This is a genomic window from uncultured Alloprevotella sp. (genome assembly GCF_963536905.1).
Lineage (GTDB): Bacteria > Bacteroidota > Bacteroidia > Bacteroidales > Bacteroidaceae > Alloprevotella.
In genome coordinates this window covers 1-57,671 of sequence record NZ_CAUTBW010000009.1, presented here as the reverse complement: position 1 = coordinate 57,671, position 57,671 = coordinate 1, and the positions used below count along the sequence as shown (strand labels likewise).

General features: G+C 46.1%; 48 protein-coding genes and 1 tRNA gene. 24 read left to right on the top strand and 25 right to left on the bottom strand.

The features are described from left to right. Positions 1 to 2 precede the first annotated feature (2 nt). From ABLA33_RS02770 to ABLA33_RS02760, 3 genes are all read right to left on the bottom strand, one after another. Positions 3 to 2,006 (bottom strand): RagB/SusD family nutrient uptake outer membrane protein, encoded by a 2,004-nt coding sequence (locus tag ABLA33_RS02770; protein WP_347719154.1) that lies wholly within the window; start codon positions 2,004 to 2,006, stop codon positions 3 to 5. A gap of 80 nt (positions 2,007 to 2,086) precedes the next feature. Continuing rightward, positions 2,087 to 5,284, bottom strand: coding sequence for a TonB-dependent receptor (locus ABLA33_RS02765; protein WP_347719153.1), 3,198 nt, complete (start codon positions 5,282 to 5,284; stop codon positions 2,087 to 2,089). 394 nt (positions 5,285 to 5,678) lie between these two features. Continuing rightward, complete coding sequence (locus ABLA33_RS02760; protein WP_347719152.1) at positions 5,679 to 6,884, bottom strand: hypothetical protein; 1,206 nt, start codon at positions 6,882 to 6,884, stop codon at positions 5,679 to 5,681. A gap of 443 nt (positions 6,885 to 7,327) precedes the next feature. On the opposite strand from ABLA33_RS02760, the gene ABLA33_RS02755 reads away from it, so the two are divergent. The 3 genes from ABLA33_RS02755 to ABLA33_RS02745 all read left to right on the top strand — a co-directional run bounded on the left by ABLA33_RS02755 (position 7,328) and on the right by ABLA33_RS02745 (position 10,451). Next, positions 7,328 to 7,846, top strand: a complete 519-nt coding sequence (locus ABLA33_RS02755) for a GNAT family N-acetyltransferase (RefSeq protein WP_347719151.1) — start codon at positions 7,328 to 7,330, stop codon at positions 7,844 to 7,846. Positions 7,847 to 8,278: 432 nt separating this feature from the next. Continuing rightward, on the top strand, positions 8,279 to 9,709 hold the full coding sequence (locus ABLA33_RS02750) for a hypothetical protein (protein WP_347719150.1): 1,431 nt from the start codon (positions 8,279 to 8,281) through the stop codon (positions 9,707 to 9,709). Then, the gene (locus ABLA33_RS02745; protein WP_347719149.1) at positions 9,702 to 10,451 is read left to right on the top strand and encodes a radical SAM protein; all 750 of its coding nucleotides are present in this window, start codon (positions 9,702 to 9,704) and stop codon (positions 10,449 to 10,451) included. Before ABLA33_RS02750 ends, ABLA33_RS02745 begins: the two co-directional genes overlap by 8 nt. Positions 10,452 to 10,672: 221 nt before the next feature. Here the strand turns inward: ABLA33_RS02745 and ABLA33_RS02740 are convergent, their stop codons facing one another. The 4 genes from ABLA33_RS02740 to ABLA33_RS02725 form a co-directional block, all read right to left on the bottom strand. Continuing rightward, the gene (locus tag ABLA33_RS02740; protein WP_347719148.1) at positions 10,673 to 12,247 is read right to left on the bottom strand and encodes a S41 family peptidase; all 1,575 of its coding nucleotides are present in this window, start codon (positions 12,245 to 12,247) and stop codon (positions 10,673 to 10,675) included. Continuing rightward, the gene (gene coaD, locus ABLA33_RS02735; protein ID WP_311490061.1) at positions 12,244 to 12,708 is read right to left on the bottom strand and encodes a pantetheine-phosphate adenylyltransferase; all 465 of its coding nucleotides are present in this window, start codon (positions 12,706 to 12,708) and stop codon (positions 12,244 to 12,246) included. Before coaD ends, ABLA33_RS02740 begins: the two co-directional genes overlap by 4 nt. 159 nt (positions 12,709 to 12,867) lie before the next feature. Then, positions 12,868 to 14,955 carry a toprim domain-containing protein gene (locus tag ABLA33_RS02730; protein ID WP_347719147.1) on the bottom strand — a complete coding sequence of 696 codons (2,088 nt, stop codon included), beginning with the start codon at positions 14,953 to 14,955 and terminating at the stop codon, positions 12,868 to 12,870. A 32-nt stretch (positions 14,956 to 14,987) separates the two neighbouring features. Next, entirely contained in the window at positions 14,988 to 16,121 is a 1,134-nt protein-coding gene (locus tag ABLA33_RS02725; protein ID WP_347719146.1) for an N-acetyltransferase, read from the bottom strand. A 720-nt stretch (positions 16,122 to 16,841) separates the two neighbouring features. On the opposite strand from ABLA33_RS02725, the gene ABLA33_RS02720 reads away from it, so the two are divergent. Beyond that, positions 16,842 to 17,069 carry a hypothetical protein gene (locus ABLA33_RS02720; protein WP_311490058.1) on the top strand — a complete coding sequence of 76 codons (228 nt, stop codon included), beginning with the start codon at positions 16,842 to 16,844 and terminating at the stop codon, positions 17,067 to 17,069. Between the two features lie 133 nt (positions 17,070 to 17,202). On the opposite strand, the gene ABLA33_RS02715 is transcribed toward ABLA33_RS02720, so the two are convergent. From ABLA33_RS02715 to tpx, 4 genes are all read right to left on the bottom strand, one after another. Beyond that, on the bottom strand, positions 17,203 to 18,351 hold the full coding sequence (locus ABLA33_RS02715) for a cytochrome d ubiquinol oxidase subunit II (protein ID WP_347719145.1): 1,149 nt from the start codon (positions 18,349 to 18,351) through the stop codon (positions 17,203 to 17,205). Then, positions 18,348 to 19,835, bottom strand: a complete 1,488-nt coding sequence (locus tag ABLA33_RS02710; protein ID WP_347719144.1) for a cytochrome ubiquinol oxidase subunit I — start codon at positions 19,833 to 19,835, stop codon at positions 18,348 to 18,350. The genes ABLA33_RS02715 and ABLA33_RS02710 overlap by 4 nt, the downstream gene beginning before the upstream one ends. A gap of 26 nt (positions 19,836 to 19,861) precedes the next feature. Continuing rightward, on the bottom strand, positions 19,862 to 20,074 hold the full coding sequence (locus ABLA33_RS02705) for a DUF4492 domain-containing protein (RefSeq protein ID WP_311490055.1): 213 nt from the start codon (positions 20,072 to 20,074) through the stop codon (positions 19,862 to 19,864). Between the two features lie 314 nt (positions 20,075 to 20,388). Next, positions 20,389 to 20,889: a thiol peroxidase gene (gene tpx / locus ABLA33_RS02700; protein ID WP_311490054.1), complete on the bottom strand. Its 501-nt coding sequence runs from the start codon at positions 20,887 to 20,889 to the stop codon at positions 20,389 to 20,391. 58 nt (positions 20,890 to 20,947) lie between these two features. On the opposite strand from tpx, the gene ABLA33_RS02695 reads away from it, so the two are divergent. Beyond that, the gene (locus tag ABLA33_RS02695; RefSeq protein ID WP_347719143.1) at positions 20,948 to 21,487 is read left to right on the top strand and encodes an NUDIX domain-containing protein; all 540 of its coding nucleotides are present in this window, start codon (positions 20,948 to 20,950) and stop codon (positions 21,485 to 21,487) included. Here the strand turns inward: ABLA33_RS02695 and ABLA33_RS02690 are convergent. The 3 genes from ABLA33_RS02690 to ABLA33_RS02680 all read right to left on the bottom strand — a co-directional run bounded on the left by ABLA33_RS02690 (position 21,468) and on the right by ABLA33_RS02680 (position 25,595). Next, entirely contained in the window at positions 21,468 to 22,706 is a 1,239-nt protein-coding gene (locus tag ABLA33_RS02690) for a pitrilysin family protein (RefSeq protein ID WP_347719142.1), read from the bottom strand. The genes ABLA33_RS02695 and ABLA33_RS02690 overlap by 20 nt on opposite strands. Positions 22,707 to 22,761: 55 nt before the next feature. Beyond that, positions 22,762 to 24,240, bottom strand: a complete 1,479-nt coding sequence (locus ABLA33_RS02685; RefSeq protein ID WP_347719141.1) for a lipopolysaccharide biosynthesis protein — start codon at positions 24,238 to 24,240, stop codon at positions 22,762 to 22,764. A 122-nt stretch (positions 24,241 to 24,362) separates the two neighbouring features. Beyond that, entirely contained in the window at positions 24,363 to 25,595 is a 1,233-nt protein-coding gene (locus tag ABLA33_RS02680) for a nucleoside recognition domain-containing protein (RefSeq protein ID WP_347719140.1), read from the bottom strand. A gap of 347 nt (positions 25,596 to 25,942) precedes the next feature. Here ABLA33_RS02680 and pnp point away from each other — a divergent pair, with 347 nt between their 5' ends. From pnp to ABLA33_RS02590, 18 genes are all read left to right on the top strand, one after another. Next, complete coding sequence (pnp, locus tag ABLA33_RS02675; RefSeq protein ID WP_347719139.1) at positions 25,943 to 28,231, top strand: polyribonucleotide nucleotidyltransferase; 2,289 nt, start codon at positions 25,943 to 25,945, stop codon at positions 28,229 to 28,231. 241 nt (positions 28,232 to 28,472) lie between these two features. Then, positions 28,473 to 29,741 (top strand): phosphoribosylamine--glycine ligase, encoded by a 1,269-nt coding sequence (purD, locus tag ABLA33_RS02670; protein ID WP_347719138.1) that lies wholly within the window; start codon positions 28,473 to 28,475, stop codon positions 29,739 to 29,741. A 110-nt stretch (positions 29,742 to 29,851) separates the two neighbouring features. Then, on the top strand, positions 29,852 to 30,817 hold the full coding sequence (locus ABLA33_RS02665; protein WP_347719137.1) for a hypothetical protein: 966 nt from the start codon (positions 29,852 to 29,854) through the stop codon (positions 30,815 to 30,817). Positions 30,818 to 30,830: 13 nt separating this feature from the next. Continuing rightward, positions 30,831 to 31,283 carry a YqaA family protein gene (locus ABLA33_RS02660; RefSeq protein WP_347719136.1) on the top strand — a complete coding sequence of 151 codons (453 nt, stop codon included), beginning with the start codon at positions 30,831 to 30,833 and terminating at the stop codon, positions 31,281 to 31,283. A 4-nt stretch (positions 31,284 to 31,287) separates the two neighbouring features. Further along, a complete protein-coding gene (locus tag ABLA33_RS02655) occupies positions 31,288 to 32,160 on the top strand; it encodes a zinc ABC transporter substrate-binding protein (protein ID WP_347719135.1) in 873 nt (290 codons plus the stop codon). Then, entirely contained in the window at positions 32,135 to 32,773 is a 639-nt protein-coding gene (locus ABLA33_RS02650; protein WP_347719134.1) for a metal ABC transporter ATP-binding protein, read from the top strand. Before ABLA33_RS02655 ends, ABLA33_RS02650 begins: the two co-directional genes overlap by 26 nt. Before the next feature lie 178 nt (positions 32,774 to 32,951). After that, a complete protein-coding gene (locus tag ABLA33_RS02645) occupies positions 32,952 to 36,341 on the top strand; it encodes a DUF2723 domain-containing protein (RefSeq protein WP_347719133.1) in 3,390 nt (1,129 codons plus the stop codon). A gap of 88 nt (positions 36,342 to 36,429) precedes the next feature. After that, positions 36,430 to 37,041 (top strand): polysaccharide deacetylase family protein, encoded by a 612-nt coding sequence (locus ABLA33_RS02640; RefSeq protein ID WP_009347653.1) that lies wholly within the window; start codon positions 36,430 to 36,432, stop codon positions 37,039 to 37,041. A 619-nt stretch (positions 37,042 to 37,660) separates the two neighbouring features. Further along, on the top strand, positions 37,661 to 37,816 hold the full coding sequence (locus tag ABLA33_RS02635) for a hypothetical protein (RefSeq protein ID WP_347719132.1): 156 nt from the start codon (positions 37,661 to 37,663) through the stop codon (positions 37,814 to 37,816). After that, the gene (gene queG, locus ABLA33_RS02630; RefSeq protein ID WP_347719131.1) at positions 37,797 to 38,756 is read left to right on the top strand and encodes a tRNA epoxyqueuosine(34) reductase QueG; all 960 of its coding nucleotides are present in this window, start codon (positions 37,797 to 37,799) and stop codon (positions 38,754 to 38,756) included. Before ABLA33_RS02635 ends, queG begins: the two co-directional genes overlap by 20 nt. Positions 38,757 to 38,875: 119 nt before the next feature. Next, complete coding sequence (locus ABLA33_RS02625; RefSeq protein WP_347719130.1) at positions 38,876 to 39,388, top strand: RNA polymerase sigma factor; 513 nt, start codon at positions 38,876 to 38,878, stop codon at positions 39,386 to 39,388. After that, positions 39,378 to 39,896: a hypothetical protein gene (locus ABLA33_RS02620; protein ID WP_347719129.1), complete on the top strand. Its 519-nt coding sequence runs from the start codon at positions 39,378 to 39,380 to the stop codon at positions 39,894 to 39,896. Before ABLA33_RS02625 ends, ABLA33_RS02620 begins: the two co-directional genes overlap by 11 nt. Further along, on the top strand, positions 39,893 to 40,363 hold the full coding sequence (locus tag ABLA33_RS02615; protein ID WP_347719128.1) for a DUF4252 domain-containing protein: 471 nt from the start codon (positions 39,893 to 39,895) through the stop codon (positions 40,361 to 40,363). The genes ABLA33_RS02620 and ABLA33_RS02615 overlap by 4 nt, the downstream gene beginning before the upstream one ends. A 448-nt stretch (positions 40,364 to 40,811) precedes the next feature. Beyond that, the gene (locus tag ABLA33_RS02610) at positions 40,812 to 42,083 is read left to right on the top strand and encodes a TolC family protein (protein WP_347719127.1); all 1,272 of its coding nucleotides are present in this window, start codon (positions 40,812 to 40,814) and stop codon (positions 42,081 to 42,083) included. Between the two features lie 15 nt (positions 42,084 to 42,098). Next, positions 42,099 to 43,031 (top strand): HlyD family efflux transporter periplasmic adaptor subunit, encoded by a 933-nt coding sequence (locus tag ABLA33_RS02605; protein WP_347719126.1) that lies wholly within the window; start codon positions 42,099 to 42,101, stop codon positions 43,029 to 43,031. A gap of 15 nt (positions 43,032 to 43,046) precedes the next feature. After that, positions 43,047 to 44,513, top strand: coding sequence for an ATP-binding cassette domain-containing protein (locus tag ABLA33_RS02600; RefSeq protein ID WP_347719125.1), 1,467 nt, complete (start codon positions 43,047 to 43,049; stop codon positions 44,511 to 44,513). Between the two features lie 33 nt (positions 44,514 to 44,546). Then, a complete protein-coding gene (locus ABLA33_RS02595; RefSeq protein WP_347719124.1) occupies positions 44,547 to 45,605 on the top strand; it encodes an ABC transporter permease in 1,059 nt (352 codons plus the stop codon). A gap of 6 nt (positions 45,606 to 45,611) precedes the next feature. After that, positions 45,612 to 46,697 carry an ABC transporter permease gene (locus tag ABLA33_RS02590; protein ID WP_347719123.1) on the top strand — a complete coding sequence of 362 codons (1,086 nt, stop codon included), beginning with the start codon at positions 45,612 to 45,614 and terminating at the stop codon, positions 46,695 to 46,697. Positions 46,698 to 47,064: 367 nt separating this feature from the next. Here ABLA33_RS02590 and ABLA33_RS02585 read toward each other — a convergent pair whose 3' ends face one another. From ABLA33_RS02585 to ABLA33_RS02535, 11 genes are all read right to left on the bottom strand, one after another. Beyond that, positions 47,065 to 47,697 (bottom strand): WbqC family protein, encoded by a 633-nt coding sequence (locus ABLA33_RS02585; RefSeq protein WP_347719122.1) that lies wholly within the window; start codon positions 47,695 to 47,697, stop codon positions 47,065 to 47,067. 29 nt (positions 47,698 to 47,726) lie between these two features. Beyond that, on the bottom strand, positions 47,727 to 48,329 hold the full coding sequence (locus ABLA33_RS02580; RefSeq protein ID WP_347719121.1) for a S26 family signal peptidase: 603 nt from the start codon (positions 48,327 to 48,329) through the stop codon (positions 47,727 to 47,729). A 101-nt stretch (positions 48,330 to 48,430) separates the two neighbouring features. Beyond that, complete coding sequence (gene lepB / locus ABLA33_RS02575) at positions 48,431 to 49,912, bottom strand: signal peptidase I (RefSeq protein ID WP_347719120.1); 1,482 nt, start codon at positions 49,910 to 49,912, stop codon at positions 48,431 to 48,433. Positions 49,913 to 49,917: 5 nt separating this feature from the next. Further along, positions 49,918 to 50,670: a 4-hydroxy-tetrahydrodipicolinate reductase gene (dapB, locus tag ABLA33_RS02570; RefSeq protein ID WP_347719119.1), complete on the bottom strand. Its 753-nt coding sequence runs from the start codon at positions 50,668 to 50,670 to the stop codon at positions 49,918 to 49,920. 96 nt (positions 50,671 to 50,766) lie between these two features. Continuing rightward, positions 50,767 to 51,825, bottom strand: coding sequence for a tRNA dihydrouridine synthase DusB (gene dusB / locus ABLA33_RS02565; RefSeq protein WP_311490028.1), 1,059 nt, complete (start codon positions 51,823 to 51,825; stop codon positions 50,767 to 50,769). Further along, on the bottom strand, positions 51,822 to 52,643 hold the full coding sequence (locus ABLA33_RS02560; RefSeq protein ID WP_347719118.1) for a type II CAAX endopeptidase family protein: 822 nt from the start codon (positions 52,641 to 52,643) through the stop codon (positions 51,822 to 51,824). Before ABLA33_RS02560 ends, dusB begins: the two co-directional genes overlap by 4 nt. Continuing rightward, positions 52,640 to 53,587 (bottom strand): riboflavin biosynthesis protein RibF, encoded by a 948-nt coding sequence (gene ribF / locus ABLA33_RS02555; protein ID WP_315090961.1) that lies wholly within the window; start codon positions 53,585 to 53,587, stop codon positions 52,640 to 52,642. The genes ABLA33_RS02560 and ribF overlap by 4 nt, the downstream gene beginning before the upstream one ends. A gap of 75 nt (positions 53,588 to 53,662) precedes the next feature. Further along, positions 53,663 to 54,322 carry an HAD family phosphatase gene (locus ABLA33_RS02550; RefSeq protein WP_347719117.1) on the bottom strand — a complete coding sequence of 220 codons (660 nt, stop codon included), beginning with the start codon at positions 54,320 to 54,322 and terminating at the stop codon, positions 53,663 to 53,665. A gap of 11 nt (positions 54,323 to 54,333) precedes the next feature. Then, positions 54,334 to 55,578, bottom strand: a complete 1,245-nt coding sequence (locus ABLA33_RS02545) for a peptidase U32 family protein (RefSeq protein WP_347719116.1) — start codon at positions 55,576 to 55,578, stop codon at positions 54,334 to 54,336. A gap of 621 nt (positions 55,579 to 56,199) precedes the next feature. Beyond that, positions 56,200 to 57,285 (bottom strand): mannose-1-phosphate guanylyltransferase, encoded by a 1,086-nt coding sequence (locus ABLA33_RS02540; RefSeq protein WP_347719115.1) that lies wholly within the window; start codon positions 57,283 to 57,285, stop codon positions 56,200 to 56,202. 67 nt (positions 57,286 to 57,352) lie between these two features. After that, positions 57,353 to 57,517 (bottom strand): hypothetical protein, encoded by a 165-nt coding sequence (locus ABLA33_RS02535; RefSeq protein ID WP_347719114.1) that lies wholly within the window; start codon positions 57,515 to 57,517, stop codon positions 57,353 to 57,355. A 25-nt stretch (positions 57,518 to 57,542) separates the two neighbouring features. Here ABLA33_RS02535 and ABLA33_RS02530 point away from each other — a divergent pair. Then, positions 57,543 to 57,627 (top strand) — tRNA-Leu (locus ABLA33_RS02530). Positions 57,628 to 57,671: the final 44 nt, after the last annotated feature.

Genomic DNA, 57,671 nt, shown 5'->3' with positions numbered 1-57,671 from the left:
AATTATTCAATGGTTTCGGCTCCATTACCATCTATCATAGGCCAACCTGGATTCTGATAAACAACAGAAGTTTTCAGATCTGCCTTATTGGTTGCCGTCTTGCGGAAAACAGATTGTGGCAGCGGCATGAGATAGTGATCCGGAGTGAAGTTTAGACCATTATAGAGCAGGTTGTGGTCAGCAGGCTTGATCTGGTAGGGACGAATATAGTTGCTCAAAGTTTTGGCAGACATATTACCCTTTTCACCTGTTAAGTCGACAACAGCTTTATCATTACCGTCTTTGTCGCGGAATGCACCTTCGTAAACAGTGCCCCAATAGCGGAAACCTTCAACCTGGTAGTTCTTCACCTGGTCGCAAGCGCGCCAGCGTTGCAAGTCTGCCCAGCGGAAACCTTCGCCAATCAGCTCATTGCGGCGTTCACGGCGGATATTGTAGAGCGTTGCATCGATGAGCTTACCGTGAGAGTAAGCAGCAAAGTCGCCCTTAGCTTCCTCGTTCATATCGGTAGCAGCGATTGTTATGCTATAGTTCTCATTCACCTTTGCACGGCGACGGATAGCCTTCCAATAGCTTTCAGCTGTAGCATCGATTGTTCCATTGAGTTCATAAGATGCTTCTATATAGTTGAGCAGAGCTTCAACGCCACGGAACAAAAGACTACCATTCACACTGTGGAAGTGGGTCAGATACATGGTGGGGTCGTAGTGCTTACCCTTCTTAATCATATAGCCCGTTACCGCACGCTTTTCTGTTTCTTCGAAAATGCTGCTCCCCAACTGAACGTTGGCGGTGGTACCATCAGCAAAGTAGCTCTCAACACTGTTGTCGCCCTTTGTGAAGATGCGGATACGTGAGTCGCGGTTTGCCAATGTAGCACTAATACCATTCAACTCTTGAGAGTCATTGTAGCCAGAAGCTGCGGCATAGATGGGATAACCGTTCTCCATCACGAAGGAATTGACAAGGCCACGTGTCCAACCTGTGTTGCAACCATTCTTTTGGAAATATTGCTGCGTGTTGTGACCTGTGCCTTTCGCAACGCTATATTCGCGCCACATCAGCACCTCGGGATAAGTGGACATATCCGCATCGCAGAACATTGTATAGTAGGAATTAATGGACTTATACTTATTATCCATACCTTCGTCTGTGGCAGTATTTTCGGCCAGTTTGCTAACCATCTTGTCGCCCACCATCTTGGCACTCTTCATAGCTTCACCGAGGAAGTATTTCACTTCGGCAGCGTTGTCATAGCCAGCTGCATCTTCAGCAGCACCGGGCCAATCCTTACCACCTGGAACAAAAGCTGTTCCGGCATGATACTTCTCGAATGTACCTTCATAGAGAGCTACGCGACTGCGAAGCAGATAAGCCACATCGCGAGAAATGCGTTCTTTCTTGCCGTCGGGAGAAACCTCTTTGAGTAGACTGATAGCTTTGTCGAGGTCTTCAAGGATGAAGCGAGCCACTTTGTTACGCGGATCACGATGAGAGGCTTTGAGAAGAACGCTTTCTTCATCGGGAAGTGCAGTAGTGATGATAGGGCAGTCGCCGATATTCTTCAGGAGATTGAAGTAGGCGTATGCACGGAGAAGATACATTTCGCCAATGTAGTGCTTAATGTTATCCGCATTGCCTTGAATCTTACCAGCTTCGTACTTGGGAAGAACCTGCTCGAAGAAGTAGTTGCAATGGCGCACTTGGGTGAAGTTCCACGGATTGCTACTACCCACCTTGTATTGTCCTGGAATCCATAGGTTAGAACCTCCAGCATTCACCTGGTTGTCTGTACCGTTATCATCGGCGAAAGTACCAATGCCGTAAGAACCAGGTTGGATGGAATTGAAATTATAGTATTGGATACTATATGCAGCAAGGTCTGCTTCGGCTGTAAAGTACTTACTGGGAGTAAGGCTATCTTCTGGTTCACGATCCAGAAAGTCATTACAGCTTGTCAGTGTTAACGCACCACACAGCAGCAGTGAAAAATATTTTAGTTTCATAATGTCTTTTTTATTAAAGAGTACATTTAGATTGATGCGGAATAGAACTTTTCCGCTCTTTTCTCAGCGAATTATGAGAGTTAGAAAGTGACACTTACACCAACAGACCATGTCTTAGAGAGCGGATAAGTCTTGCTGAAGCCCCAACCACCGGCGTCAATGAGTTCGGGATCGCCCATCTTGGTGAACTTAGTGAAAGTGAGAAGATTCTCAGCCGAAACAAAGAAGCGAACTTTCTGAACATAGAAACGCTGTGTTAGTGCTTCTGGGAGAGTGTAGCCCAACGTAACGTTCTTCAGACGGCAGTAAGCTGCATTCTGCAAGTAGCTAGTTTGTGCTTGCTGGTTCTTCTGTGTGCTCCAATCAGGTTCGGGATAGTAAGCGTTGAGATTCTGTCCGAGCGGATCGTTTGCATCGGCACGGAAGTAGTCGAGATGCTCCTTGAAAGCAACGCTCTGCCACTTGCCACCGCTGGCACCCCAGAACATAACACCGCCACCACCTGCACCAGGCCAATAATCGCGCTTCAGAACACCTTGGAAGAATACTTTCAAGTCGAAGCCTTTATAGCTGGCTGTGAGGTTCAGACCGAAGTTGTAGCGCGGAGTGGAGTTACCAATAATCTTACGGTCACCAGGGTCGTTCGCCGTATTCTGACCAGTATTGATCTTCTTATCACCATTAAGGTCTTTGTACATAATGTCACCAGCGCGCCAATTAGAACCGAGCGCATCTTGGTTAGCATTCTTCAGGTGAGCATCCATCTCTTCCTGAGTTTTAGCCATACCTTCTGTAACATAGCCCCAAATATCGCCTAAGTGAGCGCCCTTATAGTATGTCTGAGAGAGATCTTTCGCTGCATTGGGATAACGATCGATAACCACTTGATTGTCGCTCAGCATGAGGTCGGCACCATAGAAGAAATCGTTGATATGATCGCGCCATCCGAGCGTAAGTTCCCAACCCTTTGAGGTCATATCGAGGTTGTTCACCTTAGGAACAGCCGTACCGAGTACATCAGGAAGCTCAGGAGCAGGACCTACCATGTCCAAAGTTTTGCGTTGGAAGTAAGTGAAGCTGGTTGTCAAGCGGTTGTTGAAAGCACCGAAGTCAACACCGAGATCCCATGTGCGGGTCTTTTCCCATGTGAGCAATGCACTGACGAGAGCTGGTTCGGAAGCCAGATTCTGCTTCTCTCCATTGAGCAACCAGTTACCGGCATTAGCACTATAACCAATAGTAGAATAGAAGGGATACCAGTTGTCCGTGTTTTGGTTACCGAGCTTACCCCAAGTGAAACGGAGCTTCAAGTTGTTGATCTTATCTTCGATAGGTTTCCAGAAGTTTTCCTTAGAAACATTCCAACCTAAAGAGAAGCTGGGGAAGAGATTCCAACGCTTTGATCTGATGAAGCGAGAAGAACCGTCGTAGCGAAGACTTGCTTCTACCAAGTAGCGTTCAGCATAGTTGTAGTTCAAACGACCAAAGAAACCTGCTGTTGACCAACTTGCCAAACCACCTGCAACACGCGGATTGGTGGAAGTAGTGTTCAGTGTAGGCACTCTAGAAAGAATACCATCACGAGAACCTGTCACATTGCGATAGTGGAACCATTCGCTTTGGAAACCAGCCATCACCTTGAAGTTGTGATCACCAAAGCTGTGAAGGTAAGTTGAATAGATATTCGGATTGAAATAGTTAGACTTGTAAGCGTATTCCGTTACGGAAGAAGTCTGATTGTCTGTTGCGTATGGATTGTTATTAACATCCCAAGCGTAAACCGTCTGATAATCTTCGTGACGGAAAGTGGTGCTTGCGCGATAGTTCAATTCAGTATTGATCGTCCAGTTCTTGATAGGTTCAAGAATGAGTGAGAACTGCTGATCCAGATTATCCTGCTGAATATTGTAAAGACCACCACGATTAAGCATTTCGTAGTAAGATTCGCGTACGGGGTGTCCATTTGGGTCGATAGTCGGAACAATCGGCCAGTAACGGCAAGCATTGTGATAGAAGAGAGGAGTAACAAACGACGGACGTTCAAAATCCTCACGGTTGAAGCGAGTTGTATAACCGAAGTGCGCCCACGGAGCCAGCTCACTATTGATGCGCCCTGTGAAGGCATAGCGGTTGCGGTCGTCCTTAGCTTGCTTAAGCATACCATTGCGCTGTAGGTAGTTAGCAGAGAAGTAGTATTGCATCTTTTGACTACCGCCTGAAATACTCAGTGTGTGCTCTTGTGAGAAACTATTGCCGAAGTGGTATTTCAGCCAATCGGTGTTGCCTGATGGGAGCAGATCAAGATTGTCCCAAACCTCCCAACGGTTAGTCTTTGGGTTGGCGTACATTGTGGGGCCACCTTTTCCCGCAAGATTGTCTTTAATCTGCTGCAACTTAGCTTCTGTAAACATGGTGCTATGTCCAGCTGCATTGAAGAAGAGAGCATACTCATAGGAGTTCATCATCTCCGGCATATTGAGTGGAGAGTTGAAACGGAATGAGTTGTTGTAGTTGATTGATACCTTACCCTCTTTACCTTTCTTCGTTGTAACGAGAACAACACCACCTGCTGCGCGTGAACCATAAATAGAGGAGGTACTCGCATCTTTCAGGATAGAGATGTTTTGAATGTCTTGAGGATTGAGAGTTGAGATGTCGCCCTCCATACCGTCGATGAGGACAAGCGGAGTTACGGAAGAACCAGAACCGATAGTTCCTTTACCACGAATATTGAAGTTTAAATCAGAATCGAGCGCACCACCGCCTGAACCTACGGCGAAGTTCATACCAGGCACAACACCTTGCAGTGCTTCAACAGTGCTATTAACAGGACGAGCTTGGATTTCTTTTGCGCTAACGGTAGAGATAGAACCTGTCATATTGACACGTTTCTGCGTACCGAAGCCCACTACGACTGCTTCGCCCAAAGTATTGTCTTTTTCTTGAAGAGTGACTTTTAGTGGACCACCATTCCACGTCACCTCTTGTGTGTCATAGCCTAAGAAGGAGATGACTACAACAGAGCCTTTTTTCACTCCTGGAATAGAGAAAGAACCGTCGCCCTTGGTGACGGAAACACGGCCCGAATTCTTAACTCGCACAGCGGCGCCCATTACAGGTTCGCCATTAGCGTCTATTACTACGCCTTGTAGCGCATCTTGCTGCTGCGTGATAGTCATCGTTGGTCGGACACTTGACGCCAAAACTTCTGGTGCCAATCCACCACCCATAACCGTCAGAAGCAAAAACGCTCCGAATGAATTTGAGAGATGAGACATAGATGAAGATGATTAAAAGGTTTGTTACTTTATTTTGTTTGATTAGGTTTTTTGCTTTGTTTCTTGTCAGGTATCTTCGTCTTAGTGAAAAAACTATGCTAGAGAGTCATCTTTTTTTTTGAGTTTTTGTATTTTCTATAACTCACTTCATAACGAATATTTGTTAACTTGACTTTGCAAATATATATCTTTATCTAAATCTCTTGCATATTTTTTGTAGAATTTTTTATTTTATTTTGCACAAAGCCCTTTTCCCTGTGAAATCAGGTCAGTTTTATACTCTCTCCAAGCTTTTTTATTCTTAATAGTAATAGATAAGTTATAGAGTATTTTCACACAAAAAAAGGTCGCCCAGTTTTGGACGACCTTATAAAAAACTTTTTTGTGCTGTGAATTACTTCACGAGGACTTTCTTACCGTTGATGATGAAGAGACCCTTCTCAGCCTTCTGCACGCGGCGACCCTGGAGGTCGTAAACAACAACCTTCTGAGCTTCCTGAATAGTGCTAATTCCAGTAGCAGTAGCTTCTGTTACCTTCGTAGGAGCGATTTCAGGCGTTGTACCTTTGAAGATTTGGTTGAAGATAGCCACTACATCGTACTTCTTACCATTCACGTAATCCTTCACATCGACACCACCGAAGAGCTGGATGCGTTCGCTACCAGAAACAGCGTAGTAGTTAGTGTACTTACCGCTCTGTTCTGATTCGATAGTGACACCCTTCAGGACAACGAGGTCTGCCAAGTGGTTCTTAGCGTTGAGTTCAGCGATAGTTGTTTCAACAGGCATTGCTTCTTCTGTGCTTTCAGTAACAGTCAGATTGCTTGCAGAAGTCTGAGCGTTCTTTACCACCTCAGGCATACCATTATAAACCTTGAAATCAACATCAACATAACCGTTGAGCACTGCATTATCGTTCAGTTCAAGACCAGTATTGAAAAGGATGATAGCCTTGTCGCCTTCGCGAACATAGATAGACTTAGCACCTTTCTTCGTAGTGTGAGAACCGAGCACCTTAGCATTTGTAAACTTCAGACGAACGTTTGCTTGATCAGCTGTCAGAGCGTTGAGACTAGCAATCGTCATTTCTGTAGCAGTCTGAGTTCCGCCAGTTTCACCACTGCTAGAAGTTCCGTTTGCTGTGATTTCAGCCTTGATAAAGCGGAACTGACCATTTTTAGTGCTCTGACGACCATAAGTAGCCTTATCGCCAACAGTGAGAACCACGTTGTTAGCATCGCCAGTCCAAGTCACAGTCATTGCTGTTGTATCAACAGTTACAGTACCCGTTGAAGCAGACATATCTGCTTGAGTGTAGATACCAGTCTTAGCAATATTAAACACGATAGACTTCATGTTAGCGCCCGTAGTCGTAACGGTCAATGTACCTTTGGCATACACACGAATATCGCCATCCTTGTGATGCATGGGAACAGTCTTACCTTCTGCCTTTGATGCAGTAAGAGTGTAGGTACCTGAAGTCAGCGTGAGAGCACCATTAGCAGCGGCTGTCCATGTAGCTGTTTTGTTGTCAATCGTTTCTGCTCCTGCAAACAGGGCCGTAAACAATGTAACTAAAAGAAGTAGAGATTTCTTCATAAAAAAGATATTTAATTGATAATGTAAGTAATGATGCCACAAAGGTAACGATTCTTTTGTGCTTTTGCAAAAGATTGTTTAAAGTATCTGCCTCACAATGAGTTTTTTGCTATCATTCTTCGTTCTCAACCGCTCACAAAGACTCTTTTCACACATAATAAACACACAAAAAGTCCTGCGCAAAAGCACAGGACTCTAACTGCGTTGTCCTACTCCGATTCGAACGAAGACTGAGAGAACCAAAAACTCTAGTGCTGCCATTACACCATAGGACAATCCCTGCTCCTCGTTAAAGAAGCGGTGCAAAGATAGTACTTACCTATAATACAGCAAAATTTTTTCTCCGAAAAATCATTTTTTAATGGCAAAAGAAACTATATGATACGCCACAGATTGTATAAACGCACGAGATTTGCTTTCTTTGTAATCTAATTTTAGAGTATATGCAAACCTTTTTTCGATCTGTCCGCCCTTCTGATTTTGATACGGTATTCCGCATCCTTCGTGAAGCTGCACAAACCATGGTGGCAAAGGGGCGACAGCAGTGGGATGAAAACTACCCTGCTAAAACTGACTTACAAGCCGACTTCGATTCGGGCGTGGGCTATGTTATAGGGGAAGACGCGGAAATAGTGGCTTATGCAGCCATCTCTTTTCACGGCGAACCAGCTTACGATGCACTCGAAGGAAGTTGGCTCTCTGCGTCGCCTTATGCTGTTGTTCATCGCGTGGCTGTTCTGCTTTCCGCACTGGGACGCGGTCTCGCGCGGCGCATCTTTTCCGAAGCAGAACGCCTTTGCCGAGAACGCGGGGTGCAGAGCATCCGCATAGACACCAACTACGATAACGCTGAGATGCTCTCTCTCGTACGCCACCTTGGCTTCATTTATTGCGGAAAAGTCTACTATCAGCGCGGCACCACCGAAAAAACAGAACGCTTAGCATTTGAAAAAATATTATAACCCTCTCCCCCACTAAAAAATAACTTATAGGAAAGAGCGAATCCTTCTCCACTCATATTTTTCCTTATTGCGTTTAGAAACACTATAAGCGCGTCAGCTGACAGCCTTATTCTATCAGCTGACGCAATAAGGATATTCACGCGCATATACACAATAATTGCCTTTCAAAACATCCCTGCACATTTTTTCATGCGGTTATAGTCTGAAGCTATAGGATGTATAGAGAGTTTAGTAGGAACAACCTCAATATTCTTGCAATACTCATTTAGTGATATAGGAAATTCTGTATCTTTGCCAGAGAGGACCTTCCTTTTATATACTTGTATTTTATTCACATAATACTATAAACATCAGCAATATCACCAACTTTTTAGAGAACATTCTTACCCTCTACAGCACAAATCATAAACATGTAATCAAAAAAAACTGCACATGAAAACAGATAAAGAATATCCTGCAACGCATTCCATGTCTACATCATGGTATATGGTAGACGATGAGGGGAATATTGCTATTATGCAATTCGATGATAATGGCCCGATTCCACTTGGTGTACACCAGGATTGCAATTTTGCTAACAATCTAATTTTTGGAGAAGGCTTTCACAATGGCAAGATAGACGATTCAATCCAACTTACCAAAGAACAGATTGAAGAATTGTTGGGAAAACCTCATTCAGTTAGTGAGCAAGACGCTTGGTTTGAGGTCGTTGTAAAAATAGACAAGAGTCAGAAAGAACGATTCTTGAATATCGTAAATAATTCAAAGATAGAATATGAAGGGTGTATATCAGAAGAGTTGGGCCTTTACAAGATTGATGCTTGGAACTGTACTAAGTCAAATGACAATTCAATAATAAAAGGTTCAGGTCTTGACCAAATCATAAAGGCAGGAATTATTGAGTATGTCTATGACTATCCTGAACTTAATATGGATGCCAACTATAACCCTACTGAGGGTAAGATGGACTTCGTAAAGGACTTCAATCAAGCGCCATATTATATTTACTTGCAGCCCTATTGGCCTGATACAGTGCAAAAGCGCATGAATATCCCTTCTCATCCTGTGAAAATCTCACAGATTAAGAAGATTTATCACGACAAAATTCTGAAAATACCTGGAAAATTTAAGGAGCTCGAAGATTTGCAGATTGCCCGATGGTTTCCATCTGTCGTGCTTTCATGTAAAAACATAATGCACGTTGAAAACAATGAGTATGCTCTATTGCCGATGGTTGATGGAAAAGACAGGTGGGTACTTACCGACAGTTGGGTTTTTGATTTTTACGACTTCTGTCCCATCAAATCAGATAACGGATGTAAGAAGTGTGATTTTAAATGTACACTTACTTTCTCTAAAACAGACGTGTTAGAACCTACGATTCTTTTTATTGTTCCTATCACCTTTGAATACACGGATTTTTGGAATGATGAAGAATTATGTGCGTTGGAGGATAAAATGATAGCTCTGAGCTATATACCCAATGTTCCCACAAAAAACAATTGTAAGCACATGCCGATGGATAAAGAGGAGATAAAAGCAAAAATAAAGTATAAAGCTCTCTGTGAACTTTTCAAAAAATCCAGCGGCTGGCTTGAGAACATCATCTCAACCTTACGCCCTAATGTTATCATCATAGAAGATAGTGCGTGCTGCGTAGTTCAAACAGTCTTCCCAATCAGTCAGCACTGCATAGAAATCAACAAAAATTTATACCCCATATACCGAAGGTCTGAACTAGATACTCACAAGGAAGAAATTATCAGATTATCTAAAAAGCCATATCAAGGACCCGTATCGCCATATTCATATTCTATAGAGGAAATGGAGGAACTCAAAAAACAGGGGAAAGCTCATGATTGAAATACTGTCTATAGATCTTAGTAACTATTGCTCCAAACAATGTCCGTTTTGTTATAACCATAGTAGTAGAAACAGTCGCGGGCTAAGGTGGAAACCACAAGAGGTGATTGACTTCACTTCTGATTGTGTTGCACATGGTATCAAAGCTGTTTCGCTTGGTGGCGGGGAGCCTTTTGAATATGAAGGTATCTTTGAAGTCATTGACGCATTGTACAATAGATGTTATCTGTCGGTAACAACAAATGGACTTCCACTACAGGATGAGTCCATCTGGAACGAACTCATGCTTCACCAGCCCGATAAGGTTCATTTCACCATACACTATCCCAATGAAGAGCATGAGGTTGCTAGAGTTCTGAGCCAGATAGAAAAAATAATGCAGACGAATATAAAACCTGGCGTTAACCTCCTTGTTGGGAAGGATAAAATTGATGCAGCACAATCTGTGTATAAAAGATTAAGCGAGATCATCCCTACAGATCAAATTATTATCATTCCCCAAAGATACAGCAATACGCCAACTCCTAAACAGATTTCGATAGTAGCAGGAGGGAAGCCATTTCAAAGCCCTTCGTGTCTGTTAGAATGTAAACGCCCGCAAAACTTTGTTTCTGTATCATGGGATAAGAAAGTAAACTCATGTAGCTACGCTCCAGGAAAACAACCACTAAAAACCTTAGATTTTGCTGGAATGATGGAAGCACTTAATAACGTTGAATGGAGAACATGCAAAGCCCTTTGAGCATATTTGCCATCATCAGTATGATGAGATAGTTCTAAAGAAAACGAAGCTTCATCAGCTTTTTTCTGGCAACACTTGTTGTAATAAAAAGCCAGCGTGATGACTGTATTACACTTCTTGTACCTGACTACAAAGGCGCTCCACAGAGAGGCAGTAAAACAAAAAAAACATTCCCGAAGCACAAAGATTCGGGAATGGTTGGTATATGAATGTATAGGTACTTACTTCTTAATGAGTTCAAGACCTTTCTTGACAATGTCGCTGCGACGATTGACGAATTGGAAGTATTCGTTGCGATCCCACACATCATAGATAATGAGGCTCTTTAGCGTGAAACGCAAGTCGGGGAGCGTTTTTTGCATTTCCTTATCGTCCTTGGCTTCTATCTTTTTCTGCTTGCCAGCTTCGATAATCTCATCGATGAGCGTTTGCGGCACTTCGTAAGTGTCCATAAACTTTTTGAATTCGGGATACTGACGTTTGATTTCCTTGCGGTGGTTGTCGATGAATTTCAAGCTTTTCTCATTGATGATATTGGCGCGGCGCAGAGCGAGGTAGTACTTGGAGTAGGTCGTAGTATCGAGCGGTACGAACACATCGGGCATGATACCACCGCCACCATAAACAATGCGATTTTTCTCCAAAGTGCGATACACTTTAGTAGAATCAAGATGGATGCTGTCTTTACATACGAGTTCGCCGTGCTTATAGCGTTGTTCCAGATCTTGGTTGTATTCTTCCTTCTGACCTTTGACGTATGGCTTCTGAATACAACGGCCAGAGGGTGTGTAGTAGTGAGCCGTGGTCAGGCGAATCATAGAGCCATCGGGAAGAGGAAGGGGACGTTGTACAAGGCCTTTACCAAAGGTGCGACGTCCAACAATGGTGCCGCGGTCGTGGTCTTGGATAGCTCCCGAAACGATTTCGGCAGCTGAAGCGGTGTATTCGTCAACGAGTACCACTAATTTACCGTTTTGCATGAGTCCGCCACCTTCGGCCGTGAGCACCTGCTTGGGCTGTTTGCGGCCTTCAGTATAGACCACAAGTGCACCTGGTTTCAAAAACTCATTTGCCACCTCAACAGCAGAACCTAAATATCCGCCGCCATTCATCTGAAGATCGAGAATGAGATGCTTCATACCTTGTTTCTGTAGGGCTTTGATGGCATCGTTCATCTCTTTACCACTGGTGGCACCAAACTGCTCGAGATGGATATAGCCAATACCGGGTTCTATCATGTAGTAAGCGTCGAGCGTGTTAAGGGGAATTTTGTCGCGCGTAACGATGAAGTAGAGCGTCTCCTTCACGCCGCGGCGCACAATGCCGAGTTTCACTTTCGTCCCCTTCGGACCGCGCAGCTTTGTCATGATGCTATCGCGGCTCATTTTCACGCCGGCAATGGGGAGGCCATCAACGCTCACGATGCGGTCGCCAGAGAGGATTCCGACTTTCTCGCTCGGTCCTTTGCGCACGGTTTGGATGACCACGAGCGTATCTTCCAGCATATTGAACTGTACGCCGATGCCTTCAAAGTTGCCATCGAGCGGCTCTGTGAGCTGCTTGGTTTCTTTCGCGTTAGAGTAAGAGGAATGAGGATCGAGCTTGTCGAGCATACCTCGAATGGCATCTTCGGCCAACTTCTTTTGATCAACACTGTCCACATAGAGACTGGTGATGGCCATTTGCGCCATCTGCAATTTGCGAAGCTGATCGACGTCGATGTCGCCAAAATCGTGCTGCGCATGAAGACCGTTCGCGCAAAGCAGGGCGAACAGTAGGAATATGTACTTTTTCATTGTTCTATTTTATTTTCTGTTTTTTTAGGGAGAAAGTCGGAGACGTCTTTGCCAAAGGCTATGAGTTCGCGCACAACGCTCGAACTGATATAGGCGTGGCGTTCTTCGCAGAAAAGCATCACGGTTTCGACCCCTCCAAGGCGTTGGTTCATAGATGCCACGTCGCGCTCGTATTCGAAGTCCTTCACACTACGCAGTCCGCGCACAATGAACTGTGCGTTGTGGCGGCGCGCCAAATCAATGGTCAAATCATTGTAGCTAACAACACTGATGCGTGGCTCATCTTTATAGAGTTCGCTAATTTCTTCCACGCGTTGTTCTGGCGTGTAGAGCGGACGTTTGCTTCCATTCACACCCACACCGATGATGATTTTATCAAACATGGGCAGGGCGCGCTCCACGATGCTGGCGTGCCCAACAGTGAAGGGATCAAACGACCCTGGGAACACGGCTATCTTCATAATGTCTGTTCTTTTTATTAGAGCGCGAAGTTACGATTTTCCTAACTTTTTGCCTCTGTTTTCACATCTTTTTGATATAAACAACTGAACAATAAAAACCGCAACAAAGGCAGCGAGCTGACTGATTGTTGCGGTTTTATTACTGAATAGGACAAAAAATTATTCGTCCAATATGTCGTTATCAACATCTCCTTCTGCGAGATCTTCTTCCACCACGAGATTGTCGATGATGAAATTCTGTCGCTCAATGGTGTTCTTACCCATATAGTAGCTCAAGAGATCGCTCACCTTGTCGCTTTTGTGGAGATGAACTTGTTCAAGACGGATGTCGGGCCCTATGAAGTGGCGGAACTCATCGGGGGAAATCTCGCCAAGACCTTTGAAACGGGTAATCTCAGGGTCGGGACTTAGTTTCTCAATCGCTGCCAAGCGTTCGGCTTCTGTATAACAGTAGATAGTTTCATATTCGGAACGATCACTGTTCTGGGCTTTTTTCAGAATGGCAGCTCCCGCGCTTTTGTCCGTAACGGTTTTGACTTTTGCCGCCTTCACTTTTTTCTTCTTATTGCGTACGCGGAAGAGCGGCGTCTGAAGGATGTAGACGTGGCCCGTCTTGACAAGTTCGGGGAAGAACTGGAGGAAGAAAGTCAGCATCAGCAGGCGGATGTGCATTCCGTCCACGTCGGCATCGGTGGCTATGATAACTTTGTTGTAGCGCAAGCCGTCGAGCCCGTCTTCAATGTTGAGTGCCGACTGCAAGAGATAGAACTCACGGTTGGTATAGACCACCTCTTTGGTTTTTCCGAAACAGTTGAGCGGTTTTCCGATAAGGCTGAACACTGCTTGTGTGTTGGCATCGCGGCTCTTGGTGATGCTACCGCTGGCAGAGTCGCCCTCGGTAATGAAGAGGCTCGTGTCCTCGCGCAGGTCGTGGTCGTCCTCTTCGCGGTTCTTGCTGCCAGCTCGCTTACCTTTGATGGTATCGTTGAGGTGCAGGCGGCAGTCGCGGAGCTTCTCGTTGTGGAGATTAGCTTTCTTAGCGCGCTCACGAGCCACTTTGGTTACTCCCGCAATGGCTTTGCGCTCTTTTTCGCTGTCTTGTATCTTTTGCTGAATAATTTCAGCAATGTCGAGATGCTTGTGTAGATAGTTATCGACGTGCTCCTTGATGAAATCTCCAACAAATTTATTCACGCTAATGCCTGAAAGGGGGAAAGGACGACCATTCTTATCTTTATCCGGCGCCATCGAAAGCGAACCGAGTTTGATCTTAGTTTGACTCTCAAACATAGGCTCTATCACGCGAATCGCAATGGCTGCAACGAGTCCGTTGCGCACATCTTGTACGTCGAAGTTCTTACCGAAAAATTCTTTGAACGTTCTTGCTATATGCTCTTTGAAGGCACTCTGATGCGTACCTCCTTGCGTGGTATGCTGGCCGTTGACGAAGGAGTAGTATTCCTCACCATACTGATTGGTATGCGTGAACGCAATGTCGATTCCTTCGCCTTGCAGGTGGACGATGGGATAGAGACTTTGCTCCGTCATATTGTCGTTGAGCAAATCCTCAAGACCATTGCGAGAGATAATGCGGCGGCCGTTGTGGAAGATGGCGAGACCCGTGTTCAGATAGGTGTAGTTGCGCAGCATATTGCTGACAAATTCATCGTGGAACTTGAAATGGAGGAACAGCGTAGGATCGGGTTCAAAATAGATATATGTACCGTTCTCCTCCTCTGTGTCGCCCTCGTTTTCGCTAACGAGTTTGCCACGTTCGAAAGAGGCTTCGTGGAATCGGCCATCGCGATGACTACGCGCTACAAACTTCTGGCTGAGTGCGTTGACGGCTTTCAAACCCACACCATTCAGACCCACACTGGCAGTGAAGACAGCTGTATCGTACTTAGCACCGGTGTTCAACTGCGACACGGCAGCCACCAGCGAACCCAAGGGAATGCCGCGACCGTAGTCGCGAATGGAGGCTCCCTTTTCGTTCTCCACTTCCACTTCTATACGCTTACCAAAACCTTCGTTGAATTCGTCGACGGAATTGTCTATCGTTTCTTTCAACAGCACATAGATACCGTCTTCGGCATGGCTACCATCGCCCAATCGGCCGATATACATACCAGGACGCGTACGGATATGGTCCGTATCGTCCAAGTGGCGGATTTTACTTTCATCGTATTCTTCGCGCTGATGATATTCAACTGCGGGCGTCAGTTCTGCTTCCTTTTCTTCTGCCATTATATGGTTGGGACTTTGTCGTTATGTTGTGTTTAGATATTTGCTTTGTAGCAGCGGCGGCGCTTGTGTTGCTCTGTTTTGAAATACTGCCACTGGCTTTGCACCTTCTCATTGATTTCCAACTCGGGGTTGCTCTCTGCATATTCAAAACCCATTTGCTGATAAATGGGGATGAGATCCGTGAAGAGCAGTGCGTTCACACCCTTGCCCTGATAGTCTGGACGAACGGCAACGAGCAGCAAATCCAACACTTTGTCGTGTTTCCATTTCAGCGCCTTCACCAGGTGGAACCACCCGAAGGGGAAGAGTTTGCCTTTCGCCTTCTGCATGGCGCGCGAAAGAGACCCCATGGAGATTCCAACGCAGACAAGCTCATCGTTCTCATTTTCGATGAGCGTCACCATTCGCAAATCGAGCAGAGGAATGTACATATTTACATAGCCGTCAATCTGCCGATCGGTCATACGAGAGAAACCAAACAGGGGGGCGTAAGCTTCGTTGATGAGCTCAAAGATGCGACGACCTAAATTGTTTTCCTCTACATCCTTACGGTTTTTCAGCTTACGGATGTGAAGATTATAGCGCTCTTGGATAATCTTAGAAATGCGCGCATGCTTTTCGGGAATGGCTTCGGGGATATAAATTTTCTTCTCTACCCAATCCACTGCTTTCTCCATACCCAGTGCTTCAAAATGCTCGGGATAATAGGGATAGTTATAGATAGTGGCAATGGTGGACAACTGGTCGAAGCCTTCAATCAAAGCCCCTTCTGCATCCATATCGGTGAAGCCCAAAGGCCCTTGCAATTCAGTCATTCCGCGCTCCTTGCCCCACGATTTTACCGTATCAATGAGTGCTCGGCTCACTTCCTTATCGTCAATGAAGTCGATCCAACCAAAGCGAACCACTTTTTGATTCCAAGTGCTATTAGCACGGTTGTTAATGATAGCAGCTACGCGACCTACAATTTTTCCATCTTGCAAAGCCAAGAAATATTCGGCTTCACAAAATTCGAAAGCAGGATTTTTCGTTGTGGAGAAAGTGTTGAGCATATCTTCGTACAGATCAGGCACGCTGTACGCATTGTCTTTGTATAGCTCATAGTTGAAACGAATGAACTTTTTCAGGTCACTTTTTGTTTCAACCTTTTTGATTTCTACTGACATATAAATGTATTGAGACTTATTAGCTTGCAAAGATATGGAAAAACTAATGAAAAGCAAACTCGCAACAGGGGAAGGCGCATATCAAAAGTAGTCCACACATCTCTCCTTGGAGAGATTGTAGTTCACAAGGAGTAGAGTATAAATAAAAGCACGATACCAGAACCAATAAACAGTTAATAAACAACAAATTATCATCTATTCCACTTACAAAGCAAACAAACAGTACGATTTAACGCACACAGCAACACTTCTATCTGATTATCAGAAGAATTCATTAAGGATATAACAGATTTAATTGAACAAAAAAGATGACCTCCCCTACTGCTTTTAATACATTCTTATTCCAGCCGTTGGCTTCCTTATTGCCTCAACTGACACAATAAGCGCGTCAGCTGATAGCCTTATTGCATTTTCAAACGCTATAAGGATATTCACCGCCACGCTTGAGAGATACAAAAGAAAGACAGAGAAACACACTCTCTCCTATTCTTCTTTACAAAATCACAACTAATTACAAAATAACATATTGTAGAGAAAAATTTTATTCAGAAACCTTTTCTTTTTGCAAAAACCGATAGAATAAAGGCTTTGCGGGGATCCTCTGTCAAACTGATTCTGACAAATAAGAAAAATAGAGAGAAAAAAGATTTGGAGACAATGAAAGTAATACATATCTTTGGAGAGGGAATTATTCTCTCTCAATAAATTATAGTACTCAATATGGCTAACACTAGGTCACTCGAAGCTAAGGTTGTGCGGCTTGCTCGCAAACTGGGCTATGCTTCTGCCAAGTACTTAAAAGTATGGCGAGGCTATGATGTCTACAGAGCTTTTGATGATGAGTCAATGGCCGATGTAGAGTCTCCCATGGATGGTCCTACTTTCATTCTTGCGAAAGATGGCTATCTGCGGTATGCGTCTCTTGACGAGACAGCTGTGCTCCAATGAAAACCAGCAGACACGCTACACTGCTGGACTGCTGAAAACTTATTTTTGTTCGTTGGAATAGAGATGAAGAAAACAGAAAAAGGAAACCGCCTCAACGACGGTTTCCTTTATTTATGATCAAAGATATACGGATTTAGTATTTGTGATCTTCTTCTTCCATTTCCTTGCGCGTGATGGAGCGTAAGTCAATAGCGCGCCAGCAATAGATGATATAGGCAAGGACGAAGGGAATAACTAACGAAACGATTGCCATCGTGCGAAGCGTGAATTCGCTTGAACAACTGTTTTCAATGGTCAAAGAGCTTTGCAGATCAGCAGTAGAGGGATAGTAGCTCGTTCCATTGAGACCAGCAATGAGGAACAATGCCATAACGGTCAGTACCGTACCTATACCTGCTGCCCAAATACCGCGCTTGAACGCGGGGCGAAGAAGGGTCAAGATAATCCCTGCCAAAACTCCTACTACACCAACGAGGAAAAGCAACAGAATATAGATATTGCCAAACAGATTGGCTGCATATTTTCCACTCTCTATACTAACAACTCCATTGGCATCGACAGCGAAACCTTCTCCCAGCAAGAGTTTGCCCACAAAAGCCAAGAAGAAAATCAAGAACGGAACAACATCAATGAGCAACTGACGGCGGAAGCGAGGGAGCAACACTTCATCATCAATATTATTGATGAGATAGAGCGAACCCAGCAAGCGCGCCAAGAAGAACACAGCAAAACCTAAACACCAGTTCCATGGATTGGCCAACGCCTCAAGTCCGTGCCAATTGTTAGCCCAGCTACTGATGACTGGCATCAGATCAGCACCTCCAATGGCATTCTTTTCTACAATAAATTCTGAACCCGTGAAGAATGTGGCTACTGCTGCGCCCAAAAGGAAAGGGCCGAAAAAGCCGTTGAAACCAAGAAAAGCGCGGAAAACATTACGTCCGTAAACATTTCCTGGTTTGTTCTGGTATTCGTATGCCACAGCTTGCAGAACAAAAGAGGCCAGAATGAGCATCCACACCCAATAGGCACCACCAAACGAGGTGCTATAAAATAAGGGGAAGGAGGCAAAGAAAGCTCCACCAAAGGTGACGAGCGTGGTGAAAGTAAACTCCCATTTACGGCCCGTGGAATTAACGATGAGCTCGCGCTCTTCTTCTGTATGACCAATGCGAAAGATGAGGGTGTTTGCTCCTTGTACGAAAAGAAGGAATACGAGCAAACCACCCAGCAGACTGATGAGGAACCACCAGTATTGTTGCAAAAATTGATAAGTTATCATAGAGATTCGGAATTATGGTTCTTGATGGCCTTTGTGAGGATGCTAACTTCAGCAATGAGCAACACCGTGAAGATGGCAGCAAAAAGGAAGAATGTGATGATTACACTGGAGCTTTGCAAATTAGAAATACCAGCGTTGATAGGGAGCATATCTTGAATAATCCATGGCTGACGGCCCACTTCCGCTACAGTCCAACCTGCTTGACCTGCAATGTAAACGCACGGAATTGACCAAAGACCAGCCTTCAAGAGCCAGCGCGTATCGGCCAACTTACCCTTGCGATCGTACCAAGCAAAGAGAAGAACAATCAGCATGAGCAATCCACCTAAGCCCACCATCAAACGGAACGACCAGAATACAATGTCAACGGGGGGCACAAGGTCTTCCGCTTTCTGAATATGACCATAGCCAAAATAAGGCATGTTGGCTTTGAGGCGTTGCGCAGCAGCGGCAGCAGCCACACTATCTTTTCCAACAGCGGCACGGTAAGCTTGGAAATCGGCCAAAGCTTGCTTGCCCAGCACCATTTTCTCTTTACCACCCAACTGCTTAGTGCCATCGGGCAGTGTATAACCATTGATGAGATCGTTTATTCCTGGCACATAACCATCGAGGTCGTGGGTTGCCAAAACAGAGAGAACGCCTGGAACTTCAACACCTGGTACAATAGAGAAATGAGCACGCTGACCGCCATTCTGCAAACCTTCTGCAGCAGCCAGTTTCATCGGTTGATTCTTAGCAATATCAACACCGCTTTGATCACCTGTACCCATCACAACGAGAGTGCTAATAATACCTACCCACGTTGCCACGCGGATACTGCGAAGCGCCATTTCCTTGTTGCGTTTTTTTAGCAGGAACCAGCAGCTCACACCCAACACGAAAAACGCGCCAGTCATCCAGCCGCTTGATACTGTGTGGAGGAACTTAACGACAGCTGTTGGACTAAGAGCTACCTCTGCGAAACTTACCATTTCGTTACGCACCGTAAGCGGGTTGAACTCCATACCAACGGGATGTTGCATCCAAGCATTTGCTACAAGAATCCACCATGCAGAGAGAGTCGCGCCGATGCCCGTCAACCAAGTGGATGCCAAGTGAAAGCCTTTGCTAACCTTGTTCCAGCCGAAAAACATTACAGCAATGAACGTAGACTCCATAAAGAAAGCAACGATACCTTCAATAGCCAGTGGCGCACCGAAGATGTCGCCCACAAACCAAGAATAGTTGGACCAGTTGGTTCCAAATTCAAATTCCAGAATCAAACCAGTAGCAACACCAATGGCAAAGTTGATTCCGAAAAGCTTCATCCAGAATTGCGCTGTTCGCTTCCAGAATTCGTCTTTCTTCACATAGTAGAGGGTCTCCATAATGGCCATGATAAGGGCCAGTCCCAGTGTGAGTGGCACGAACAGCCAGTGATAGCAGGCTGTCAGCGCAAATTGCGCACGTGACCAATCAACAAGAATAGATAAAAGTTCCATTGATAGATTTTATTTTAATTGAGTTTTCATTTCATTAGTTTTTTTCCTACCATCTCTGCTTTTTCTTTGTCGTTAAGACCTTTATAGTAGGGTTGAAAAAAGAAAATACGCAGAACCACAAAGAAAACAAATAATTTCAGAATTATGATAAGCCACAGGGTACGTCCCCATGTCATGTTCCGAAATCCTTCTATATAGAATCGGAAGATTCTCTTAAATATATTGGTGTTCTGTTCCATATTTCTTTAGCTAAAAGAAGAAAGGAGACAAAGATAAAACATTTTATAATCTCTGCAAAAAGCGTTAAATATTTTTTAAGAACTCTGCACCAGGATTCTTTCTACAAAATATTCCAGACAAAGACAAATGTTGTTTAGGACAAACAAAACGGCGTACTCCTCAATCCAGAAGAATACGCCGTAAATTATCTTGAATCTTTAGAGGTACTAAAAGTTGAATAAATCCTCTTACACAATCAGTTTGATTCAAGGATATTGCACGTCAACTCTATAAAGAATTTTGTACGCCCAATCGATTTTATTCACCGTCCTAATTACTTCTTCAGCGCTTCCAGTGCTGCTTCGTAATTGGGTTCATGAGTGATTTCGCTCACCACCTCTTCGTAGACAATCGTACCTTCTTCGTCAATCACGATAACGGCACGAGCTTCAAGCCCCTTCAGTGGACCGTCGGTAATCTCTAGGCCATATTTCTCTGAAAAGCATCCGCAGCGGAACACGCTTACAGGAACTACATTTTCAAGCCCTTCTGTTGAGCAGAAACGCTGCTGAGCAAAGGGGAGGTCCTTGCTAACACAGAGCACAACGGTATTCTCTAATTCGGAAGCTTCTTTATTGAAACGGCGCACGGACATGGCGCAAACTTCGGTATCGAGACTGGGGAAAATATTCAGCACAACACGTTTGCCGAGCAGTTCGGGCAGATGAAGAACACTAAGATCACCACGAACACCGCCAAACTTGGGGGCTTTTTCACCTACTTTGGGAGGCTCACCCACTAATGTAACGGGGTTGCCAAGAAATGTTACTTGCATAAAAGTCTGTTTTTTTAATTATTGATTATCTTCGCAGACAAAGATACTTCTTTTTTATATGATACACCCTCTCGCTAAGTTTCTTTTTTGTCCTTGTTGCGGTTCTGCACACTTCGAGGTGAACGATTTCAAGTCGAAGCGTTGCACAGACTGTGGTTTCACTTTCTACCACAATTCAGCAGCGGCCACTGTGGCTGTTATTCTCAATTCGCGCAACGAACTCCTTGTCACTCGCCGCGCCTTCAATCCAGCGGCAGGAACTCTCGATCTTCCTGGAGGTTTTGTGGATGCGGGGGAAACTGCTGAGGAGGGCATCGTGCGCGAAGTGGAGGAAGAAACAGGCGGAAAGGCTGTCGTGGAAAAGTTCTTATTTTCCTTGCCCAACGAATACGTTTATTCCGATTTCATAGTACACACCACAGATCTTTTCTTTTTATGCCAATTACTCGATGAAACGGCACTTATTGCACATGATGATGCTGCAGCACTTTTCTGGATCCCATTGGCGAACATACGCCCCAGCAACTTTGGGTTAGCATCTATTGCGGCAGGGGTTCAAAAGCTATTGGATAGCAACATCAGTTATACACCAACGTAGTAAGACGATTTACGTCGTACACCTCTGCCGCAATCTCTTGGAGCTGTTGAGGCGTGAGTTCGCGGAGATGCTCCACCACTTCACGACTACCTTGGTATCGGCAATAATGAGCAAAGCTTTTTCCGAGCCCGATGGCGTGTTGTTCTAAATTTTCATCCGAAATTCCTATTTGGCCAATCACTTGCTTGAGAGCGGCATTGAGCTGATTCTGCGTTAAAGGCTTCTCCACCATTCGGCGAAGCTCTTTGTTGATGAGTCTGCGACAGCGCTCCACATCGGCCACATCACAACCAAAATAAACTTCCCACAAACCTTCGTCGGGATAGGTTGCCAAATAAGAATCAACAGAGTAAACCAATCCAGCATGCTCGCGCAAACTCAGATTAAAGCGAGAGTTCATACCAGGACCACCTAAGATATTATTCAAAAGAAAAAGTCCGTAACGGCGTGGATCCCGCCCACCAAAAGTTCTATTACCTATAAGGACATGTGCTTGATGAGTGTCGTGGTGACGAAAAAGGGTAACGGCTTCGCGCGGCTTTTCAATCGGTGCAGTAGCTTGTTGCAAAAGTGGGACACTATTAGTGGGTACAGAACCTATTCCCTCTGTGAGTTTTTCGAGCGTACGCACAATGCGGTTGAAATCCACATTACCATAAACAAAGAACACGCAGTTGTCCGGTTGATAATAGCGATGCGTAAAAAGTAGCGCGTCTGCAGTACGATATTCATGAAGTCGTTCTTTCGAGCCCAAAATATCACGCCCTAAAGGATGGTTTGGAAAAATAAGACTCTCAAACTCATCAAAGATAAGTTCGGAAGGGCTATCTTTATAACTATCGATTTCATCGCAGATAACCTCTACTTCTTTATCTATTTCATGCTGCGGAAAAGTACTATTAAAAACTATATCTGTGAGCAAATCAGCAGCGCGCCGAAAGTCTTGGCGCAGGATTGTAGCATAATAAACCGTTTCTTGTTTGGTTGTATATGCGTTTAGGTCTCCACCCACACGCTCCAATCCGTTGGTGATTTGCCACGCCTTGCGATGAGTAGTCCCTTTAAAGGTCAGATGCTCGATGAAATGGGCCATTCCAGAATCCTTCTCATCCTCGTGGCGTGTGCCTGCACAGACAACGTAGCCACAATAGAGCACTTCTGAACGAGAAGGTTCATGAATGATTCGTAGACCGTTAGAGAGAGTATGTGTTTGATGCATTATTTTTAGTTTCTTATCGGATGAGACAAAAACTGTCTCCATCTATTTTACCACATTATGCCTTGCGGTGTTTCTTGGGTAAATCCCAATACATAAAATGTCCGATGAAAGCAAGGATAAGTGCAGTGTTGATACCCACACGTACCCATACATTCCACGTTTCTGGCTCCTGTTGCATGATGAAGAAGAAAAGGACCGTAATGGCAACGTAGACAAAGATACTCTTCAAGGGATAGTTGATGGGATAGTATTTCTGCCCCACAAAATAGCTCAAGAGCATCGCCGTTCCGTAACCAGCAAAACCGGCCCAGGCGCAAGCCATGTAGTGGTATTGCGGAATGAAAAGAACATTAACCGCGATGAGAACCGAGCAACCAACGCCTGAAAATACTGCCCCCCAAATGGTGCGATCGGTGAGTTTGTACCAAAAACTCAAGTTGAAATAGACACCCATCATTATTTCTGCTGCCATAACAATAGGCACCACGCGAAGCCCTTCCCAATAGCCCCGACCGATGACATGGCGCAAAATATCCATATATCCCATAACGATGAGGAAAGCTAAGAGGGTGAAGATGATGAAATACTTCATTGCCTTGGCGTATGTTTCCCTGTTATCTTTGTCTCTACTTTTACCAAACACGAAAGGCTCATAGGCATAACGGAAAGCTTGGGTAATCATCGCCATAATCATAGCAATTTTTACGGCTGCACCATATATACCTAATTCAACGTGTCCCTGCCGTCCGCTGCGAATCATCGGGTAAATAATCTTATCGGCTGTTTGGTTCAAGATACCTGCAACACCCAAAATAAGTATGGGCCAAGAATAACTCAACATACGTTTGAGCAAGGGGCGATCCAGTGTCCAGCGGAAGCCCGTCAACTCTTTCCAGAAACAGAACGTGACGCTCCCCGTGCAGAGCAAGTTGATATAGAACACATAGCTCACATCTACCACGCCGCCTTCTGCCAGCAGCGGAGCCACCGCACAATCAGGCCCTGTATAAAGCGTTGGAACAACGAGGAAGTAAATCAGATTGAGCGAAATATTAAGGAAGATAAAGAGCAATTTCAACACCGCAAACTTATACGGGCGACGCTTGTAGCGCAGATATGCAAAGGGTATGCACTGAAATGCGTCAATTGCCACACAGACTGCCATAACCCAAACATACTGTGGCGTTGAAGCATATCCCAACGCAGATGAAATGGGAGTTAAAAAGCCCAACACGAGCGCCACAAAGAGCACTCCCACCAACGCTACAGCGATGAGCGTTGTGGAATAAACCCGTTCAGGGTTTTCACCTTCTTTGTTCACATAGCGAAAGAAGGTGGTTTCCATGCCAAAGGTCAAGATAACCAAGAGCAGGGCTGTGTAGGCATAAATGTTTGTAACAACACCATAGCCTCCCGATGCCACTGCCATCTTTATCGTATAAAGCGGCACGAGCAGATAGTTAAGGAATCGTCCGAGGATACTGCTCATACCATAGATAACAGTATCTTTTACTAAAGACTTTAAGTTTGCCATTTTATCTATTTTTTATTGCCCTGCAATCATCTTGAAAGAGATCTTATAAGGCTATGTATATTTTAGCGATTTCATCGAGGTTCTTTGCATGCTTAAAAGCTAAGGTTTATAGCGTGCATGCTTTACCCAAAGAAAAGATAACAAACACCTATGGCAGCAACCACGCCTGCTAAGTCGGCCAACAATCCGCAGACTACGGCGTGGCGCGTACGACTCACACCGATACTACCAAAATAAACGGCCAAGATGTAGAATGTAGTATCTGTTGAACCTTGAAAAATACAACTCAAGCGCCCAATAAAGGAATCCGCACCATAAGTATTCATCGCGTCTACCATCATGCCTCGCGCGCCAGAACCAGAAAGAGGTTTCATGATGGCTGTTGGCAACGCGCCCACCCAGTCGGCATTGGCCCCGGTCATTTCCACACACCAGCGAATGCCACCAATGAGCCAATCCATAGCGCCCGAAGCACGAAAAACTCCGATGGCAACGAGGATGGCGATGAGATAGGGAATAATACGAACGGCGGTGGAGAAACCCTCTTTTGCTCCTTCAATGAAAGCATCATAAACATTGATGCGCTTTCTCATTCCGGCTACTATAAAAGTAATAATAATCGTGAACAGCAACACATTAGCGGCAGTGCCACTAATGGCGTTCATCTGCTCTGGCTTCATTTGCATAAACACACCTATCAAAGCTGCGATCAAAGCAATAGCCCCGCCGAGCGTGAGCAGAATGGTGCGGTTTAGCAAATTGATGTGCTGGTAGAGGGAGGTGATGATGATACCCGCAATTGTAGCAATGAAAGTAGCAATCAGTATTGGTACAAAAATATCCGTTGGTTGAGTGGCTCCGCACTGGAAGCGGTAGGTCATGATACTGACAGGAATTAGCGTCAACCCACTCGTATTCAGTACAAGGAACATAATCATCGGATTGGTTGCCGTATCTTTCTTTGCGTTCAGCTCCTGCATTCCCTCCATAGCTTTCAGTCCGAGTGGCGTTGCGGCATTGTCGAGACCGAGCATATTGGCAGCAATATTCATAAAGATATTGCCGTAAACAGGGTGATTTTTGGGAATATCGGGAAAGAGACGTGTAAAGAGCGGACTCAGAAAGCGCGCCAACACATTGACAACTCCACCCTTCTCGCCAATTTTCATAACGCCCATCCAGAGGGAGAGCACTCCCGTCAGTCCCAACGAAATCTCGAATCCCTGCTTCGCCGTTTCAAAAGTAGAGTTCATGATATTGGGAAATACTTCCACATCGCCGAAGAAAATAAGTCTCACAACGGCAATCACAAAAGCAATGAGAAAAAATGCGATCCAGATATAATTTAGTACCATCTTAAATATTATAGTGTGCTAATGGCTGCAAAGATACAAAAATGCAAACGACATACTAAAGATTATAGAATCTCTCTTCTTTCAGTGAGCCTCATAAAAAAGAAGTAACGCTTTTATAATACGCCAATTTATACTCATAAACAAAGACTTATAAATCAGCCTAAAGCTTCTAAAGTTTTTTTTCTGAACATTTCTCTTTAGAGGTGACTTATTAAAAGTAGGAACATAAGTTTCAAACAAAGGTTTACGATTAAAAAGGCCTAAAAAACAATTGGTTCTGAAAGAAACTATTATCTTTGCACAATTTTAAGACGAAAATATATTTTTAATAGATCTATTTTATAACGATGAACGTAATTACAAAAACCGTCGAACTGCCTGATGGACGCACCATCAGCATTGAGACTGGTAAGCTTGCTAAGCAAGCCGATGGTGCTGTCATGCTCCGTATGAACAATACGATGCTGCTGGCCACCGTCACCGCCGCAAAAGACGCTGTTCCTGGTACTGACTTCATGCCCTTGCAGTGTGACTACAAAGAGAAGTATTCTGCTGCTGGCCGCTTCCCCGGAGGCTTCACAAAGCGCGAGGGTCGTGCTGGCGACTATGAGATTCTGACGAGTCGCCTTGTCGATCGCGCCCTCCGTCCTCTCTTCCCCAGCAACTACCATGCTGAGGTTTATGTCAACATCATCCTTTTCTCTGCTGACGGTGTAGATATGCCCGACGCTTTGGCTGGTTTCGCAGCTTCAGCCGCTTTGGCTGCCAGCGATATTCCTTTCGATGGTCCTATCTCTGAATGCCGCGTAGCTCGCATTAATGGAGAATTCGTCATCAACCCAACTTTCGAACAGCTCAAGCAAGCCGATATGGATTTGATGGTGGGTGCTACGGAAGACAACATCATGATGGTGGAAGGCGAAATGAAAGAAGTGCCCGAAAGCGCACTCCTCGCTGCTCTCAAAGCTGCCCACGAAGCCATCAAGCCCATGTGCCGCATCCAGAAAGAACTGATGAAGGAACTCGGCACCGACGTGAAGCGCGAATACTGTCACGAAGTGAATGATGAAGAGTTGCGTCAAGAAATTCGCAACGAACTTTATCAGCCCGCTTACGACATCATCGGTAAGGCTCTGCCTAAGCACGATCGCATGGACGCTTTCGATGCTCTCCGCGAGAACTTCAAAGAGAAATATGCTGAAGCACATGCCGACCTGACAGCTGACGAACTCGAAGAAAAGAATACGCTCATCGACAGATACTATAACGACGTAGAACGCGACGCAATGCGCCGTTGCATTCTCGACGAAGGCAAGCGCCTCGACGGACGTAAGACAACGGAGATTCGCCCCATCTGGTGCGAAGTAAGTCCGCTCCCCGCTCCTCACGGCTCTGCCATCTTCACCCGCGGTGAAACACAAGCTCTCGCCACTACCACTCTCGGCACGAAGCTCGACGAGAAAATGGTGGACGATGTACTGGACAAGAGCTACCAGCGTTTCCTGCTCCACTACAACTTCCCTCCTTTCTCCACTGGCGAGGCTAAGGCACAGCGCGGCGTAGGTCGTCGCGAAATCGGTCACGGCCACTTGGCATGGCGCGGTATTAAGGGGCAGATTCCTGAGGATTTCCCCTACACTGTTCGTGTTGTGAGCGATATTCTCGAATCAAATGGTTCCAGCTCTATGGCTACTGTCTGCGCTGGTACATTGTCTTTGATGGACGCTGGTGTGCCTCTCAACAATCCCGTCAGCGGTATTGCTATGGGTCTTATTAAGAATCCGGGCGAAGAGAAATATGCCGTTCTCTCCGACATCCTTGGCGATGAGGACCACTTGGGCGATATGGACTTCAAGACTACAGGTACTGTCAATGGTCTGACTGCAACGCAGATGGACATCAAGTGCGACGGTCTGAGCTACGAGATTCTCGAAAAGGCTCTCGAACAAGCTAAACAAGGTCGCGAACATATCTTGGGAGAGATGCTTAAAACGCTTCCGGCTCCTCGTGAAGACTTCAAGCCGCAAGTTCCTCGCATCGTACAGTTCACTATTCCTAGAGAATTTATCGGAGCTGTCATTGGCCCGGGTGGTAAAATCATCCAGGGCATGCAGGAAGAAACTGGCGCCACTATCACTATCGACGAAGACGAAAGAGGTGGTGTCGTACAGGTTAGCGCTCCCAACAAGGAAAGTATCGATGCAGCAGTTGGTAAGATCAAAGCCATTGTTGCTATTCCCGAAGTGGGCGAAGTTTACGATGCAAAAGTTATTAGCATCATGCCTTACGGCTGCTTCGTAGCATTCATGCCGGGCAAGGAAGGTTTGCTCCACATCTCTGAGATTGCTTGGAAGCGCCTCGAAACAGTTGAGGAAGCCGGCATCAAAGAAGGCGACACAATCAAAGTAAAGCTCCTCGAAATCGATCCAAAAACGGGCAAGTTCCGCCTCTCTCATCGTGTACTCGAAGAAAAGCCCGAAGGCTGGGAGGATCGCCCACAGCGCCGTCCGCGCCGCGAGGGTGACAACCACGGTGAACGTCGTCCGCGCCACGAAGGTGGTTTCCGCGACCATCACGAACGCCGCAATTTTGGCGAAGAGCAGCAAAAGCCGGAAGGCAGCAGCTTCGATTTCTAATCAGAAAATTTATATGATTAAATAGCCATAGGCACTTTGAAATCCCCCGCAGGTCTAACCACCAGCGGGGGATTTTTGTTGCTTGCTTTCTCTTTTGAGTTTTTCACTTATCAGCTGAGCCAATCTAAACAGTCCGATCTGTCCGTGCCCGAAGCTCTACGACACAAAAAAGTATAAAACTTTTGTTATGCAGGGATATTGGCGTAATTTTGCCACTCAAACCTCTATAAACATCAACGTTATGAAACTCTTGCTTTTAGGGAGCGGCGGACGCGAACATGCTTTAGCATGGAAAATAGCACAAAGTCCCAAAGTCGAAAAACTCTACATCGGTCCTGGCAATGCCGGTACGGCAGCCATTGGAGAAAATGTGGAGATAACGCCAACTGACTTCGATGAAGTGGCAGACTTTGTCATCAACTACGAAATTGACATGGTGGTTGTTGGACCAGAAGTGCCGCTTGTTAAAGGTATCACAGATTATTTCCAGCATCATAGTTTGCTCCGCGATGTGAAGATCATCGGTCCTTCTAAGGTGGGTGCACAATTGGAAGGTTCGAAGGATTTTGCCAAAGGCTTCATGAAACGCCACAATATCCCCACGGCCGCTTACGCCACCTTCGACGGCGACCACGTGGAAGAAGGTTGCCGATTCTTAGAGACACTCTCAGCCCCTTACGTCCTTAAAGCCGACGGGCTTGCAGCAGGAAAAGGCGTTCTGATTGTCCCAACACTGGAAGAAGCCAAGAAAGAACTCCGCGAAATGCTCGGTGGCATGTTTGGCAACGCCAGTAGCCGAGTGGTCATCGAAGAATTTCTGAGCGGCGTTGAATGTAGTGTCTTCGTTCTGACCGATGGTAAAAACTATCAGTTGCTCCCCGAAGCCAAAGACTACAAACGTATTGGCGAAGGCGACACCGGACTGAACACTGGTGGTATGGGAAGCGTCACTCCCGTTCCTTTTGCCACTCGCGAATGGATGCAGAAAGTAGAAAAAGAGATTATACGTCCAACTGTAAACGGGCTTGCAGAAGAAGGCATCGACTATAAGGGTTTCATTTTTTTCGGCCTCATCAACTGCGATGGGCAACCGAAAGTTATCGAATACAACTGCCGCATGGGCGATCCCGAAACAGAGAGCGTCATGCTTCGCCTGAAGAGTGACATCGTAGACCTCTTTGAAGGTGTGGCCGAAGGTAACCTCGACCAGCGCAAAGTGGAATTCGATGAGCGCGCGGCAGTCTGCGTGATGCTTGTCAGTGGTGGCTATCCAGGCGATTATCAGAAAGGATTCCCCATTACGGGAGCAGCCGTTGAAGGAAGCGTAGTGTTCCATGCTGGAACAAGCATCAAGAATGGACAACTCGTTACAAATGGTGGCCGCGTTATTGCCGTTAGCTCTTATGGTAAGACACAGCAAGAAGCTCTGGCACAGAGCATGAAAGGGGCAGAACAAATCCAATATGAGGGTAAATACTACCGTCGAGATATCGGAAAAGATGTACTGTAAGTAGGGATAAAGGAATAGGCACAAGAAAGTTGCTACTTCGCGCATCTCTTCGCGCAGTCAGAATCTTTGGGGAGTGTCCCAACAGCCCCCTCGCAACTTTATTCATAAGAATGATTGATAAAAGTTTCAGAAACAAAGTAGTCACTGGGCCGCTCACGCTGCCCATCATGGTCGTCATCGCCAGTATTCTCTGGTTTGTAGTCGACCCCATAACTATTTGGAGTGTCGGAGGTTTGGCTTCGACACTCTTCATGGCTTATTTGCTGATGGAACTCAACAATCGCAACCAATTGCTGCGCATTCGTTCGCGCATGGTGAGCTGTACTTTTTTGATGCTCTCCGTAGCTTGTACATTCACACATTCGCTCAGTTGGCAGATGGTTCCCGCCTATTGTTTAGTGGTGTCCTACCTTCTTCTCTTCAACTCCTATCAAAAGTTGCGTCCAGAAGGCATCATTTTCCACACCTTCTTTTTCCTCGGTCTCGGAAGCCTTGCTTTCCCTCCGATGCTTCTACTCCCCATCCTTTTCTACATCGAAATGGTTGTTCAACTACGTTCGCTCACTTGGCGCACGTTTTTAGCAGGCATTTTCGGGCTTATTATCCCCTATTGGTTTCTTGCCGGCTGGGCGGTGTGGAAGAACCAGCTCGACACGGCTTTTCTCTATCTCCTCCCCTACTTTGAATATCAAATTCCCGACTACAAGAGCATTCCTCTCTGGCAGTACGTCAACTTCGGTTTTATACTGGTACTCGTCTTGTTAGGACTCATCCACTACTATCGCACGAACTTCAACGACAAGATTCGTGTGAGAATGTGTTTCTATATATTTATCATACAAGAACTGGCCATTATTGGCGGCATGGTGGCTTATCCTTGTTTCTTCAATTATCTTTTCCCTCTTCTGATCGTCAATAGTTCTCCACTCATTGCCCACTATTTCACCCTTGCAAAGGGGCGAGTGCTCATGAACATCTGGTTCATCTTTTGGTTAGTCCTCACCTTCGCACTCTATTGTTATAATTCAGGATTACTACCCTTGGAGAGTTGGTTGAAAGACCTACTCCCTCTATAAACAGACTCACACTATGCTTGACTCCCTCCAACAGCTCCTGATCGAAAATGGTGCCCTCGGAATGTTCCTTGCAGCATTTTTGGCTGGAAGTTTCCTCCCATTCAGCTCCGAAGTTGTGATGATTGCTCTGCTCACAGCAGGTACTCCCGCCACAGAACTTCTCATTTGGGGAACGCTGGGAAATGTTCTTGGTGCACTCTTCAACTATTTCATCGGTTCCTTGGGAAAAGAAGAATGGATACAGCAATGGACGAAGGTTTCACCTGAAAAATTAGAAAAAGGAAAGCGAAAAGTACGCAAATATGGCTCTTGGGCAGGACTCTTAGCATGGATTCCTATCTTGGGAAGTGTCATTACTGTGGCCATGGGCTACCTTCGCACCAATCTTCTCTACTCTGTGTTCAACATTGCCGTAGGGAAATTTGCCCGTTATGCCATACTTATCTCTGCCTACAAAGCACTATAAAGAAATGAAAATAAATCGTTTTGCCCTCCTCCTTATCATCAGCGTCCTCCTCACGAGTTGTGCTGGCGAATTGACGGACACCCGTCCGCGCATAGCCGTCAGTATCGAACCGCTGCGCTACTTCACAGAACAGATTGCGGGCGACCACTACAAGGTCACTACACTCATGCCAACAGGAGGAAGCCCTGAGACTTACGAACCAACGCCGCACCAAATAGTGGAGCTCAGTCAGAGTCAACTCTACTTTTCAGTGGGTACGCTGGGGTTCGAACAAACTCAACTGGAGAAAATGGCAGAGACTGCTCCTGAGCTGAAAATCGTTTCACTCATGAAGGGCGTTAATCTCTTGGCAGCACAACATAGTGAAAATAGTTCCAACTCGGCCGACCCACATGTATGGATGTCGACAAGTAATGCCCGCATCTTGGCCAGCAATATTTGCAACGCTTTGTGCGAAGCCGACTCCGCCAATGCTGAGATATACAAAGACAACCTCAAACGTTTCGATGCTCGTGTCGATAGCATTGATGCCGCAATCCGTGCCGAACTCAAAGATGTGAGCCATCGCAGTTTTCTCATCTACCACCCTGCTCTCGGCTATTTCGCTCGCGATTACGGTTTGCGCCAACTAGCGGTAGAACAAGACGGCAAAGAACCTTCTGCTGCACGAATGCAACAACTCATCAGAACATGTAAGAACGAAAACGTCAAAGTGGTATTCATAGAAAAGGAATACAGCGGAAAATCCGCCCGCCGCATAGCGGAGCACTTGGGCGCAAAAGTAAGTATCATCAATCCGCTCGGCTACGACTGGCCAACGGAACTTTCCATCATTTCAAAGGCTTTGAAAAATGAAGGAACTACTCAAGTTCGATAACCTCTGCCTTACTTACGGGCGGAATACCATTCTCGACCACGTCAGCGCATCCATATCTGAGCGCGACTTCATCGTTCTGACGGGGCCCAACGGTGGAGGTAAAACCACATTGCTACAAATCATTGCAGGATTGTTGCCCCCTACCGCCGGAAGCATCGTTTGCCGACCAGGACTCACGCTGGGCTATCTACCACAGTATAGAAGCATCGATCGCGACTTCCCTATCACCGTGGGCGAGGTGGTGCTGAGCGGACTGCAAAACCGCAAACGCCTCTTTGCAAGCTTTTCGCGCCAACAGCAAGAACAGGTCGACCGTGTGCTCGAACGCCTACAAATCAGTCAGTTCAAGGAGCGCCCCATCAAAGGACTTAGTGGCGGGCAGTGGCAACGCGTTTTGCTGGGGCGCGCCATCGTTTCGCAACCCGATCTCCTTCTCCTCGACGAACCCGATACCCATCTCGACCTCGAAGGGAAGGATTTTCTCTACAATCTCTTGCGCGAAGAAAACAACCACAGTGCTGTGCTCCTCGTTAGCCATGATGCCACAGTCAGCAACACCACTATGTGGGAAGTTAAAGACGGCCTGCTCCGTCCCGTTCGCGAGATAGTGTGATAAGCCCTTATTTTTACCCTCAAAATTCCCCTCTTCCTTTCGCCCAAACCGCTCACACAATAAGGCTGTCGGCTCAATAATCCAGACTTCCTTATTGGAATGCCGAAAAATCTTTCTACTTTTGTAAATTGTATTAGAGTGCAATTCAAAAACTATCATAACATATTCAAACACATCAATGAAGCAGTACAAAATTACCAACAACATCATCGGTTGGATTGTTTTTGCTATCGCCGCCTTTACCTACTGCATGACAGTAGAACCTTCGGCGAGCTTCTGGGATTGTCCTGAGTTTATCTCCACGGCAACAAAACTGGAAGTAGGTCACCCGCCCGGTGCACCATTCTTTATGTTAACGGGTAACTTCTTTACCCACTTCACAGGCGACCCTGCCAAGGCGGCTTTTTGCGTCAATATCATGTCGGCGCTCCTTTCTGCCTTGTGTATTTTGTTCCTCTTCTGGACCATCACCCACCTCACGCGGATGCTCATCTGCAAGGACGGAACGGTCACCACTTGGGGACAAATCATCACCATTATGGGTTCGGGCGTTGTGGGCGCTTTGGCTTACACTTGGAGCGACACTTTCTGGTTTTCAGCTGAGGAAGGCGAGGTTTACGCCTACTCTTCCATGTTCACCGCCTTGGTGTTCTGGCTCATCCTTAAGTGGGAAGACCACGCTGACGAGCCACACAGCGACCGCTGGATTGTACTGATTTTCTATCTTACCGGATTGAGCATTGGCGTCCACTTGCTCAACCTTCTTTGCCTCCCTGCCATCGCTTTGGTTTACTACTACAAGCGCCATCCGCAAGCCCAGTCAAAAGGCTCTTTGGTGGCTCTTCTCGTAGGCTTCCTGCTGGTAGCCGCCGTGCTCTACGGCGTTGTCCCGGGCATTGTGAAGGTGGGCGGCTGGTTTGAGCTGTTCTTTGTCAACACCCTCGGAATGCCGTTCAACACCGGTATGGTTGTCTACATCCTTGCCCTCATCGCCGTTGTCTTAACGGCCATTTGGAGTACCACAAAGACCAACCGCACGCTCACCAACGGACTCTACCTCGCCAGTGTCGGCATGCTCGGTATCCCGTTCTTCGGAACAGGCTTTATGTCTGTGCTCATCGGCATCGTTCTTTTAGCTACGCTCTACTTCTTGCTCAACATGAAGCGCAAGGACGGAAAGATGCTGCTGCGCAAGCGCATCCTCAACACGAGCCTCCTCTGTATGCTCATGCTGATGATTGGCTACAGTTCTTATGCTGTCATCGTGATTCGCTCCGTTGCCAATCCACCAATGGATCAGAACTCTCCCGAGGACATCTTCTCGCTGGGTAGCTACCTCAGTCGTGACCAATATGGCCAAACACCGCTCTTCTTCGGCCAAGCTTTCACTTCTCAGCCCGACTTTGATGCCAACGGACAGGCCATTTATAATACCACAACGGAGCACCACCGCAAAGAGAAGACACAAGCTAACGAAGCCGACACTTATGAAGATGTTGAGAGTCTCGAATCTCTGCAATATCCGTCGGGCATGAAGATGCTCTTCCCACGTATGTATTCCAGCGCACATGCGCAGGCTTACAACGACTGGTTGGGAGGAAACATCCAGCTTCGTGATGTCAACTACACCACCTCTGGTGGCGACTTCCAGTATGGCCAAATGCCCTCGCAGTGGGACAATCTGAACTTCTTCATATCCTATCAGATCAACTTCATGTACTGGCGCTATTTCATGTGGAACTTTGCCGGCCGTCAGAACGGCTATCAAAGCAATGGTGAGAAGGAACACGGCAACTGGCTCACTGGTATCCCCTTCATCGACAATGCCATATATGGCAACCAGAAAGAGCTGCCCAACGAATTGCAGCAGGATAAGGCTCACAACGTGTTCTATATGCTGCCGCTCCTCCTCGGCTTGCTCGGCCTTTTCTGGCAAGCTTTCCGCGGCGACAAGGGCGTGAAACAATTCTGGGTGGTATTCTTCCTCTTCTTCATGACAGGTCTTGCCATCGTGCTCTATCTGAATCAGACCCCGATGCAACCGCGTGAGCGCGACTATGCTTATGCTGGTTCGTTCTATGCCTTTGCCATCTGGATTGGTATGGGCGTGGCAGCTTTGGCCGATCTCTTGGGTCGTGCGTTAAAGGCAAGAAAGAAAGCCACGGAAGAGTTTGGCGTACTGCCAGCAGCTGTAGCCTCTGTGCTTTGTGTACTCGTGCCGCTCCAAATGGTGAGTCAGACGTGGGACGACCATGACCGTTCTGGCCGCTATGCTTGTCGCGACTTCGGTTTGAACTATCTCGACACTATGCCCGAGAAGTTGGCCGACGGAACACCTGCCAACCCCATCATTTTCTCAAATGGTGACAACGACACCTTCCCCCTCTGGTACAACCAAGAGACCGAAGGTAAGCGTACGGATGCCCGTGTTTGCAACTTAGAATACCTACAGACGGAATGGTACACCGACCAGATGGTGCGCCCCGCCTACAATTCTCCATCGCTGCCCATTGCGTGGAAGCGTGCCGAATACGTGGACGATGGCAAACATGGCTACTTCCCCATCGTGGATCGCAAGGCCGAACTCGATGCTTTCAAGAAGGCTCACCCCAACGGTCCTGATCCCTACGAACTCACTTACATCATGGACAACTATGTCCGCACGAAGCAGATCTTCCCTACCGACTCTGTTGTGGTGAAGGTGAACAAGCAGAACGTTATCAATCAGGGCATCACCGTGCCAGCAGGTATGGAAATCCCCGATCATATCAGTCTTTCACTGAAATGGGCTGGAAGAGGAATGTCTCGCAAGCAGGTGATGATTTACGAAATGTTGGCGCGCAACAACTGGAAGCGACCCATCTATATGAGCGTAACGCTTGGAGCTGAGAACTATGCCGGCTTGCAGGACTACTTCTGCCTCGAGGGTTTGGCTTATCGTCTCACACCATTCAAGCTCGGCCAAAGCCGCATTGATACGGACAAGATGTACACCAATCTCATGACACGCTTCAAATATGGTAACGTAGCTATGCCGGGCATTTTCCTCGACGAAACCAACCTACGCATGGCACAGACCCACCGCCGCATGTTCTCTATCCTCATAGAGCGATTGCTCAACGAAGGCAAGAAAGACAAGGCGCTCGCCGCTCTGCGCATGTGTGAGAAAGTGTTGCCAGAAGCCACAGTGCCTTACGAATATGCGGATGTTGATCTTGCTACGCTCTGGTTCCATGCTGGCGATAAGGGCAAAGCAGCAAAAGTGGCAAAAGAGGTGGCGCGCCAAAACTGGCAGTATCTCAACTGGGCCAACACGCTGCCACAGGAAACGACGTATGCCTATGCCAACAGTTGCACAAAGACCTTCCTCTACCTCTACCGCTGCGTAGCCCTCCTTCAAGATATGAAGGATAAGGACTTCGCCCTGTGGAACAACCGCGTAAATGCACTGAGCCACACCACGGCAGGTAGCATCGGTTCACAAGGTGTGATGAAGATGATGCAACAGCAGCAAGCTCCACAATCGGATGCTAATGCTGACGAGAATAGCTATAATCTTGCAGATTAACCCCATACTCATGGAGAGAAACGGCCCTTATGGAGTCGTTTCTCTCTTTTTCTTTTTAGCACAACGCTCATAAAATCTCTCTCGAAATATGTTTATCGAACAACCCACCAAATGGCTCCGATGGCTCTACCCGCTGGCACTCTGGCGAATGGACAAGAACGTTCGCGCCGTTTATCTCACCTTCGACGACGGACCTATCCCTGAAGTGACGCCGTGGGTGCTCGACGTATTGGACCATTACGGCATCAAGGCCACCTTTTTCATGGTGGGCGACAATGTGCGGAAGCATCCCGAGATTTACGAGATGGTCAAGCAGCGCGGACACCGCATAGGAAACCATACTTTCAACCACATTGGCTCGCTACGTCATGGCATCAACAGCTATATGCGCAACGTGGAGAAGGCCAACGCCTACCTCCGCACCGACCTCTTCCGACCGCCTCACGGCTGGATGAAACCCGCTCTCTATGTGGCGGCCCGCTTGAAGTATCGCGTGGTGATGTGGGACCTCGTAACGCGCGACTACAGTAAGCGCCTCAACGGTCGCGACGTGTTGCGCAACGTGCAGCGTTATGCACGCAATGGAAGTATCATCACTTTCCACGATTCGCTCAAATCCCACGACAAAATTCTCTATGCGCTCCCTCGCGCCATCGAATGGCTTCGCGATCAGGGCTATGAATTCAAAGTGTTCGATTAGGGCACGAAAAATCAAAAAAAACTCTCGCTTTCCTTGACATTGACATAAGCACCAAGAGAAGGCAAAAAATCTCTATTCAGTGCCATCTGCGGCTTTCTGCGTGAAATCTGCCCTTATGGGTGATAGATGTAACACGCAAAAAGCCCCAGATGGCGCTGATTTTCTTGTTTTTCCACGGATTTTCTCTAAAACAAAGCAAAATTAGGCGGGAGATAGCAACAGTTTTCCTTATTATGTCAGCCAACGCAATAAGGATGTCAGCTGGGGCAATAAGGGTGTCAGCCCATAGCCTTATTGTATCTGCCAACAACCTTATTCTCCCTCTCCTTCAGCAAGCCTCATCCAAGGACCTACTTACTCCGTGATGGATTTCAACCGATTCTCAGAGCTTAGAAAATAAGAAGTAGATTGACAGAAGGAGGCTCTCCAAGAGATTCTCCCAACCGTTGAGGAAGCCATACCTGCTAAACTTTCCTAAGAGCCACTACAGCTTGAAGAGAAAGGAGCCAACTTTCAGTATTTCAAGTTTTTTAAGAGGAAAAAGTTGCAAGAGAGGCAAAGAAAAGCATAAATTTGCCTTATCCTTCCAAAGAGGGAATAACATCTAAAAACTATTGCTATGGATTACGGTAGAGAAGACTACAACGAACGCGACGAACGCTATCGTGAAGAGGCTGAAACGGACAACATGAAGCTCCAAACTGCCTACGAACGCCGGCGACGCATGCAAGAGAAAGACGACTGGTATTCGATTCATGACGAAGACAACCCCTGATGAGCCTTCTTTTCTGACAGGAGGCATACTGAACACATCACTTATCAAAGCCGAGGCACTACGTCTCGGCTTTTCGGCATGTGGACTGGCACCGGCAGAACCGGTGGATAAGGTTCATGCCGAAAGAAGGCTACAGTGGATCAGCGAGGGACGACATGCTGATATGCAGTATCTGGAGCGCAACATGGACAAACGGCTCGATCCACGATTGCTGGTGGAGGGGGCACGAACAATAGTTTCCGTGGCGCTCAACTACTATCCGGCTGAAAAACTCAGCGGGTGGGCGCTCTCGCGCTATGTTTACGGACAGGACTACCACGAAGTGATGAAAGCACGCCTCCGACAACTGGCAGAGCATATCCCGCCCAAAGAGGGGTATGAAACGCGCGTGTTTGTGGACACCGCACCGCTGGATGAGCGATACTGGGCGTGGCGGTGCGGACTGGGCTGGCAGGGACGCTCGGGACAGCTCATCCTGCCGAAAGGTGGGACATATTTTTTCCTGGGAGAAATCGTTCTGCCCTATGAAGCCGACGCCTACGACACGCCCATAGAGAATCGCTGCGGCACGTGTCATGCGTGTGTCGACGCCTGCCCTGGTCAAGCGCTTCGGGGCGATGGCACGCTCGATGCTAACCGCTGCTTGAGCTATCTGACCATAGAAAATCGTGGCGACCTACCACCTGGGACGGAAGAGAAAATGGGGACGTGCTTCTACGGTTGCGACCGCTGCGCCGAAGTTTGCCCGTGGAACAGGTTTGCCAAACCCACCGAAGTGGAAGAGTTCCGTCCCAGCGAACAACTGCTACAAATGACACGCGAGGATTGGGAACAACTTACCGTCGAACAGTATCGCGCCATTTTCAAAGGGTCGGCAGTGAAGCGCGCCAAGTTTGAAGGGTTGAAAAGAAATATAAAAGCTTTAGCTAGAAAAAAATAAAATTTATTTTTCACTGTGTTTCAAAACATTAGATACAACATACAGAAAAATATGAGAAAAAACATTCATAGGAGTGTAACTTTTGTCGGAGTCCTCCGTCAGTATAGCAGAGAGTGATTATGCAAGACATTGACTTCAGATATGATTTGTTGCCTCTGAAGAATAAACTCTTCAGACTTGCCCTGCGCATCACGCTCGATTCGGCAGAGGCCGAAGATGTTACGTCTGACACACTGATAAAAGTTTGGAACAAACGGGAAGAGCTAAGAGGCGTTGAGAGCATCGAAGCTTACTGCATGACCGTTTGCCGAAACCTTGCCCTCGACCGCCACGAAAAGAAGGAAGCACAAAACCTTTCGCTCGAGGCCTATGAGATAGACGCCACCGACAATTCCTTTACGCCGGATGAGCAACTGGAACGCGACGAAAAACTACGCAAGGTGCACGAACTCTTCAACCAGCTCCCCGAGCGACAGCGCACCATCATGCAGCTCCGCGACATTGAGGAAAAATCCTACCGCGAGATAGCAACCATCATGGGGGTGAGCGAAGAAGTGGTCAAAGTGACACTCTTCAGAGCACGCCAAGCCATCAGAAAGCAATACGATAAAATTGAGAATTATGGATTATAAGTATATAGAACAACTCCTGGAACGCTACTGGGTCGCCGAAACGACCGAGAAAGAGGAAAGTATCCTCCGTGCGTTCTTCAGCCAGTCCGATGTGCCCGCACATCTGCTGCAATACAAGGATTTGTTCTCCTACGAACAATCCCAAGCTGAAATATCCCTGAGCGACGATTTCGACGAGAAGATTCTCCAAAAGATAGGTGCAACAGAACCTCAGACAATCGTGGTTCGCGCAAAGCGGGAGAGCATTTTCCGCTCTCTGCGTCCGCTCTACGAGGCTGCCGCAGCCATCGCCATCGTTGCCATGGTGGGCTACAGTGCAAGCAGCTATCTCAACAAGCAGAATAGCCAAAGTCCGTGGGACTATAACCCCGCAAGCTATCAGGACTCCTACCAGTCGGCCCAACAATCCTATAAGGTAGTGCAGGACGGTTTGGAAATGTTCCAAAAAACAGCCAGCGCTGACTCTACAAAACAAAACGACAACCCAAACAGCGCACACGAAGAATGAAACGCCTTCTCAGCATCCTACTGCTGGCGCTGACCTCCCTGACAGTTGCGGCACAGCACGAAACAGACTTTGCTCTTCATTTCATGAAGACATACGCCCAAGGCACAAGCCTTACGTGCAAAACAGTAAGCCCAACCATGATGTCCGCAATGTTGCAGTCCGACGCCATCAACAAAGACAAGGACACAGAGAGCCTCCTACGACAAATTCGCAGCGTTCGCATCATCTCTAACGACAAAATCTCGGAAACGCAGACTCTCCACGAAAAGGCCGAGGCACTCATCAAAGCCAACAAAGGACGCTACCAGCTCTACGATACCTTCGACGGAAAGAACCTCTACACACGCAAACGCGGTGAGACCTTCGTGGAAGTGGTGCTCATAACAAAACAAGAAGGACACCTCTACATCATCGACTTGACAGGAAGCATGACAGAGGCCTTCATCAAGGAGATTACAAATTCATAAAAGATATACATTGGTTTGCCTCGAACCGCGGGGCTTTGAAGAAACAAACATCGCTGCTCAATTATTAAAACAATCAATCACGACCCAGCCCCCACGGCGACAACGGTTGGACGAAATCCGATGGGATTACAAAAAAGGGAGACTCTAACGAGCCTCCTTTTTTCGTGTATTCAGACAGGTTATTACAGCATCTTCATTAAAAAAAACTTCACCTTGTTACTTGAAAAGATCCTCTAAATCAATATCCTCTAAAGAAAACTGACTAACAACTTTTGATTCTTTCATAACTTGCCTTTTTGTACGATATATTTGCAAAATAAACTGATTCTCTTGAAGAGAAAAAAAGAAAACAAGAAGAATCGTACAAAAAGGAAAATATATCAGTGTAAAGTATAATTAAATAATATAAAATCACCGTATTTTTGCCACAATAAAACACTTTAGAGAAATGGAAAAGAAAATAATAACCATCGCCCTAATAATGATGGCTATCATCAGCCAAGCACAGACATTAGAAGAATGTCAGCAAGCTGCAAAGAAAAACTATCCTTGTATCAAAAAGTATGATCTAATTGATCAGACAACAGAACTAACGGTTAAAAACATAAAAAAAGGATGGTTGCCACACTTTACTGCATCAGCACAAACCACCTACCAAAGTGAAGTTGCATCCTGGCCTCAAAGTATGCAAAGTATGTTTCAGCAAATGGGGCTTAAGATGAAAGGGTTGACCAAGGAACAATATAAAGTGGGAATAGAACTGCAACAAACCATTTATGATGGCGGCATAATTAGCAATCAAAGCCAGATAGCACAACAAGAAGGAAAAATTCAAGCAGCACAAAACGAATCGGACCTGTATCAAGTGCGAAAAAGGATCAATGAGATGTATTTTTCTCTCTTACTATTGGACGAACAAATTAAGCTAAATGAAAATCTTAATGCGCTGTTACTTTCGAGTGAAAACAAACTTGCAGCCTGGGTCAAAGTCGGAACAGCTTCCATCAGCGATTTTGATAATGTAAAGGCAGAACGCTTAAGCACAGAGCAACAAATGGCAAATTTGAAATCGCAACGCAAAATATTACAGCATGTATTAAGTACTTTTTGTGGCATAGAAGTAAGTCAGCCTCAGAAGCCAAGTATCCTCCACTCTACAATATCTACGAACAACCGTCCAGAACTAAGAATTTTCGACAATCAGCTAAAACTTACAGAGATACAAGAGAGAGCCTTAAATGCACAATTAAGACCCCAGTTTGGTCTTTTTGCCCAAGGCTATTATGGCTATCCAGGATTAAACATTTTTGAGGACATGATGAGTAATAAGTGGAGACTGAATGGCATTGTAGGGCTAAAGCTTTCGTGGAATATAGGAGCTCTCTATACTCGAAAAAACGACAAGGAGAAGTTGAAGAAACAACGAGCCATGATTGAAAACACACGTGACGTCTTTCTTTTCAACAATAATATAGAACAGATACAACAGACAGAAAATATTAGCAGGTACCACAGTTTGATGCAAAGTGATGATGAAATAATTGTACTGCGCACCAATGTTCGAAAGGCTGCTGAATCAAAGCTCACCCATGGAATCATCGATGTCAATAGTTTGCTTCGAGAAATATATAACGAGAATTCGGCAAAGACACAACGAGCAATACATGAGATTGAGATGCTCCAGGAAATGTATAATCTGAAATATACCAACAACGAATAAAAACAACCGACAAATATGAAAAAGATATTTCTATTAGCCAGTATTACTTTTCTGCTGGCATCGTGTAGCGACCATAAAAAAGATTATGATGCAACAGGAACGTTTGAAGCTACGGAGGTGACGGTTGCAGCAAAGTCTTCGGGAGAACTTAAAAGTTTCAACCTATCAGAAGGACAAAACGTACAAGCAAACCAAGTTGTAGGAAAAATAGATGACTTTCAGCTACAACAGAAACAAGAAGAACTAACAGCAACAGAACAACAATTGGACGAAAACGCCTCAGCAACAAGTAGTCGCCAATTGAATATACAGGAACAGTTAGCATCACTGTCTGAGCAAATCTCTAATGAAGAAAAAGAACAAAAGAGATACGCCGAATTGGTAAAGGATGGTGCTGTTCCACGCAAGCAACTCGATGACATTAACAATCACATAAAAGTATTACAACGACAATATGATGCCACACGCAATCAAATTAATAGTAATAACACTTCACTTAAAAAGCAAGTTCTTGCTATCAATGCACAAAAGCAGGGCATAAAAGCGCAGAAACGTCAGATAGAAGATCAAATCAACAACACACAAATATCCTCCCCCATATCAGGTGTAGTTTTGGAGAAATATGTAGAAAAAGGCGAATTCGTTTCAACGAGCAAGCCTCTCTTTAAAGTTGCAGATACAAAAACAATGTTCATCCGAGCCTATGTTACCTCTAAACAGCTAAAAAATATCAAACTGGGACAAAAGGCGATAGTCATGGCAGACTACGGAAATGGACAAAAGAAACAATACAACGGCCTTGTCACATGGATTTCAAGCCGTTCAGAATTCACGCCCAAAACTATTCTCACCGATGATGAGAGAGCCGATTTGGTTTATGCTGTTAAGATACAATTCCAAAACGATGATTATGTAAAGATAGGAATGTATGGAGAAGTGAAGTTTTAAGCTTTTCTCAAAACAATGAAAGCAATCGAAGTAAATAATATATCTAAGCACTATGGTAAGGTGCAGGCACTACGCAATGTCAGTTTCTCTGTGAATAAAGGCGAGGTGTTTGGAGTTATAGGTCCTGATGGAGCTGGCAAGACATCCATGTACAGAATTCTCTGCTCGTTGCTTCTTCCCGAATCAGGTACGGCTGAAATTGACGGTTTTGACGTTGTGCGGCAAATGAACGAGATACGTAAGCGAGTGGGATACATGCCAGGCAAATTTTCACTTTATCAAGACTTGACGGTAGAAGAAAATCTTCACTTTTTTGCGACACTCTTTAATACGACAGTAGAAGAAAACTACGACTCAATCAAAACCATCTATTCACAGATTGAACAATTTAAGGATCGTAAGGCAGGAGCGCTCTCTGGCGGTATGAAACAAAAGTTGGCGCTCTGTTGTGCACTTGTACATCAGCCAAGTGTTCTATTTCTCGACGAACCTACGACAGGTGTTGATCCTGTCAGTCGTAAAGACTTCTGGAAAATACTTTCACAACTAAAAGAGCGCAACATAACAATCGTTGCATCCACACCTTATCTCGATGAAGTGAGAAATTGTGAGCGTGTAGCTTTTCTTTCAGAAGGTATTATAAAGGGAATTGGAACTCCTGAGGAAATTCTTACAGAGTTTAGAGATATCTTTAATCCTCCTGGTATCGAACATAGAGAAAGCTATAACATCAACAATACGTCTGAAAATGTCATTGAAGTAGAACATCTCGTCAAAGCCTTTGGTACTTTCCATGCAGTAGACGATATTTCCTTCACCGTTAAGAAGGGAGAAATTTTTGGTTTTCTCGGTGCCAACGGAGCAGGCAAGACCACGGCAATGCATATGCTCACGGGGCTCAACCAACCAACAAGTGGGACAGGCAGAGTGGTAGGTTTTGACATACGAACCGAGTATGAACAGATAAAGAAACACATCGGGTACATGAGTCAGAAGTTCTCGCTATATGAAGACCTTACTGTTTCAGAGAACATCAGTCTCTTTGCAGGCATATACGGTATGACAGATAAGGAGATTCGACGCAAGACAGATAGGTTATTGCAGAAATTGAATTTTTCCGAGCATCGCAACACCTTGGTAGCCAGTTTACCTTTAGGATGGAAGCAGAAATTAGCTTTCTCTGTCAGCATCTTCCATGAACCAGGAGTTGTGTTTCTCGACGAACCAACGGGAGGAGTTGATCCGGCAACGCGCCGCCAGTTTTGGGAACTTATCTACGATGCTGCTAAGCGAGGAATAACGGTCTTTGTCACTACTCACTATATGGACGAAGCTGAATACTGTGATCGTATTTCTATCATGGTAGATGGTAAAATCAAAGCCTTAGGTACACCCAACGAACTTAAGCAAAAGCTCAATCAGCCTGATATGGACCACGTATTCACTTATCTGGCACGCCAGGCAACAAGAAGTTCAGACTAACGATTATATTCATAAAATAATGCCCAACATAGAATGAAGCAGTTTATTTCATTTGTCATCAAGGAAGCTAAACACATTGTTCGCGATAAGCGCACAATGCTGATACTATTTGGAATGCCTATTGTCATGATGCTTCTCTTTGGCTTTGCTATCACCAACGACATAAAGAACGTACGGATAATTATAGTCACGAGCAATGCTGACTATGCCACCCAACAAGCAACAGATCGCTTAGCTGCATCTGAGTTTTTTACAATTGCAAAAGTAGTTGCCACACCTTCCGAAGCAGAACAATCCATTCGAAACCAAGAGGCTGATATGGCAATTGTCTTTTCTCAAGACTTTGCAAGCAAGAAGTCGGGTTTTCAACTCATTGTTGATAGTGCAGATCCTAACATGGCGCAGCAATGGTCAAACTATGCAAGTGCAGTTCTTATGAATCCGAAAGAAAACAGCATAAACACAAAGCTGCTATACAATCCGCAAATGAAATCCGCCTACAACTTCGTACCTGCAATTATGGGTATGCTCCTAATGCTGATTTGTGCCATGATGACTTCTATTTCCATCGTCCGCGAAAAAGAAAAAGGAACTATGGAAGTATTACTGGTTTCACCCACACGCCCCCTGATGATTATCATTGCTAAAGTAGTACCCTATTTAGTGCTTGCTTTCGTCATCTTGATAGCAATACTTCTTATGGCCACTTTTGTATTAGGCGTACCGGTACAAGGTTCTCTATTTTGGATATTCCTTATTTCCACCATATACATTCTCTTAGCTCTTTCGTTGGGTTTACTTGTTTCTACTGTTGCTCAAACTCAACTTGTGGCATTATTGCTATCAGCGATGGTATTACTAATGCCCATTGTCATGCTCTCAGGCATGATCTTTCCTGTTGAATCAATGCCTCAAATTTTGCAGTACGCTTCGGTCATTATCCCCACACGCTACTATATTAGTGCTATGCGAAAACTAATGATAATGGGAGTTGGAGTGGAGCAAGTATATCATGAAATAATTATCCTTACAAGTATGCTTGTTGTATTACTGTTTCTCTCACTCGCTAAGTTTAACAAAAGATTAGAATAGAATTCTATGACACTGAAATATCTCTTACGAAAGGAGTTCACTCAGATTCGTCGAAACTCGTTTATTCCAAGGCTCATCATAGTTTTTCCCATTATAATTATGTGTGTGATGCCGTGGGTGATGAACATGGAGGTAAAGAATATTCTGGTTGATATAGTAGACAACGATCGTTCCACACTTTCGCAACAATTAGTACACGAAATAGAAGCAAGCAAATACTTCATCTTCCATGGGCAACAACCCACATACGCGGCAGCACTCAACAATATAGAACATTCCGAGGCTGATATAGCAATGGTAATCCCGGAACACTATAGTCGCGACATCACCTTAGGGCGCATGCCGCAAGTTCTCATTGCTGCTAACGCTGTTAATGGCACAAAAGGTTCAATGGGAGCAGCTTATCTTTCCCAAATTGTGTCTACCAATGCTTCACCTTCTGCTGCTGCCATACAATCTAAAATATCTACACTCTACCTCTACAACAAACACTTAAACTTCAAACTATTCATGATTCCTGCCCTCTTTGCCATCGTGATGATGCTAATGACAGGATTCCTACCAACACTCAACATTGTGAGCGAAAAAGAAGCAGGCACAATCGAACAAATAAACGTAACCCCTATAAGCAAATGGACATTTATCCTTGCCAAACTCATTCCTTATTGGGTTATTGCCTTCTTCATCATTACAGTCTGTCTGTTCATAGCATGGGCTGTATATGGTATAACCCCAAAAGGAAATATTGCCCTTATCTATTTACTGGCAATGTTGCTGGCTCTATTCTTCTCATCTTTCGGACTGATCATTTCCAACTACTCCGAAACCATGCAGCAAGCTATCTTCGTGATGTGGTTTTTCGTGGTCATCCTCCTTCTACTTTCAGGTCTTTTCACGCCTACTCGATCTATGCCTTCTTTAGCTTATCTCACAACATACATCAATCCTGTAAGCTATTTCATAGAAGCAATGCGCACTGTCTTTATTCGTGGTGGTAATTTTAGCAGTATTATTCACCAAGTATTTGCACTCCTCAGTATAGGCATGTTTATGGGAAGTTGGGCTGTAATAAGCTATAAGAAGAACAATTAATCTAAGTGCGCTTTTTACAATCATTGCATATATGAACATAAATATCCTTATTGCATTTCTAAATACAATAAGGCTGTCGGCTCATATCCTTATTGTGTCAGCCGACGCGCTTATTGTAGGTGCACATAGAAATAAGAGAAGAAGAAAGAGGGAGTACATACAGTTACGTGAATCCGATGAATTCAAAACAGAGCTAGCTATGTGTATCGATGGTTCGTTGTACATTGATGCACGCCTTCTTTAGAACCAGATAATAAGGAACAATAGCACCTAATAAGTTAACTATGAAATTGTCAAAGCATTCATGTCTGGAGTGCTCCACTTATGCAATGTTCTTAAGTTCTTCTTTCTCCGTTTTCTATTTTACTCAAACCAAACTCTTCTTCAGCACTATGCGCGATTCGGGACCCATATTGAACAAAAGATCTACGATGCTCAAATTGGGGAGAAAACCTAAACGGGACTGGAAAACTTGATAGTATGGCACGATGCGGAAACGCGCATCTTCCTCAAAGCTGACCTTCGGACGGATAAGGTCGCGGCAGTCTTCAATCTCTGGCCCAGGAGTCTTGACATATTCCGTGGTGGGACGTATATCGGGCGTCAGCATGAGCAGTTCACAAATCTTGGCTTGCAAGGCGTCGTTGAAATCAATTAGATATTCGTAGGGTTCTTCATAGAACTGGCGAAAATCGTCCTCATAATAAGGGAAATAAGGGCTTTGTTCGTAGGCCGACACCAGAGCTGTCCAATGCAGACGGCGCCAACGGCCGTGGTCGCTAATACGCAGGTTGTGCATGGGCTGATTGTTCTCACCCGTGCGAACAATGGGAATGGTCAGTGCCAGCGGCCCGTTGCTCGACGCGATAACAGCTCGGTTGCGATAAGTTTGCTTAACATAATGATCGCAACGTTCGGTCAGTATTTGATCGGCAGCATACAGGCGCGCAAAATACTGAATGGGAGGAAGGTATGCGGAGGAGAGTAAGACTGTGTTCAAGGGAAAAAACGAATAATAGAAAGGAGCAATTATAGAGGGCGCAGGAAACGATTCCAGCGTGGCTGCCAATCTCGACTGCTATAAGTGATGCAGAGTGCGGGGCCAAGGATAAAACTCTCGGGAAGAAGGCCTACGTTCTCCAGCCAATAATAGTTCTGACTGAAATGTAGGCGCGTTGTGGGAACACCGCCGATAAGCAAACGTTTTCCAACTATCTGTACCGCTCGCGCCTTTTCATAGTGACGAAGCACATAGTACAGCAATCGAACACTCTGCGGCTGTACATCAACAGGTTCGCAATGGCCAGGCACCATAAAAGAATTCTCCATGCCTGCTCGCTTCAGAAAAGAAACTCTCTGCTGCTGATTGTCCACCCAAAGGGAGTCGCCAGGACGTGCAATGATGCGAGCCAACTCTACCCTCGCTGTTGAGGGATGACGGAAAGCTACTATCGTTCCTCGCTTCATTCCTGCCGAAACATATCGCCCCACCAGCAAGCGGTCGCCCTCTTGTAAACTTAGCTCAGGTAGAGCTGTCTGTACCTCGTAGTGAGTCACGAAGCAGCAGCGCACGAGCAAGAGCAGGGAGATGGCTACAACAAGAGGCAATATGTAGACTTTCAGTAGACGCAAACTTTGGGGAAATGAAAAAATGCGCAAAAGATGGAATATGCTAATAGGCTAAGACCTGAGCGCCTTACGAGGCTGATTAGCACATTCCATCTTTGGTAGATTTACTTTATGTTGCTGACATTTTTGAAGAAGCGATTCCAGCGAATCTTACCACTCAGCCAGCCATAGTCTTGGTCGAGCGACAACCAAACAAAGAGAGGTTTACCCACAACATGATCTTCTGGAACGAAACCCCAGAAACGGGAATCGGCAGAATTGTCTCGATTGTCACCCATCATCCAGTAGTAGTCCATCTTGAAGGTGTAGCGATCCGTTTGGCGCCCGTTGATATAGATTTTCCCATTGCGAACTTCCAGCGTATTACCTTCGTAGACACGGATGCAGCGTTCATAGAGGGGCAACGTTGAGAGCGACAGCAGTTTGGTGGCTCCGCGCTTCGGAATCCAAATAGGACCGTAGTTTGAAGTAGACCAATTCTTGGCCATATTCTGCGGGAAGAGCCAGTCCGTTGCGCTGGGGAAAGGTTCTATTTTTGCAACCATCCCCTTCTGGCTTGTGAGGTATTGCTTCACAGCCTTCGTAAGCGGCATGACATAGGTGTTCGTTTGCGGAACATTTGAGGAGAGATCTTCTGCTGTTATACCCAAATCTTTTATCTCATCGGCACTCGGCAGAGAGTTGAACGTCACACTATAGCTATACTGTACGTTTTCGGGTTCGGGGTTCGGTTTACCATCAAGATAAATGCGATTGTTGATGATTTGGAGCGTCTGCCCCGGCAGTCCGACACAGCGTTTCACATAGTTCTCACGGCGATCCGTGGGACGGCTCAACACTTCACCAAATTCAGGTTCGTTAGCATCTATATAAGCTCGTCCGGCAGCATATATCTTACGATAAACGGCTTGCTGCTCTGCGTAGGGCGTTGTCGGAGTCAGCGTGCTCGAGAAAGGCTTCTGAAGTCCCATTTGCTGCGTAAGCATTTGATCGCCCAACTGATATGCCAAACGGTAGAAATCTTGCTGCTGCACATTGGCCACCACCGTGTCGCCAGCAGGATAGTTGAACACGACAATATCATTCACCTGCACGTGGCCCAATCCCTTCACGCGGCGGTAATCCCAATGCGGATGTTCCAGATAGCTCTTACAGCCAAAAATCGGGAACGTGTGCTGCATAAGAGGCATAGAGAGCGGCGTTTGCGGAATGCGTGGACCGTAGCTCAACTTACTCACGAGGAGATAGTCGCCCGTCAGAAGCGTCTTTTCCAAAGAGGAAGACGGAATGACAAAGTTTTGGAAGAAGAATTGGTTTAAGAAATAAACGGCCACCAAAGCAAAGACGATGGCGTCGACCCATGCCATGACGGAGCGAGCTGTCTTGTTCTTGAGTTGCTTCCACCAACTCCAATTTATCTTACGAGTCACATAAGCATCGAAGAGGAAAGGGAGAACGATAAGTCCCCACCAACTGCCCACCCAATAAAGGAAAGCGAGGTAGAGAACAGTGTAGATGCTAAACTTTATCCAGTTGGGCTTTTTCTGTGTGGCTTCCACCTGAGTCTGTGTTTTTTCTGTCGTCATCTTTCTTAAAATTTAAAAAGGTCGTCAGTAGTGAGCAAACCTGTATGAGTAGCAGTGAATTCGGCAGCTAGGACAGCACCGAGCGCAAAACCTTTGCGACTGTGAGCATCGTGCGTAATGGTGATGCTATCTGCCTCGCTGTCGTAGGTGATGCTATGGATGCCGGGCACTTCATCGCGGCGAATGGCATCGATGCGCAACTTGTCGGATGCTACGTCCTTCGTGCCTTCCACTGTTCCATCAGCTTTATGAAATTCGCCCAATACCCAATTGGTTTTGCGGTCAAGGCGCGCCACAATATCTTCGGCCAACGTGATGGCAGTACCGCTGGGCGCATCGAGTTTATGGATGTGATGCACCTCTTCCATACTCACCCCATAGCCAGGATAAGCGTTCATGATACGAGCTAAATACTTATTGACAGCACTAAAGATGGCCACACCCAGCGAGAAGTTGGACGCCCAAAAGAGCGTATTGCCCTCGGCAATCAGCGCCTCAACCTCGTGGAGATGGTCTTTGCGCCAACCCGTAGAACCACTCACCACCTTCACACCCTGCGCAAAAGCTTTCTTATAATTGCCAAAAGCCGCGGTAGGATTGGTGAATTCGATGGCCACCTCGGCCGAACGGAAAGCGTCAGTATCAAAATCTTCGGGGTTATTGATATCGATGATAGAAACTATTTCGTGACCACGACTGCGAGCTATCTCTTCAATCATGTGTCCCATCTTGCCGTAACCAATCAAAGCAAATTTCATATCTTCCTTATTTTATAATGCCACAAATATAATTATTTCTCAAAAGATAGCGAAACATCGTCCCACATAAGTAGCGGACTATGAATTGCTTTCGTCTTATTCTCCCACTTCTACTTTCATATCTTCTGGCCGCTTACCATCGTAGCGTCTCACCAAGGGGCGCACCTGCTCCATTAGGTTGAAGAGCTCGTCTTGTGTAGTGGCGCGAAGAATGGCGATGCGGGTGTCGCGAAAATTGGGGATTCCCTTGAAAATCGGACTTGCAGCCAGATGGCGACGAACATGGAGTATGCCGCGATATTCATCGATGCGGGCAATGCTCTGCCGCACCTGTTCTTTGAGCACATCGAGTTTCCAATCAGCGGACAAAGGAGCGTAGTCGCTCTCCAAAGCGTGTTCCAGCAGGTGTTCGCCAGAATGAACGGTGTCCACCATCTCTTTGAAAATCCAAGGCTGACCGAAGGTGGCACGTCCCACCATGACGGCATCAACGCCATAGTCTTCGAAAGCGCGACGGGCTTCTTCACCCGTACAAATATCGCCGTTACCAATAATGGGAATGTGCATACGGGGATTCCGTTTCACTTCTCCAATCAGCGACCAATCGGCATCACCTTTATACATCTGTGCGCGGGTTCGTCCATGAATAGTGAGAGCTTGAATACCGCAATCTTGCAACTGCTCCGCGAGGTCTACGATAATCTCATGTTCACTATCCCAACCCAGGCGTGTTTTTGCGGTTACTGGTATCTTCACGGCGTCCACCACGCAGCGAGTGATTTCCAACATCAGCGGAACGTTTTGCAAAAGGCCTGCGCCTGCGCCTTTCCCTGCTACGCGCTTCACGGGGCAGCCGAAATTCATGTCGAGAACGTCGGGATGGGCCACTTCCTCAACGATTTTGGCAGCTTCGGCCATTGCATCGGGATTTTTCCCATAGATCTGGATGGCTGTGGGGCGTTCGTCGTCGCTAATCTTTAGTTTTTCAAACGATCGCTTCACGCTGCGCACCAGCGCATCGGAGGCCACAAATTCTGAATAGACCATAGCTGCTCCCATGCGGTGACAAAGCAAGCGGAAGCCTGCATCCGTCACATCTTCCATCGGAGCGAGCAAAAGGGGGCGTTCGCCTAAATCTATCTTTCCTATTTTCATTCTATCGTGGGGGTATTGTTCTGAGGCTCACTCCTCTTCCACCAATAAGTGAAGAGGAAAATGCCAGAGATTAGCAGTACTGAACTAACGATCATCAAGGGATAAACTCCAACTATTTTCGTCAGGTCGTCGGCTTCCGATACTTGGAACAAGAGTACAGCCAAGGTATTGTTTAGCACATGAGCAGCGGCCGACAAACGGATGTCGCCCGTTCGAGCATAAAGTATGCCCAAAGCGTAGCCCAAGAAGAAGGCGGGCACAGATTGTGCAAGATTCAGGTGAGCCACACTAAAGAGAGCTGCCGATATAATTATGGCCCATTTCATCGGCACTTTTGAAGCCATCAAATGGCGCTGAATGCCCTCACGGAAAACAAACTCTTCGGCAATGGGGCCTATCAGCGTGAGCGACAGAAAGCAGATCGGATTATCTGCCATCCCTTGAAACATTTGCGTTGTCCCACCATCACTCAAATCAAGAGGAGAGAACACTCCGTTTACCCCAAAAACAACAAGGAAGAAGGCGACAATGCCCCAGCCCCAGCCATGTAAGGTTCCAGCGGGAGGAGTGGGGAGCAGATTGCGCCGAACCAAGCGGAAAGCCCACATTAGAACCATCATGATGAGATTACCACAAAACAAGGCAATGCCTACCCAACGAGCATCGCCCATTAAGGCATTCTTGTCTAAAGGCTGACCTGCCATCAGATTGTTCCAATTTCCAGCAACCAGAGCTACGGCTCCAGCCAGCACCTGGACTATCAAATAAAGACCTATAATAATAGCAATCTTTGCCACACAGGATTGTTTTTCTGTCATTTTAGTATTTCTTTAGCAGCTTCTGCATCCTGCTGAAGCTGGAGTTTGAGTTCGTTGAGAGAGTCAAATTTCTGTTCGTTGCGCAAACGGCTTTCGAAACTCACCGTAAGGTGTTTGTCGTAGAGATCTCCATCGTAGTCGAAGATATTAACTTCCACCGTGGTATCTTCTCCATTGTTCAGCGTGGGGCGCGAACCGATATTGAGCATTCCTTTATGTTGCTCACCGTCCCAATAGACATAAACGGCGTAGGCTCCGCGAGCGGGCAACAGCTTGTTGGGGTTGTCCACTTCTATGTTGGCTGTGGGGAATCCCAGTTCACGCCCTACACGATGCCCTTCCACCACTCGACCAGAAAGGGAATAGGACCTACCGAGACACGCACGGGCCATCTCCACATTTCCGCCTTCGAGGAAGCGACGCACAGCACTCGAACTGACGTGTAAGTCGCGTCCTTCAAATTCTTTCGCCCGCACCACGTCGATTCCAAGTTCTTTGCCGTAGAGCTTGTACTGCTGAAAACCATTCTGCACATCAGAACCGAAATGATGGTCATAGCCAATAACAAGACACGTCACGCCCATCTTGTCGCGCAGATACAGTTCCATAAACTCACGACTGGTGCGCATGGCCATGAGTGGTGAGAAATCGAGCACCACACAAACATCTATGCCCGCCGCCTCAATGAGTTCGAGTTTTTCATCTAAAGTGGTGAGCAACAGTGGGCGATAGTCGGTTTCCACCACTGAGCGCGGATGTTCGGCAAAGGTCACCACCATTGATAGGCAGCCTCTGCGCGTGGCTTCTTCCTTCACTTGGTCGAGCAGGAAGCGATGACCACGGTGCATTCCATCGAAAACGCCAATCGTCCCTACGGCTGGTTGCAACGTCCGCAAGATGTAATTCTGTTTGCTGTGTTTGGTATATTCTCTTATAATGAGCATAATCGTTTATTTTTCTTTTTGCTTCGGCTTCTCAATGTTGTTGTAAGCGAGATATAATCGGTCTACACATTGCGACTATTCTCCTATAAAAATCCCGTTTTCATCGAAGAATTTCAACCATTCTCCGTCTTTCTTTGCCTCAACGGCTTGAAAGCCTAAGGCGCGAGCAGCAGCACAATTAACAGGAGAATCGTCGAAAAACAACACTTCACTGGGCGCAAAAGGTAGCCCGTTGCGCACTTTCTCAAAGATGAGCGGTGAGGGTTTCTCAACGCCGAGTTCGTAAGAAAGGAAGATTTCATCGAAGAAATCGTGCACTTCATGGCCGTTATATCGAAAATAACGCTCACGCCCCAACGCCCAATGCACGGGATTGGTATTGCTCAGCAAAGACAAGTGGTAGTGCTGCTTTGCTTTAAGAAGCAGCTGCAGGCGATTCTCTGGAACGTCCACTAAGAACTGCTCCCAAGCGGCCACAATCGTTTCATCGGTCAGCTCGGGCTTTGCAAATGTTGAGCGAATAGCACTGCAAAATTCGTGGGTGTTAGCTTGTCCTCTTTCAAAAGCGGACAAAACGCCCGACTGCTTATAAGTGCCGATAAATGGGCGCATATTTATACCCAATTCATCGAAGGCTCGGAAACAGCGGTCCATATCGAGATCAACGAGCACTCCGCCGAAATCGAACAGCAGTGCGCGCACTTCTCGGGGGGTCACTTGCAGTTTTTCTCCCATGATAGTTGTATTTATTTGTTCTCTACGGGGCAAATGCGGTAGAGCTTATCGGAAGGACGAACTTTCTCGGGCACGGGCAGCGAAACATTTCTGCCTTTCTCGCCAACCTCAACAGGGTCGAGGTCATAACGGATTTCTTCCGCGGTGAAATAGAGTGCACCCGTGGTAGGTCCTGTGACGAGCAGTTTGTCGCCTTTGCGAATTTCGCCAGCTTCCAACTTAAACTCGGCCACGCCCAATTTGGAGAAATATTTCACGCCTTTACCAACGTAGGCCTTCTTTTCTGTTGCCATCGAACCATAGCGATTGTTCCATTCGCCCATACGTTGACCCAAATAGTAGCCATCCCAGAAACCGCGATTGAACACTGTGCTCAGACGCTTGTTCCACTCATCTACTTTCTCCTTTGAGTAGGTGCCGTCGAGCACTGCATTGATGGCTTCGCGGTAGCACGATGCCACTTGCAGCACATACTCAGCTGGACGGGCACGCCCTTCAATCTTGAAAACACGGACTCCGGCTTCCATCATTTTATCGATGAAACCGATGGTATTCAAGTCCTTCGGACTCATGATATACTGATTGTCCACATCCAGTTCGACGCCTGTTTCACGATCCTTCACCGTATAGCCACGCCGACAAACTTGCATACACGCACCTCGGTTGGCAGAATGGTTGAGATTGTCAAGCGAAAGATAGCACTTACCGCTAACGGCCATACAAAGGGCACCGTGGCAGAACATCTCTATACGTATCTGTTTCCCACTGGGGCCGCAGATGTTCTGCTCCACAATCTGACGATGAATATCGGCCACCTGTTCGAGATTCAACTCACGCGCCAACACCACGACATCGGCAAATTGGGCGTAAAACTTGAGGGATTCGATATTAGTGATATTGAGTTGTGTGGAGAGATGCAGCTCCTGTCCAATCTGATGACAATAGGAAAGCACGGAAACATCGGAGGCTATAATCGCACTGATCTTTGCTTCCTTCGCTGCATCACAAATTTTGCGCATCAAGGTGAGGTCCTCACCATAGATAATTGTGTTCACCGTCAAGTACGATTTCACATCATGTTCTGCCGTGATTTGGGCAATTTCATGCAAGTCGTCGATGGTGAAATGATTGGCCGAGTGAGCACGCATATTGAGCGACTCGATACCAAAATAAATAGAATTTGCACCTGCTTTTAAGGCTGCTGCCAAGGACTCTCGAGAGCCCACGGGTGCCATTATTTCATATTCTTCGTTCATAATACTATTTTAGGGAACAAAAGTACGACAAGCGGCCCGTAACACAAAAAACATTCTGTAAAATAGTGTTGTAAGTGGGCAGAAGTGGTCTCTCTGTGAAGTTTCTGAACGTACAAAAGACAATAATTCACAAGCAAAATGAGGAAAAAGGAATACTTTCGGACAAGAAGAAGGAAAAATTTCACTATCTGCTACAAACTTCACTTTTCTTGCTTCCACCTCATCATTACATATATACGAAAAACGGAGTACATCTGAAAAAGCTTTTAACAAGAGAAGTTTTACCATCCCTCTACTTTATTACATATCAACACATTATAAACAAGATTAAAACTCCCAAAGCTTTTCTCAACCAGTTTCTATAGGAGAGGAATACAATACTTAAAAGGGGGTCGTAAATATCCTTATTGCGTTTGAAAATACAATAAGGCTGTCAGCTGACATCCTTATTGCGTCAGCTGACACAATAAGGATATTTTTTGCCAGGTGCTTTATAAGGAAAACGCACATAAAACAGATCATCCGCAATGCCTTTTCTGCAACATTGCGGACGGTAATAAGTCTTTATCGAGTAGGTACTCTCTGGTTTGTCCCTCTCGTCTGATTGCTCACAGTCTTTTCCTATGCAAAATCTTCGCCCAACTGGATGCGAGCTTCTTTGGCCAAACGCTTGACAAGGCCAGGATCGTTGTTCGGACAGATAAGAAGGACATTCCCTTTATCCGCTACCAAATATCCGTCCAAACCACAAACGATGGCGGCTTTCTGCGAAGGCACCATCACGAGATTGTTCTGACTGTCGGAGAGTTCCACGTGTCCTCCACCTATCACAGCATTACCATCAACGTCTTTATCAACAACGTGGTAGAGTTCGGGCCAGCAACCAATATCTGCCCAGCCGAAACTGCACTCCATCACATAGACATTCTCACACTTATCCAAGATAACGAGGTCTATACTGCGGTGTAAGTTAGCAGGGTAGAGTTGCTGAACAAGATCCAGCTCACGTTCGGTTTTTATGCTGCCATTTTCCTGCAACAACTGTTCTTCCAGCACGGGCATCATCTCGTGAAGCAGTTTCCGGAATGTGCGAGCGTTCCACACGAAGAGACCTGTGTTCCAAAGAAACTCTCCACTCTGCACAAAAGTCTCAGCATATTCCGTATCGGGTTTTTCCAAAAACGATTGAACTTTATAGAGCTTTTCCTCGATGGAATCGCCCATTTGGATATACCCGTAAGCCGTATTGGGCTGTGTAGCTTTCACGCCCAAAGCCAGAAATACGCTGTGGTTACTCGCAAAATCGAGTGCCGCCCGCATCTCCTTCTCAAAAAGGTTTTCGTTGAGAATCATCTGGTCGCAAGGCGTCACGAAAATAGTGGCATCGGGATCGCGCAAAATGATGTGATAAGCCGCCCAAGCTGTGGCGGGCGCTGTGGACAATTGCACCGGCTCGGCCAAAATTCGTTCCGTTGTAACCTCCGGCAACTGTTGCTCGACAAAAGGCACATACTCCTCGAAGGTGGATATATAGATATGATCAGTAGGCACTATCCGTGCAATGCGGTCATACGTCTGTTGCAACAGAGTGCGACCCGCACCAAAAAAGTCCAAAAACTGCTTCGGCATATTCTTACGACTGCTCGGCCAAAGGCGCTTGCCAAGCCCTCCAGCAAGAATCACGCAATAGTCATTGTGTTTTCCCATTTTTGTGTAAGTTTTATTGATACCGCTAAAATAGACCTATTTTCTATTCTTTGCAACTCCTTTGCCATTAAAAAAACAAAAAACGCTCCCCTGCCAATACTTTCCCCGCAACATCCCTCACTTTTCCCTCAACCTCACAACGAGCCTCACCGCCACCTTTCGCCTTTTTTTCACCCACTTTATCCCCTCCACCCTCACATTTTTCTAATTTTATTTTGCCATTACTATACATTCCCCTATCTTTGCACCCGAATCAAGCCCAGATGGCGGAATCGGTAGACGCGATGGTCTCAAACACCATTGGAGCAATCCGTGCCGGTTCGACCCCGGCTCTGGGTACCAAGTAAAAAGCTAAGTTGTTTATAATCAAACACTTAGCTTTTTCT

Excerpts from the sequence above, each read along its gene's own strand:
- ABLA33_RS02770 (WP_347719154.1), bottom strand. The coding sequence starts at position 2,006 with ATGAAACTAAAATATTTTTCACTGCTGCTGTGTGGTGCGTTAACACTG.
- ABLA33_RS02765 (WP_347719153.1), bottom strand. The coding sequence starts at position 5,284 with ATGTCTCATCTCTCAAATTCATTCGGAGCGTTTTTGCTTCTGACGGTT.
- ABLA33_RS02760 (WP_347719152.1), bottom strand. The coding sequence starts at position 6,884 with ATGAAGAAATCTCTACTTCTTTTAGTTACATTGTTTACGGCCCTGTTT.
- ABLA33_RS02755 (WP_347719151.1), top strand. The coding sequence starts at position 7,328 with ATGCAAACCTTTTTTCGATCTGTCCGCCCTTCTGATTTTGATACGGTA.
- ABLA33_RS02750 (WP_347719150.1), top strand. The coding sequence starts at position 8,279 with ATGAAAACAGATAAAGAATATCCTGCAACGCATTCCATGTCTACATCA.
- ABLA33_RS02745 (WP_347719149.1), top strand. The coding sequence starts at position 9,702 with ATGATTGAAATACTGTCTATAGATCTTAGTAACTATTGCTCCAAACAA.
- ABLA33_RS02740 (WP_347719148.1), bottom strand. The coding sequence starts at position 12,247 with ATGAAAAAGTACATATTCCTACTGTTCGCCCTGCTTTGCGCGAACGGT.
- coaD (WP_311490061.1), bottom strand. The coding sequence starts at position 12,708 with ATGAAGATAGCCGTGTTCCCAGGGTCGTTTGATCCCTTCACTGTTGGG.
- ABLA33_RS02730 (WP_347719147.1), bottom strand. The coding sequence starts at position 14,955 with ATGGCAGAAGAAAAGGAAGCAGAACTGACGCCCGCAGTTGAATATCAT.
- ABLA33_RS02725 (WP_347719146.1), bottom strand. The coding sequence starts at position 16,121 with ATGTCAGTAGAAATCAAAAAGGTTGAAACAAAAAGTGACCTGAAAAAG.
- ABLA33_RS02720 (WP_311490058.1), top strand. The coding sequence starts at position 16,842 with ATGGCTAACACTAGGTCACTCGAAGCTAAGGTTGTGCGGCTTGCTCGC.
- ABLA33_RS02715 (WP_347719145.1), bottom strand. The coding sequence starts at position 18,351 with ATGATAACTTATCAATTTTTGCAACAATACTGGTGGTTCCTCATCAGT.
- ABLA33_RS02710 (WP_347719144.1), bottom strand. The coding sequence starts at position 19,835 with ATGGAACTTTTATCTATTCTTGTTGATTGGTCACGTGCGCAATTTGCG.
- ABLA33_RS02705 (WP_311490055.1), bottom strand. The coding sequence starts at position 20,074 with ATGGAACAGAACACCAATATATTTAAGAGAATCTTCCGATTCTATATA.
- tpx (WP_311490054.1), bottom strand. The coding sequence starts at position 20,889 with ATGCAAGTAACATTTCTTGGCAACCCCGTTACATTAGTGGGTGAGCCT.
- ABLA33_RS02695 (WP_347719143.1), top strand. The coding sequence starts at position 20,948 with ATGATACACCCTCTCGCTAAGTTTCTTTTTTGTCCTTGTTGCGGTTCT.
- ABLA33_RS02690 (WP_347719142.1), bottom strand. The coding sequence starts at position 22,706 with ATGCATCAAACACATACTCTCTCTAACGGTCTACGAATCATTCATGAA.
- ABLA33_RS02685 (WP_347719141.1), bottom strand. The coding sequence starts at position 24,240 with ATGGCAAACTTAAAGTCTTTAGTAAAAGATACTGTTATCTATGGTATG.
- ABLA33_RS02680 (WP_347719140.1), bottom strand. The coding sequence starts at position 25,595 with ATGGTACTAAATTATATCTGGATCGCATTTTTTCTCATTGCTTTTGTG.
- pnp (WP_347719139.1), top strand. The coding sequence starts at position 25,943 with ATGAACGTAATTACAAAAACCGTCGAACTGCCTGATGGACGCACCATC.
- purD (WP_347719138.1), top strand. The coding sequence starts at position 28,473 with ATGAAACTCTTGCTTTTAGGGAGCGGCGGACGCGAACATGCTTTAGCA.
- ABLA33_RS02665 (WP_347719137.1), top strand. The coding sequence starts at position 29,852 with ATGATTGATAAAAGTTTCAGAAACAAAGTAGTCACTGGGCCGCTCACG.
- ABLA33_RS02660 (WP_347719136.1), top strand. The coding sequence starts at position 30,831 with ATGCTTGACTCCCTCCAACAGCTCCTGATCGAAAATGGTGCCCTCGGA.
- ABLA33_RS02655 (WP_347719135.1), top strand. The coding sequence starts at position 31,288 with ATGAAAATAAATCGTTTTGCCCTCCTCCTTATCATCAGCGTCCTCCTC.
- ABLA33_RS02650 (WP_347719134.1), top strand. The coding sequence starts at position 32,135 with ATGAAGGAACTACTCAAGTTCGATAACCTCTGCCTTACTTACGGGCGG.
- ABLA33_RS02645 (WP_347719133.1), top strand. The coding sequence starts at position 32,952 with ATGAAGCAGTACAAAATTACCAACAACATCATCGGTTGGATTGTTTTT.
- ABLA33_RS02640 (WP_009347653.1), top strand. The coding sequence starts at position 36,430 with ATGTTTATCGAACAACCCACCAAATGGCTCCGATGGCTCTACCCGCTG.
- ABLA33_RS02635 (WP_347719132.1), top strand. The coding sequence starts at position 37,661 with ATGGATTACGGTAGAGAAGACTACAACGAACGCGACGAACGCTATCGT.
- queG (WP_347719131.1), top strand. The coding sequence starts at position 37,797 with ATGACGAAGACAACCCCTGATGAGCCTTCTTTTCTGACAGGAGGCATA.
- ABLA33_RS02625 (WP_347719130.1), top strand. The coding sequence starts at position 38,876 with ATGCAAGACATTGACTTCAGATATGATTTGTTGCCTCTGAAGAATAAA.
- ABLA33_RS02620 (WP_347719129.1), top strand. The coding sequence starts at position 39,378 with ATGGATTATAAGTATATAGAACAACTCCTGGAACGCTACTGGGTCGCC.
- ABLA33_RS02615 (WP_347719128.1), top strand. The coding sequence starts at position 39,893 with ATGAAACGCCTTCTCAGCATCCTACTGCTGGCGCTGACCTCCCTGACA.
- ABLA33_RS02610 (WP_347719127.1), top strand. The coding sequence starts at position 40,812 with ATGGAAAAGAAAATAATAACCATCGCCCTAATAATGATGGCTATCATC.
- ABLA33_RS02605 (WP_347719126.1), top strand. The coding sequence starts at position 42,099 with ATGAAAAAGATATTTCTATTAGCCAGTATTACTTTTCTGCTGGCATCG.
- ABLA33_RS02600 (WP_347719125.1), top strand. The coding sequence starts at position 43,047 with ATGAAAGCAATCGAAGTAAATAATATATCTAAGCACTATGGTAAGGTG.
- ABLA33_RS02595 (WP_347719124.1), top strand. The coding sequence starts at position 44,547 with ATGAAGCAGTTTATTTCATTTGTCATCAAGGAAGCTAAACACATTGTT.
- ABLA33_RS02590 (WP_347719123.1), top strand. The coding sequence starts at position 45,612 with ATGACACTGAAATATCTCTTACGAAAGGAGTTCACTCAGATTCGTCGA.
- lepB (WP_347719120.1), bottom strand. The coding sequence starts at position 49,912 with ATGACGACAGAAAAAACACAGACTCAGGTGGAAGCCACACAGAAAAAG.
- dapB (WP_347719119.1), bottom strand. The coding sequence starts at position 50,670 with ATGAAATTTGCTTTGATTGGTTACGGCAAGATGGGACACATGATTGAA.
- dusB (WP_311490028.1), bottom strand. The coding sequence starts at position 51,825 with ATGAAAATAGGAAAGATAGATTTAGGCGAACGCCCCCTTTTGCTCGCT.
- ABLA33_RS02560 (WP_347719118.1), bottom strand. The coding sequence starts at position 52,643 with ATGACAGAAAAACAATCCTGTGTGGCAAAGATTGCTATTATTATAGGT.
- ribF (WP_315090961.1), bottom strand. The coding sequence starts at position 53,587 with ATGCTCATTATAAGAGAATATACCAAACACAGCAAACAGAATTACATC.
- ABLA33_RS02550 (WP_347719117.1), bottom strand. The coding sequence starts at position 54,322 with ATGGGAGAAAAACTGCAAGTGACCCCCCGAGAAGTGCGCGCACTGCTG.
- ABLA33_RS02545 (WP_347719116.1), bottom strand. The coding sequence starts at position 55,578 with ATGAACGAAGAATATGAAATAATGGCACCCGTGGGCTCTCGAGAGTCC.
- ABLA33_RS02540 (WP_347719115.1), bottom strand. The coding sequence starts at position 57,285 with ATGGGAAAACACAATGACTATTGCGTGATTCTTGCTGGAGGGCTTGGC.
- ABLA33_RS02535 (WP_347719114.1), bottom strand. The coding sequence starts at position 57,517 with ATGTATAGTAATGGCAAAATAAAATTAGAAAAATGTGAGGGTGGAGGG.